Origin of the sequence: Bifidobacterium simiarum (assembly GCF_002802905.1) — a bacterium.
Classification (GTDB): Bacteria; Actinomycetota; Actinomycetes; order Actinomycetales; family Bifidobacteriaceae; genus Galliscardovia; species Galliscardovia simiarum.
In genome coordinates, this window is the sequence record NZ_PEBK01000004.1 from 188,880 (window position 1) to 246,550 (window position 57,671).

General features: G+C 64.1%; 41 protein-coding genes and 1 pseudogene (2 of these 42 cut by a window edge). 36 read left to right on the top strand and 6 right to left on the bottom strand.

Annotated features, from left to right (window positions below; all coding sequences use genetic code 11):
• The 8 genes from murA to CSQ87_RS05335 form a co-directional block, all read left to right on the top strand.
• Nucleotides 1–154: the 3' portion of a UDP-N-acetylglucosamine 1-carboxyvinyltransferase gene (gene murA / locus CSQ87_RS05300; protein WP_100512836.1), read on the top strand. It extends 1,169 nt beyond the left edge of the window; only the last 154 of its 1,323 coding nucleotides appear in the window; its start codon lies off the left edge, out of view; the stop codon is at nt 152–154.
• Between the two features lie 440 nt (nt 155–594).
• Nucleotides 595–1,482 carry a lysophospholipid acyltransferase family protein gene (locus CSQ87_RS05305; protein ID WP_100512837.1) on the top strand — a complete coding sequence of 296 codons (888 nt, stop codon included), beginning with the start codon at nt 595–597 and terminating at the stop codon, nt 1,480–1,482.
• 312 nt (nt 1,483–1,794) lie between these two features.
• Nucleotides 1,795–2,535, top strand: coding sequence for an MIP/aquaporin family protein (locus tag CSQ87_RS05310; protein WP_100512838.1), 741 nt, complete (start codon nt 1,795–1,797; stop codon nt 2,533–2,535).
• 273 nt (nt 2,536–2,808) lie between these two features.
• On the top strand, nt 2,809–3,987 hold the full coding sequence (locus tag CSQ87_RS05315) for a glutamate--tRNA ligase family protein (RefSeq protein ID WP_243388850.1): 1,179 nt from the start codon (nt 2,809–2,811) through the stop codon (nt 3,985–3,987).
• A gap of 351 nt (nt 3,988–4,338) precedes the next feature.
• Nucleotides 4,339–5,424: a class C sortase gene (locus tag CSQ87_RS05320; RefSeq protein ID WP_423734776.1), complete on the top strand. Its 1,086-nt coding sequence runs from the start codon at nt 4,339–4,341 to the stop codon at nt 5,422–5,424.
• Nucleotides 5,425–5,675: 251 nt separating this feature from the next.
• Complete coding sequence (locus CSQ87_RS05325) at nt 5,676–6,512, top strand: YggS family pyridoxal phosphate-dependent enzyme (RefSeq protein ID WP_100512840.1); 837 nt, start codon at nt 5,676–5,678, stop codon at nt 6,510–6,512.
• Nucleotides 6,513–6,599: 87 nt separating this feature from the next.
• On the top strand, nt 6,600–7,415 hold the full coding sequence (locus CSQ87_RS05330; RefSeq protein WP_100512841.1) for a fumarylacetoacetate hydrolase family protein: 816 nt from the start codon (nt 6,600–6,602) through the stop codon (nt 7,413–7,415).
• Between the two features lie 333 nt (nt 7,416–7,748).
• A complete protein-coding gene (locus tag CSQ87_RS05335) occupies nt 7,749–8,855 on the top strand; it encodes an ABC transporter substrate-binding protein (RefSeq protein ID WP_100512842.1) in 1,107 nt (368 codons plus the stop codon).
• 399 nt (nt 8,856–9,254) lie between these two features.
• On the opposite strand, the gene CSQ87_RS05340 is transcribed toward CSQ87_RS05335, so the two are convergent.
• Nucleotides 9,255–10,625 (bottom strand): polysaccharide deacetylase family protein, encoded by a 1,371-nt coding sequence (locus CSQ87_RS05340; protein ID WP_100512843.1) that lies wholly within the window; start codon nt 10,623–10,625, stop codon nt 9,255–9,257.
• 408 nt (nt 10,626–11,033) lie between these two features.
• On the opposite strand from CSQ87_RS05340, the gene CSQ87_RS05345 reads away from it, so the two are divergent.
• The 20 genes and pseudogenes from CSQ87_RS05345 (at nt 11,034) to CSQ87_RS05440 (ending at nt 41,951) form a co-directional block, all read left to right on the top strand.
• Nucleotides 11,034–11,969: an AEC family transporter gene (locus tag CSQ87_RS05345; protein WP_100512844.1), complete on the top strand. Its 936-nt coding sequence runs from the start codon at nt 11,034–11,036 to the stop codon at nt 11,967–11,969.
• A 210-nt stretch (nt 11,970–12,179) separates the two neighbouring features.
• Nucleotides 12,180–14,849, top strand: coding sequence for an ATP-dependent chaperone ClpB (gene clpB, locus CSQ87_RS05350; RefSeq protein WP_100512909.1), 2,670 nt, complete (start codon nt 12,180–12,182; stop codon nt 14,847–14,849).
• 439 nt (nt 14,850–15,288) lie between these two features.
• The gene (locus CSQ87_RS10885) at nt 15,289–18,705 is read left to right on the top strand and encodes a hypothetical protein (RefSeq protein ID WP_100512845.1); all 3,417 of its coding nucleotides are present in this window, start codon (nt 15,289–15,291) and stop codon (nt 18,703–18,705) included.
• Nucleotides 18,706–19,651: 946 nt separating this feature from the next.
• Nucleotides 19,652–21,433: a hypothetical protein gene (locus CSQ87_RS05360; protein ID WP_100512846.1), complete on the top strand. Its 1,782-nt coding sequence runs from the start codon at nt 19,652–19,654 to the stop codon at nt 21,431–21,433.
• 71 nt (nt 21,434–21,504) lie between these two features.
• Nucleotides 21,505–23,805, top strand: coding sequence for a SpaA isopeptide-forming pilin-related protein (locus CSQ87_RS05365; RefSeq protein WP_100512847.1), 2,301 nt, complete (start codon nt 21,505–21,507; stop codon nt 23,803–23,805).
• 407 nt (nt 23,806–24,212) lie between these two features.
• Nucleotides 24,213–25,979 (top strand): isopeptide-forming domain-containing fimbrial protein, encoded by a 1,767-nt coding sequence (locus CSQ87_RS05370; protein WP_100512848.1) that lies wholly within the window; start codon nt 24,213–24,215, stop codon nt 25,977–25,979.
• Nucleotides 25,980–26,305: 326 nt separating this feature from the next.
• Entirely contained in the window at nt 26,306–27,655 is a 1,350-nt protein-coding gene (locus tag CSQ87_RS05375; protein WP_100512849.1) for a DNA recombination protein RmuC, read from the top strand.
• 394 nt (nt 27,656–28,049) lie between these two features.
• Nucleotides 28,050–28,331, top strand: a complete 282-nt coding sequence (locus CSQ87_RS05380) for an HTH domain-containing protein (RefSeq protein ID WP_100512850.1) — start codon at nt 28,050–28,052, stop codon at nt 28,329–28,331.
• 222 nt (nt 28,332–28,553) lie between these two features.
• Complete coding sequence (locus CSQ87_RS05385) at nt 28,554–29,276, top strand: type I phosphoribosyltransferase (protein WP_100512851.1); 723 nt, start codon at nt 28,554–28,556, stop codon at nt 29,274–29,276.
• Nucleotides 29,277–29,362: 86 nt separating this feature from the next.
• The gene (locus CSQ87_RS05390; RefSeq protein WP_100512852.1) at nt 29,363–30,943 is read left to right on the top strand and encodes a CAP domain-containing protein; all 1,581 of its coding nucleotides are present in this window, start codon (nt 29,363–29,365) and stop codon (nt 30,941–30,943) included.
• Nucleotides 30,944–31,462: 519 nt separating this feature from the next.
• Nucleotides 31,463–31,913 (top strand): annotated as a pseudogene (locus tag CSQ87_RS11295) (RNA methyltransferase); the annotation flags it as partial.
• Between the two features lie 53 nt (nt 31,914–31,966).
• Nucleotides 31,967–32,323, top strand: coding sequence for a TrmH family RNA methyltransferase (locus CSQ87_RS11300; protein ID WP_423734777.1), 357 nt, complete (start codon nt 31,967–31,969; stop codon nt 32,321–32,323).
• A gap of 179 nt (nt 32,324–32,502) precedes the next feature.
• Nucleotides 32,503–33,606, top strand: coding sequence for an ATP-binding cassette domain-containing protein (locus CSQ87_RS05405; RefSeq protein WP_100512854.1), 1,104 nt, complete (start codon nt 32,503–32,505; stop codon nt 33,604–33,606).
• Nucleotides 33,607–33,950: 344 nt separating this feature from the next.
• Nucleotides 33,951–34,832, top strand: coding sequence for a hypothetical protein (locus CSQ87_RS05410; RefSeq protein WP_165776749.1), 882 nt, complete (start codon nt 33,951–33,953; stop codon nt 34,830–34,832).
• A 137-nt stretch (nt 34,833–34,969) separates the two neighbouring features.
• Nucleotides 34,970–35,260, top strand: coding sequence for an Asp-tRNA(Asn)/Glu-tRNA(Gln) amidotransferase subunit GatC (gatC, locus tag CSQ87_RS05415; RefSeq protein WP_100510890.1), 291 nt, complete (start codon nt 34,970–34,972; stop codon nt 35,258–35,260).
• Nucleotides 35,261–35,278: 18 nt separating this feature from the next.
• Nucleotides 35,279–36,814 (top strand): Asp-tRNA(Asn)/Glu-tRNA(Gln) amidotransferase subunit GatA, encoded by a 1,536-nt coding sequence (gene gatA, locus CSQ87_RS05420; protein WP_100512856.1) that lies wholly within the window; start codon nt 35,279–35,281, stop codon nt 36,812–36,814.
• Between the two features lie 34 nt (nt 36,815–36,848).
• Nucleotides 36,849–38,348 (top strand): Asp-tRNA(Asn)/Glu-tRNA(Gln) amidotransferase subunit GatB, encoded by a 1,500-nt coding sequence (gene gatB, locus CSQ87_RS05425; protein WP_100512857.1) that lies wholly within the window; start codon nt 36,849–36,851, stop codon nt 38,346–38,348.
• 449 nt (nt 38,349–38,797) lie between these two features.
• Nucleotides 38,798–39,829 (top strand): GNAT family N-acetyltransferase, encoded by a 1,032-nt coding sequence (locus tag CSQ87_RS05430; RefSeq protein ID WP_100512858.1) that lies wholly within the window; start codon nt 38,798–38,800, stop codon nt 39,827–39,829.
• Nucleotides 39,819–40,133: a DUF2469 domain-containing protein gene (locus CSQ87_RS05435; protein WP_100512859.1), complete on the top strand. Its 315-nt coding sequence runs from the start codon at nt 39,819–39,821 to the stop codon at nt 40,131–40,133. Before CSQ87_RS05430 ends, CSQ87_RS05435 begins: the two co-directional genes overlap by 11 nt.
• Before the next feature lie 228 nt (nt 40,134–40,361).
• Nucleotides 40,362–41,951, top strand: a complete 1,590-nt coding sequence (locus CSQ87_RS05440) for an NAD(P)/FAD-dependent oxidoreductase (protein WP_100512860.1) — start codon at nt 40,362–40,364, stop codon at nt 41,949–41,951.
• Nucleotides 41,952–42,931: 980 nt separating this feature from the next.
• Here the strand turns inward: CSQ87_RS05440 and CSQ87_RS05445 are convergent.
• The gene (locus tag CSQ87_RS05445) at nt 42,932–44,023 is read right to left on the bottom strand and encodes an aggregation-promoting factor C-terminal-like domain-containing protein (RefSeq protein ID WP_100512861.1); all 1,092 of its coding nucleotides are present in this window, start codon (nt 44,021–44,023) and stop codon (nt 42,932–42,934) included.
• A gap of 216 nt (nt 44,024–44,239) precedes the next feature.
• Nucleotides 44,240–44,566 carry a thioredoxin gene (trxA, locus tag CSQ87_RS05450; RefSeq protein ID WP_100512862.1) on the bottom strand — a complete coding sequence of 109 codons (327 nt, stop codon included), beginning with the start codon at nt 44,564–44,566 and terminating at the stop codon, nt 44,240–44,242.
• A 338-nt stretch (nt 44,567–44,904) separates the two neighbouring features.
• On the opposite strand from trxA, the gene CSQ87_RS05455 reads away from it, so the two are divergent.
• From CSQ87_RS05455 to CSQ87_RS05485, 7 genes are all read left to right on the top strand, one after another.
• Nucleotides 44,905–45,534 carry an NUDIX hydrolase family protein gene (locus CSQ87_RS05455; RefSeq protein ID WP_100512863.1) on the top strand — a complete coding sequence of 210 codons (630 nt, stop codon included), beginning with the start codon at nt 44,905–44,907 and terminating at the stop codon, nt 45,532–45,534.
• Nucleotides 45,535–45,610: 76 nt separating this feature from the next.
• Nucleotides 45,611–46,492, top strand: a complete 882-nt coding sequence (locus CSQ87_RS05460) for an alpha/beta fold hydrolase (RefSeq protein ID WP_243388839.1) — start codon at nt 45,611–45,613, stop codon at nt 46,490–46,492.
• Nucleotides 46,493–46,852: 360 nt separating this feature from the next.
• A complete protein-coding gene (gene nudC / locus CSQ87_RS05465; RefSeq protein ID WP_100512864.1) occupies nt 46,853–47,959 on the top strand; it encodes an NAD(+) diphosphatase in 1,107 nt (368 codons plus the stop codon).
• Nucleotides 47,960–48,209: 250 nt separating this feature from the next.
• On the top strand, nt 48,210–49,769 hold the full coding sequence (locus tag CSQ87_RS05470; protein ID WP_100512865.1) for a L,D-transpeptidase: 1,560 nt from the start codon (nt 48,210–48,212) through the stop codon (nt 49,767–49,769).
• A 389-nt stretch (nt 49,770–50,158) separates the two neighbouring features.
• Nucleotides 50,159–50,581, top strand: a complete 423-nt coding sequence (gene gcvH, locus CSQ87_RS05475) for a glycine cleavage system protein GcvH (protein WP_100512866.1) — start codon at nt 50,159–50,161, stop codon at nt 50,579–50,581.
• On the top strand, nt 50,574–51,848 hold the full coding sequence (locus CSQ87_RS05480; protein WP_100512867.1) for an App1 family protein: 1,275 nt from the start codon (nt 50,574–50,576) through the stop codon (nt 51,846–51,848). Before gcvH ends, CSQ87_RS05480 begins: the two co-directional genes overlap by 8 nt.
• Nucleotides 51,849–52,050: 202 nt before the next feature.
• Nucleotides 52,051–54,546: a S9 family peptidase gene (locus tag CSQ87_RS05485; protein WP_100512868.1), complete on the top strand. Its 2,496-nt coding sequence runs from the start codon at nt 52,051–52,053 to the stop codon at nt 54,544–54,546.
• An 80-nt stretch (nt 54,547–54,626) separates the two neighbouring features.
• Here CSQ87_RS05485 and CSQ87_RS05490 read toward each other — a convergent pair whose 3' ends face one another.
• Both CSQ87_RS05490 and CSQ87_RS05495 read right to left on the bottom strand, forming a co-directional pair.
• On the bottom strand, nt 54,627–54,851 hold the full coding sequence (locus CSQ87_RS05490) for a hypothetical protein (protein ID WP_100512869.1): 225 nt from the start codon (nt 54,849–54,851) through the stop codon (nt 54,627–54,629).
• A gap of 97 nt (nt 54,852–54,948) precedes the next feature.
• The gene (locus CSQ87_RS05495; RefSeq protein WP_100512870.1) at nt 54,949–55,248 is read right to left on the bottom strand and encodes a hypothetical protein; all 300 of its coding nucleotides are present in this window, start codon (nt 55,246–55,248) and stop codon (nt 54,949–54,951) included.
• A gap of 225 nt (nt 55,249–55,473) precedes the next feature.
• Between CSQ87_RS05495 and CSQ87_RS05500 the strand changes: the two genes are divergently transcribed.
• Nucleotides 55,474–56,514, top strand: a complete 1,041-nt coding sequence (locus CSQ87_RS05500; RefSeq protein WP_100512871.1) for a 3-isopropylmalate dehydrogenase — start codon at nt 55,474–55,476, stop codon at nt 56,512–56,514.
• A gap of 167 nt (nt 56,515–56,681) precedes the next feature.
• Here CSQ87_RS05500 and CSQ87_RS05505 read toward each other — a convergent pair whose 3' ends face one another.
• On the bottom strand, nt 56,682–57,671 hold the 3' portion of the coding sequence (locus CSQ87_RS05505) for a LacI family DNA-binding transcriptional regulator (RefSeq protein ID WP_100512872.1). The gene runs 48 nt beyond the window's last position; the window shows 990 of its 1,038 coding nt (coding positions 49–1,038); the start codon falls outside the window, past its right edge — the gene reads right to left on this strand; the stop codon is at nt 56,682–56,684.

Below are 57,671 nucleotides of genomic sequence, written 5' to 3' on the forward strand. Positions count from 1 at the left end.
CATCGACGTTCCCGACCTCCGCGGCGGCTTCTCGCACTTGATCGCCGCCCTCGCAGCCAAGGGACCGTCCACCGTCCGCGGCATCTCCCTCATCGACCGCGGATACGCGGACTTTCGGGGGAAGTTGGCCGCCCTCGGCGCCGCCTTCGAGTAAAAACTGGTGAGATGGAGCGTCTTCTGCGTTGCACAGGAGTCGACGTACCCTCGTACGCCTTCCTCCTGTGCGCATTGAAGCCGCACGCATCTCACCAGTTTTTGTAGCTGAAGTGTTCTCGGCGTTGCTCCTCGGTTGACGTACCTTCGTACGCCTTCCCTCGGTGCGCCTTGAGACCGCACACGTCCTCCGATTTTTTGGGAGGAGGGGACTTACGGGTGCAGCGTTCTCGGTAATGCGTTCTGGCCCCCGCTGGCGGGGGCTGTCGGCGAAAGCCGACTGGGGGTGGTTGAATCCGCTCTTCACCAGACCACCCTCAGACTGCCTGCGGCAACCAGTTCCCGCTGGCGGGGCGGAGTATGGTGCGACGCGTGGCGTCGGAATCCGGTGGGAACGGTACCGTGTCCCAAAGTCGCACCCGGTGCGGCACAATGGGGAGCATGGTATCTCCCGGAAAACCCTCGCCGCGTTCCGCGGTCAAGCCCCTGAGCAACGAGCAGGTGGCCAAACTCTCCCGTCTGCATCACCTCGTCAATCCGATGCGCAACCATCCCACGGGACCGCGCAAGGACAACATCGCCGAAATCAACGCGCAGAACCCCAAGGCTACGCAGCGACTCCTCGACGCCTGCGCCGCGGTCGTCCGCTCCCGCTGCAAGGTCAAGGCGTGGGGACTCGAACGCGTGCCGGAAGACGGCGTCTTCATTACCGCGTGCACGCACGTCACCCTGTTCGACGTGTTCATCCCCATGGCATCGCTGTTCTATCAGGGCCGTCGCCCGCGCTACATGGCCAAGGCGGAGATGGCGAGCTGGCCGATCATCGGCAAATGGTTCCAGCTCGTCGGCATGCAGCCCGTCCCCCGACGCAAGGGCGAGGCGCTCGCCATCGAAAACGAATCCATCCGCATCCTCACCTCCGGCCGACCCCTCACCATCTGGCCGGAAGGCACCCTGACCCGCGACCCCAAGAAATGGCCGATGAGCCTCAAGCCCGGCATGGCCTACATCGCGCTGGAAACCTGCAAGAAGCTCGGCCGGCAGGTGCCGATCTACCCGGCGGCGACCTGGGGTGCGGCGAGCATCAACCACTGGTGGCCGTGGCCGCGCAAGAACGTCGTCATGGGATTCGGCGAAGCCGTCGACTACGCCGACCTGATCGAAGACATGGACTCCTGGGAGGGCGAGCCGCCTAAGGCCGCCGTCCATGAGCTCACTCGCCGCGTACGCGAGTCGCTGGAAGCCATCGAAGCCGAGATCCGCGGCGAACAGCCTCCGGCCGAAGGCTACTGGGACTACCGCAGCATGAAGCGCGTGCCCCGCGACTGATCGCACTGTCTACCCCGCGACTGATCGAGCCTAATCGATCGCGCTTGTGCCTTGCCGCATGACATCTTCACATGGGCCGGGCGTCTCGCGTGAGGTGCCCGGAACAACGCTGAAATCGCAACGATGTTGGTTGCTGATCACGCGATCCGGGCGTCCCGCGTGAGGCGATCCGGCCCGGGTGGCGCCCCTAAGACGCCCTTAAGTCAAGGCCTGGGATGACAATGTCTCTGTTTGCCTGCTGGCATAGTGCCCGCCGGCACATTGCCTGTCTGGCACATTGAGAGAGAACAAACGGAATCCCAAGGACCTATCGTGGAATATTCCCTGATGACCAAACTGGCTGCCGAGTTCATCGGCACCGCCATCCTGATGATCTTCGGCAACGGATCGGTTGCCAACGTGGAACTCAAGAACACCAAGGGCCACCACGCCGGCTGGCTCAACATCGCCATGGGCTACGGCTTCGGCGTGATGTTCCCCGTGCTCATGTTCGGAGGCATCTCCGGCGCGCACATCAACCCGGCCATGACCATCGCCCAGGCGGTGACCGGCATGTTCCCGTGGAACGAGGTGCTCCCGTACATCGTGGCCCAGCTGCTCGGTGCCGCCGTGGGCCAGCTCGTCGTCTACATCACCTACCTGCCGCACTACCGCGAAACCGAGGAAGCCGACGCCATCTTCGCCAGCTTCTCCACCACCGACGCCGAAGGCTCCCGCTTCAACTACTTCGTCAACGAGTTCTTCGGCACGCTCGTGCTCGTGCTCGGCGCGCTGTGCTGCCTGCTGATGCCGTGGGGCGCCAAGGACGAGGCCGCTGCCTCCATCGTCGTCGGCTTCATCGTGTGGGGTCTGGTCACCTCGCTCGGCGGCCCGACCGGCCCCGGCCTGAACCCGGCCCGCGACCTCATGCCGCGACTCCTGCACGCCATCCTGCCGATCCCGAACAAGGGCAGCTCCCGCTGGAACGAGGCGTGGATCCCCGTGGTCGCCCCGATCGCCGGCGCCATCGTGGGCGCGTTCCTCTACCAGTTCTTCTTCGGAGCGCTCGCCTGATCCCGTGATCCTGTGATCCCGGGAGACCCCGTGATCGTCTGACCTCGTGATCCCGTGATCGAGAGGCCCCGCGCTTCGCCCCGAAACCCGGCCCGATGCCACGCGCATGAACGCGCACGGCACCGAGCCGGGTTTCGTCATATGTTCCGGCGTCCGACCCATAATGTTGGGGTGACAGATCGCAGCAACACCGCCGAAAACCCGACCGATCATCCGAACGAGCTCCCGGCAGCTCCCGTCATCGGGCGACTCGCGCCCTCGCCCACCGGACGCATGCACATCGGCAACGTGTATGCGGCGCTCGCCGCATGGCTCGGCGTGCGCTCGCAGCAGGCACTCGGCGGTACGGGACTGTTGCCGCTACGCATCGAGGACATCGACGCGCCGCGCGTGCGCAAGGACGCCGACCGTTGGATCATGGACGATCTGCACTGGCTCGGCCTCGACTGGGACGGCGAACCGGTGTACCAGTCACAGCGGCTCGACCGGTACGAGCAGGCGCTCGACCTGCTCCGGTCGCGCACCATCCCCGTCATCGGCACAGGACCCGGCACAGACTCTGATACCGGCACAGTCTCCGGCGTCTCCGGAACCGTTTCCGGCGAAGCGACCCCGCTGGTCTATCCCTGCTTCTGCTCGCGCGCCGACATTCGCGCGGCCTCGGCCCCGAACGAGGGCGACGGATTCATCGTGTACCCCGGCACCTGCCGGCGACTCTCCCCGCAGGAGCGCGCCGAACGACTGGCCCGCGGCGACCGGCACTCGTGGCGCATCGCCATGCCACAACACATGCCACAAAACACGACCAGTGGCGATTTAGCCGCAAACACCTCGCAGGCGTTGCCACACAACGGTTTACAGGCGGTTGTCGCGGAAATCGAACGCACGGGTTTTGTGGCTTTTTCCGACCTGATCTTCGGCGCTCAGCGGTTTGACCTCGCCCGAGAGCTGGGCGACGTGGTGATTCGCCGCTCCGACGGGCTGTTCGCCTACCAGCTGGCCGTCACGGTGGACGATCGGCTCATGGGTGTGACCCAGATCGTGCGCGGCCGCGACCTGCTGCGCTCCACCGCCGTGCAGTTGTGGATCCGCGAGAACCTCATCGCCGCGGGATTTGACGCCGCCCCCAGCACCCATCAGCCCAGTGCCGACGCCGACTCTCAGGCCGCCGCACGTCCTATCCCGCAGTTCGCCCACCTGCCGTTGATCGACGACCCGACCGGACGCCGCCTCGCCAAGCGAGACAAGGCCTGGGATCTCGGCGCCATGCGCGAGGAGGGCATCGCCCCGCAGCGGATCATCGGTTACTGCGCATGGCTGCTCGGTCTGCGCCCGACGGCGGACCCCTGCTCACCCGACGAGCTGCTGCCGGAATTCTCATGGGCCCGCATCGCGGCAGACCGCACCGACCGACTGAGCGACCCCACGGCGCTGACCTCCCCACAACACTGACCTCCCTGCGGCGCTGACCGCCCCGCAGCACTGACAAGACGGCCCGCCGCGAAAAAACGACGTAGGGGGTATGGTCGCGGGAATGGTGTGTGGCATAATCGGGAAACTGTGAGTCACCTCGCGAAGACGCCCACGCAACGACGCCCCACGACGTGAATCGGCTCACCGGTCTCGGCTCGCCAGTCGAAGACCGCGAAGACCATGAAGACCACGAGGCACGTATGACGGCGAAGGCCGGGACGACGTGCGTGACTATGAGAACGGGAGGCGCCAGTGTTCGGTCGTTCCGCCCGTAAGCCGCGCCATTCCAAGCATGCAGCGCCGGTCCAGCCCGCGCAGTCTGTTCAGACGATACAGCCCGTCCAGCAGACCTCGACCGCGCCGACCTCGATAGACAACACCCCGGTCACCCACACTGTTCATACCGCCCACACCCCGGTCACCCACCCGGAAAACGCCCTGAGCCGCAAGCCCTTCTTCGAGGCCATCGACACCTCCGACGTCATGGCCGACCGCCGTTCGCTGCGTCGCCGCCTGCTCCTGCTGCGCATCCTCACCGCCGTGCTGCTGATCGCCGCGGTGTGCGTGGCCGGCTTCCCGCTGGCCCTGCAATGGCAGTCCTCCCGCCAGCTCTCCGAGACCTCCGACGTCTCCGCGCAGCATGTGGCCGGCTGGCCGTACCCGCAGGCCGAGGAGGCGTTCGCCGCCGCGCAGAAGTACAACGCGAAGCTGGCGCGTTCCGGCCAGCCGGTGCTCGGCGAGGCGGTCGACCCGTTCACTAACGCCCAGGGCGGCTCCAAGGCGAAAAGCGAGGACTCCGCCTCCGCGAAAGACAAGGAATACCAGTCGTTGCTCAACTCCGGCGACGGGGTGATGGGCACGATCCGCGTGCCGAAGGTCTCGATCAAGCTGCCGATCTACCACGGCACGTCCGAGGAGGCGCTGGCCTCCGGCGCCGGCCACCTGTACGGCACCAGTCTGCCGGTGGGCGGCAAGTCCACGCATTCGGTGATCACCGGCCACCGCGGGCTCGTGGAGGCGCTGATGTTCACCCGCCTCGACGAGATGAAGGTCGGCGACTTCTTCTACATCGAGGTGATGGGCGAGACGCTCGGCTACAAGGTCGATCGCATCACCGTGATCGAGCCGAACGACCCCTCGCAGCTCAAGATCGTCCCCGGCGAGGACCGGGTGACGCTGATGACCTGCACCCCGTACGGCGTGAACACGCACCGTCTGCTGATCTCCGGACACCGTGAGGCGATCCCGATCCCCGTCCCGAATCCGAACGACGTGCATGACGGCCGCAATCTGGCGATCATCGTCGGCGTGGCGATTCTGCTGCTCGGATGGCTGCTGATCGGCCTGCTGCGGCGTCTGCGCCGCATGCCGTGGCGGGCGATGCACCACGCCGCCCGCTGGCCGCAGCGCTGGTAGCCCGCATGGTTCGGCCGCCAACCGTCCAGTCGCCAGTCGCCCAGCCGCCGGCCGTCAAACCATCCGGCCGTCCAATCATCCGACCGTCCAGTCGTCAAACCGTCCGGTCACCCAGCCACCCAGCCACCCGGCCACCCCAGCTGCCCGGCCGTCCGACCGGTGATCGGCGCATACTAGACTATCGATGCGGAAGACCGTGAATCCGGCGGGCCGAACAGTCGTATAAACAGTCGCATAGGGGAGTGGAAACGATGGTCGCATACATGGATCACAAGGATCTGGCGAACGAGACGATTGACGCGGATCGTGCGCGGCAGATCACGGACGGCGTGCACAAGGTGCTTGACGGGATCGCCGAGGCCGAGTCCGCCGCCGGTCGCGAGAAGGGGTCGGTGACGCTGCTCGCCGCCACCAAGACCCGTGACGTGGGCGAGATCATGGCGGCGATCGACGCCGGCGTGCGCATGATCGGCGAGAACCGTCCGCAGGAGGTGGAGGCCAAGGTGGCGGGGCTGACCCGTCTGTGCGCGGACCGCGGATTCGCGCTGGGCGCGGCCGCGACGAAGGCGGAGACGCTCGGCTCTCCCGCGTCCGACGACACGTTCCCGCTCGCCCCGCTGCCGTTCCACCTGATCGGCCAGCTGCAGTCGAACAAGATCAACAAGGTGCTGCCCAGCGTCACGACGATCGAATCGGTGGATACGCTGTCGCTGGCCGAGAAGATCTCCCGCCGCGCGGCCGCCCGCGGCATCACCGTCGGCGTGCTGCTGGAGGTCAACGAGTCGGGCGAGGAGTCGAAGTCGGGCTGCGAGCCGGCCGAGGCCGCCGATCTGGCCCACCGGATCGCCGCGCTGGACGGTCTGCGGCTGGAGGGTCTGATGACCATCGGCGCGCATGTGGACGACGAGGCGGTGATCCGCCGCGGGTTCGCCCATCTGCGCGAAACCCGCGACGCCCTGCTGCCCGACCTCCCCGACTGCCGTGAGCTGTCGATGGGCATGACGCACGACATGGCGATCGCCATCGACGAGGGCTCCACGATCGTGCGCGTCGGCACCGCGATCTTCGGGCCCCGCGCGTTCATCTGATCCGGATCACGCCGTCGATCCGGATTACGCCGTCCGGAAGCCGTCCGCGAGCCGTCCGGGATACGGTTCAGGGGATACACTGGCCGTATGAGAATCGCACGTTTTTCCGTTAACGACCGCCCCCAGTACGCCTTCGTCCAGACCGACGAGAACGACGGCAAGGACTACCTCGTCGCGCTCGACGGCTTCCCGCTGGGCGCCGCCGAGGTCAAGCCCACCGGCGAACGCTACGCGGTGGATGCCGACGGCGTCCGTCTGCTCGCCCCGATCATCCCGTCGAAGGTGTTCGGCCTGGCCAAGAACTATCAGGCCCACACCACGTTCATGGCCGAGAAGGGCCTGTCCGACATCAAGGTGGCTCCCGAGGAGATGGTGATCTTCACCAAGCCGTCCACTTCGGTGATCGGTCCCGACGATCCGATCGTGATCCCGCCGTTCTCACACGACATGAACTTCGAGCCGGAGGTGGCCGTGGTGATCGGCCGCATCGCGAAGAACGTGCCGGTCGAAAAGGCCATGGACTACGTGCTCGGCTACACCTGCGTGAACGACGTGACCCTGCGCGACGTGCAGGGATTCGACCCGATGTGGACCCGCGCGAAGGGCTTCGACACCTCCTGCCCGCTCGGCCCGTGGATCCAGACCGATCTCGACTGGACCGACGCCCGCATCGGCTTCACGCTCAACGGCGAGTCCGTGCCCGAGGCGTCCGGCACCACCGCCGGTCTGATCCATTCGATTCCGGCGCAGATCGCCGCGATCTCCCAGTTCTCCACGCTGCTGCCCGGCGACGTGATCCTTACCGGCACCCCGAACGCGTCCGGCACGCTGAAGCCGGGCGACGAGGCGATCGTCTCCGTGGAAGGCATCGGCGACCTGCGCAACGTGGTGGTCGCCGGCTGAGCCGTAACACCGACGGCCCGATGTCCGGCCCCGGTGTGTCCAGCCCCGATTCCGAATGACTGACGGGATCGGGGCCGTTCTATTCCGAGTCGGGCTTCGGCGGGGCGCGATGTCGGATAATCCGGCGTATAATCGTCACGCCTTACCGTCGGTGTGTGGCAAACCGAATGTTCCGTACGGACGGACGTTTCCGTCTCCGTGCGGGTTGCGGATTCGGGGGCACCGGCGGGCGTGACGGCCCCGGCCCTTCGGATCGTTTTCTGCCCGGCCCGTCAGCCAGTCATTCCTAGAAAACGGTCATTTGAGAAGATCTAGGGAATCATCATGTCTCTTATGTCCTCCATGGGCAAGCTCATTTCCGGGAACATGCGCAAGGCCGTGGCCATCGTCGGTGCGGCGGCCATGGCGTTTTCGCTGGCGGCCTGCGGTTCCGCCAGCTCCAGCGACTCCTCCGCCGATTCGTCCAGCTCCTCCAGCTCCAGCACCGGCCTGAAGAAGGTCACGTTCATGCTGTCGTGGGCGCCGGACACCAACCACATCGGCGTCTACGTGGCCAAGAACAAAGGTTACTTCAAGGAGGCCGGCCTTGACGTCGACATCGTGGCCGTGGCGCAGGCCGGCGCCGAGCAGGCCGTGAGCAACGGCGTGGCCGACTTCGCGCTGTCGAACATGACCAACGTGGGCAACTACACGCTCAAGGGCGCGCAGATCAAGCAGGTCATGCAGGTGCAGCAGAAGCCGAGCGCCATCTGGTGCGCGCTGGCCAGCAACAAGAACATCAAGTCGCCGAAGGACTTCGACGGCCGTACCTTCGCCACCTTCGGCTCCAACGAGGACGACGCCGTGCTCAAGCGCATGATCCAGCACGACGGCGGCAAGGGCCAGTTCGACAAGGTGACCGTCGGCACTTCCACGTTCCAGACGCTGAGCTCCGGCAAGGCCGACTTCGGCGGCTTCTACGCCACCTGGGAGGGCGTGCAGGCCGAGATGGAGGGCCCGGCCCTCAACTGCTTCACCGAGCCCGACTACGGCGTGCCCGGCAACGCGGATTCGATCGGCATCATCACCAACACCAAGACCATCAAGAACGATCCGGAACTGGTGAAGAAGTTCGTGCAGGCCTCGCAGAAGGGCTATGAGTACGCCTACGAGCACCCGGACGACGCCGCGTCGATCCTCGTGAAGGAGGCCCCGGAGGCCAACCTCAAGCTCGACTTCGTGAAGAAGAGCATGAAGACCATCGTGGACGGCAAGTACTGGGGTGATCCGGCGAAGATCAAGGACGGCTCGTTCGTGCTCGGCACCAACGACTTCGTGGACACGCAGAAGTTCTTCGACTTCCTCGGCGAGAACCACACCTACGAGGACGCCAACGGCAAGCAGATCAACGAGATCCCGCAGGCCAAGGAGATCGCCACCAACGAGTTCCTCGGTAAGTAGGGCGGCGCAAGGGGCTTCGATCGTCACCTCATCCGACCGGCTTCGCCGGCCACCTTCCCCTCAAGGGGAAGGCAAAGCGGATGGCGGACGACCTATAAGCTGCGGTCTTTAGGCTTCCCCTTTGGGCTGAGCCCGTAAAGAAAATGTCGGTGACATTTTCAGGGCTCAGGCGAGCCGACAGGCGAGCGTATGAAGCGCGGCCGTCAGGCCGTCCTTTCTTGCGGTTGAAGCTGGCAGCCGAAGGCTGACTGATGAGGGGCCTCGAATACCCACCGCAATAACCGGCATATGCGAAAGGCCGGCTGTCGACGTGATTCGCAACGTCGGCAGCCGGCCTTCGTCTTGCGAGCTTGGGCCGATCCTTCGAGCCCGATCTATTAGCCCGCCTATTGCCCGCCGCTACTTGGTGATTACGTAGTTGCGGTTGAAGTACACGGCTCCGGGCTGAAGATCGTTGCCCACCAGCTGCGGTACGGTCACCAGCTTGAAGCCCTTGGACTGCAGCAGCTGGATCACGGCCGGCACGGAATCCACGGTGGTCTGGTGGATGTCGTGCAGCAGGATGATCGATCCGCTGGTCACTTCCTTGTTCACTTCGGCCAGGATCGCGTCCTTGTTGTGCGACTTCCAGTCGAGCGAATCCACGTCCCACATGATCAGCGCCTCGCCGGCCTCCTTGGCCTTCTCGCGCACGGTACGGTTGTAGTCGCCGTACGGCGGGCGCATCATCGTCACCGTGCGTCCGGTGGCCTGCTGGATCGTGGCCGCGGACGTGGTGATCTGCTGCTGGATCTGATCGGCGGAAAGCTTGCTCAGCTGCTGGTGGTCCCAGGTGTGGCTGCCCACCGCATGGCCGTCCGCGATCTCCTGCTTGAGGATGTTCGGGTTGGCCTTGGCCTCGGTGGCCAGCGAGAAGAACGTCACCGGCACGTTGAGCTTCTTCAGCGTGGCAAGCAGTCCCGGCGTGGTTTCGGCGCTCGGGCCGTCATCGAAGGTGATCGCCACGCACTTCTCCTTGGAGCAGTCGGGCGACATGGCCTTCTCCAGCGCCTTCGTCGCCTCGCCCAGCGAGGTCTTCGCCGCGGTGAGCTTGTCGGTGCTGAACGACTTGTCGGCCTGCTGGGCCATCGCGCTGTTCGCCGCGTCGATCTGCTTGTTCACCGCATCGGTCAGGGACGTGTCCTTCACCTGACCCTTCGCATCGGAGACCAGCTGGGTGGCGGTCTTCACGTCGGTCTCCAGCGCGGTCTTCGTGTCGTTGTACGTCTTCTCCGCCTTGCTGGAGTTCACGGCCTTCACCGCGGAATCCACGGTCTTCACGGCGTTGTCGATCGGCTTCTCACGGTCGGCCAGCTGCTGGGTGGCGGTCTTGAGGCTCTTGATCGTGGCATCCGCCGGGCACAGCGTATCCTGCGGGTCGAGGTCGCCGTCGATCGAATCGAGGTCACCGCGCACCTCGGCCAGATGGCTCACCGTGGAGGCGTCCTTCACCTGCTCGGCGGTGATCGTCGACGCGGTCTTGAGATCACCCCGCAGCGTGGTCGTATCGGTCAGTTCGGTGTTCAGCGACGTCCACTGTTCCTGACAGCCCTTCAGCGCCGACTTGCGCAGGCCCTGCCAGCCGAAGAATCCGGCGGCCGCGGCGACGATCGCCACCACCACGATCACGGCGATGAGGGTGCGGGTCTTCTTCTTCGCCCGGCGTCGGGGATTCGGTGTCAGTGGTGTCATATCGATGTTCAGTCCGCCGTTGTGCGCGCTCTGCGTCATGTCTTCTCTCCGCTCTCCGCCCGCAGGCGGCCTTCACCTCGGTGTGCCGGTCTCGTCCTGTCTCACGGGCATCCGCCATGGCCGGCCGGTCCTGCCGTACCCCGCCGCGAACGTCGCATACGCCTCACATTCGTTCGCGGTGGTGCGTACCGGACACCGGCAACATTATAGGGGAGGAATGCTTCCGACGCCCGGGTCGATGTCCGATATCATCCCTCCGAACGATGCCGGCCCGGTCCTTCGGCACGTCACGCGGGCCGCTAGGTCGGGCCGTCCGCTCGGCTGGCCCGGTCCTCCGCGTGTATCACCATGCGGCCTCGCCGGGCGTCGGGGGAGGGACGTTCCTATACTCGCTTGACGTATACGGGTCGGATCGCGGGATGAATCGCGGGTTAAGAAGTCGAAGTCATGGTCATATTCAAGTCGGGCGCGCTGCTGCTGGTGATTCTCGGGGTGTACGCGCTCAAGCGTCTGCATATCTTCGGCGAGCATGACTACAAGGTGGCGCAGGGGTTCGCGTTCAATCTCACGCTGCCGTGCGCGATCGTGATGTCGTTCGCCACCAACAAGCACGACATGTCGATGCTGTGGATCGTGCTGTTCGGGTTCGTCTGCGCGATCATCCCTCTGGTGCTGGTGTTCCTCGGCACGCATCGCGAACCCGACAAGCGCTACCGGGCGTTCACGATGCTCGCCTCGTCCGGCCTCAACCTCGGCGCGTTCTGCCTGCCGGTGGCGCAGACGTTCATGGGGGCCTCGGCCGGTCTGCCGGTGATCATGATGGATATCGGCAACGCGATGGTGGCCACCGCCGCCGCGCTGAGCCTGACCAAGGGGCTGCTGCACATGGGCGATTCGGCGGCCGCGCTGCCGATGGTGCTGCGCGTACGCAACATCGCGCACGACTTCGTCAGCTCCCTCTCGTTCGACACCTACATGCTCATGCTGATCCTGATGTTCGCGCATGTGCAGATTCCCGATCCGATCGTGGAGCTGGTCACCCCGTTCGCCAACGCCAACGCGTTCTGCTGCATGGCGATGATCGGCCTGATGATGGAGGTGCCGCACGAGCGCAAGGACCGGCTCACGCTGCTCAAGGTGATCGCGTGGCGTACGGCGTTCAGCGTGGTGATCGCGCTGGCCGCGTGGTACATCATGCCGTTCGACCTGCGCATCCGCGAGATCCTCACCCTCGCGGCCCTTTCGCCGATCACCGTGTTCGCCACGAAGTTCGCCGATTCGCTCACCGGCAACGCGAAGCTGGCCGGGTTCTCGCTCACCGTGACCGGCGTGATCGCGCTCGCCGAGATGACGATCCTGCACGTCCTGCTGCCGGCGGTGTGAGCGTCGCGCGGTTCCTGATCCGCGGTTCTCGGCACAACCGCCGATTTTAAAACTTGAGTGCAACACGCTCAAGTTTTGGGAATAAGTTCCCGTCCCTCCCTGTTGGGTTAGTCAGAACACGACAACAATGCCGCGCGCGGCCTACCGATCGGGCCCGCACCGATCCGGCCGGCCGCACGCGACGCGATTCAAGACTTTTGGGAGGCAATGATGGAACAGAACTTCACAAGGATGGCTCAGGAGGCGCTGGGCGACGCCATTCAGTCCGCTTCGGCGGCAGGCAACGCGCAGGTCGAAACCCTGCATGTGCTGGAGGCCCTGCTTCGCCAGCAGGAAGGCGTGGTGCCGGGCCTGATCCAGGCGGCCGGCGGCAACCCGCAGGCCATCGCCGCCGCGGCTCGCAACGCTCTGGTGAAGCTGCCGAGCGCCAGCGGATCGAGCACTTCGCAGCCGCAGGCGAGCCGCCAGCTCACCACGGCCATCGCACAGGCCGAGAAGGAAATGAAGGAGATGGGCGACGAGTACGTCTCCACCGAGCACCTGCTCATCGGCATTGCGGCGTCGGCCCCGAACCAGTCGGCCGACATTCTCAAGGCCAACGGCGTGACGCCCGAGGCGCTGCGCAAGGCGGTGCCCGGCATCCGCGGCGGCCGCAAGGTCGACAGCCCGGATGCGGAAGGCAGCTACAAGGCGCTGGAGAAGTACTCCACCGACCTGACCGCCGCCGCGAAGGAAGGCAAGCTCGACCCGGTGATCGGCCGTGATCAGGAGATCCGCCGCGTGATCCAGATCCTTTCCCGTCGTACCAAGAACAACCCGGTGCTGATCGGCGAGCCCGGCGTCGGCAAGACCGCCGTGGTCGAAGGACTGGCCCAGCGTATCGTCGCCGGCGACGTGCCGACCACGCTGCAGAACAAGAAGCTGATCAGCCTCGACATGGGTTCGATGGTGGCCGGCTCCAAGTACCGTGGCGAATTCGAGGAGCGTCTGAAGAGCGTGCTTGAGGAGATCAAGAACGCCGACGGCCAGATCATCACGTTCATCGACGAGATCCACACGATCGTGGGCGCCGGCGCGGCCGAAGGCTCCATGGACGCGGGCAACATGCTCAAGCCCATGCTGGCCCGTGGCGAGCTCCGCCTGATCGGCGCGACCACGCTGGACGAATACCGCGAGAACATCGAGAAGGACCCGGCGCTGGAGCGTCGTTTCCAGCAGGTGTACGTGGGCGAGCCGAGCGTGGAGGACACGGTCGCGATCCTGCGTGGCCTCAAGCAGCGCTACGAGGCGCACCACAAGGTGACGATCGGCGACGACGCGCTGGTGGCCGCCGCCACGCTGTCGAACCGGTACATCTCCGGCCGTCAGCTGCCCGACAAGGCCATCGATCTGGTCGACGAGGCCGCCGCGCACCTGCGCATGGAGCTCGATTCCTCCCCGGAGGAGATCGATGAGCTGCAGCGCAAGGTCACGCGTCTCGAAATGGAGGAGATGCAGCTGAAGAAGGCGGAGGATCCGGCTTCCAAGGAGCGTCTCGGCAAGCTTCAGGCCGATCTGGCCGATACCCGCGAGAAGCTGAGCGGGCTGAAGGCCAAGTGGGACGCCGAGAAGGCCGGACACAACAAGGTGGGCGATCTGCGCGCCAAGCTGGACAATCTGCGCGTCGAAGCCGACAAGGCCACCCGTGAGGGCGACCTCGCCAAGGCGTCGAAGATCCTCTACGGCGACATCCCCGCCATCCAGAAGGAGCTCTCCGCCGCGGAAAGCGCCGACGCCGAGTCCAACGAGAACGGCGAGAACAAGCCCGAGCCGATGGTCCCCGACCATGTGGACGCCGACTCCGTGGCCGAGATCGTCTCCGACTGGACCGGCATCCCCGTCGGCCGCCTGATGCAGGGCGAGAACGAGAAGCTGCTGCACATGGAGGACTACCTCGGCAAGCGCGTGATCGGCCAGAAGGAGGCCATCGCCGCCGTGTCCGACGCCGTCCGCCGCTCGCGTGCCGGCATCAGCGACCCGAACCGTCCGACCGGCTCCTTCCTGTTCCTCGGCCCCACCGGCGTGGGCAAGACCGAGCTGGCCAAGGCGCTCGCCGACTTCCTGTTCGACGATGAGAAGGCCATGGTTCGCATCGACATGTCCGAGTACATGGAGAAGGCCTCCGTGTCCCGCCTGATCGGCGCGGCCCCGGGCTACGTCGGCTACGAGGAGGGCGGCCAGCTCACCGAGGCCGTTCGCCGTCGCCCGTACTCCGTCGTGCTGTTCGACGAGGTTGAGAAGGCCAACCCCGAGGTGTTCGACGTGCTGCTGCAGGTGCTCGACGACGGTCGTCTGACCGACGGCCAGGGCAGGACCGTGGACTTCAAGAACACGATCCTGATCATGACCTCCAACCTCGGCTCGCAGTTCCTGGTCAATCAGGACCTCGACGCCGACGCGAAGAAGAAGGCCGTGATGGACGCCGTGCACATGCAGTTCAAGCCGGAGTTCATCAACCGTCTGGACGAACTGGTGATCTTCCACCCGCTCACCCGCGAGGAGCTGGGCGGCATCGTGGACATTCAGGTCAAGCAGGTGGCCTCGCGTCTCACCGATCGGCGCATCACCCTCGACGTCACCGACGCGGCCCGCGAGTGGCTGGCCAACACCGGCTACGATCCGGCCTACGGCGCGCGTCCGCTGCGTCGTCTGGTGCAGACCGAGGTCGGCGACCAGCTGGCCCGTATGCTGCTGGCCGGCAAGGTCCACGACGGCGACACCGTGCTGGTCGACCAGACCGGCGGCGAGCACCTCGAGCTCACTACCATGCCGGAGGACCCACTGGCCGGGCACACCCCCGACGACCCCGACGTCACCATCGACAGCGTCCAGGCCGACTGACCTTCGACGGCCTTCGTCAACCTTCCCCTCGGGGGGGAAGGTGTCCGACTCCGTCGGACGGATGAGGGGCCTAGAGTCCCTTCACTCTCAACCTTCCCCTCGGGGGGGAAGGTGTCCGACTCCGTCGGACGGATGAGGGGCCTAGAGTCCCGTCACCCTCCGCTACCTTCCCCTCGGGGGGAAGGTGTCTGGCTCTGCCAGACGGATGAGGGGTCCTAAAGCCCCTCCCACCCCCAATTTGCGGTGCCTTATGGTCGTTTTTCCCGCAGAAAACGACCGAAAAGCACCGCAAATTTGCGTTTTCGGGCACGACCGCCATACTTTTCGGGCCGTGCGCCGCCGCGGCGAGTAAGGTGGTATTCGGATTATGGCATCCGTTTCGCCATGTGGTATTGGGCAATGCGGATGCGCTGGAAGGCATGAAGACGTAAGGGGACTCATGGGGTCTGCATCCATCGATCGGCGCGAACGCGGCACGACGACGATCAAGGCGATCAGGGCCGTGGCGGCGACGCTGTTCGCGGTACTCGCCGCGGTCGTTATGACGCTCGGCATGTTCGGCGGCACACCGGCCTACGCGGCCAACGCCATGAGCGCGGTCGCCACGAATGTATCCTCCAACGTCTCGACGGCCAGCCAGATCATGCGCATCGGGGTATCGGTCGAGCGCTACGATCAGGCCGGAGACGACCAGTACGCCATCGTCGTGACCAACAACGATCCGACGAAGACCGCCACCGCGATCAAGGGATCGACCACGATTCCCGCGGACATCGCCGAATCCGGCAAGCTCACCACGGTGGACTGGACGGTCGGCGACCTCGCTCCCGGCGATCACGCCTACGCGCTCGTCGACGGCCAGACCCTCACCGTCAAGCTCGCCGAATCATCCGGCACGACCGACGACGGCAACACCGGAACCAACGACGGCACCAACACCAGCAATGGCAACACCAACACCAGCACCGGCACGACCACACCGGGCAACAACGCCGACAACGGTTCCGGCAACAACGCTTCCACCAACCCGAACTCTTCCGCCACGGATTCGTCCAACACCGACTCCGCCAGTAAGACCCCCGCCAACAAGACCCCCTCCGGCAACGTCTCGGCCGACACGAACACCGCCAAGTCGCCTGACAAGCTTTCCCGCACCGGCGTCTCCATCGCCGGCATCACCGGATTCGCCCTGCTGCTCCTCGCCGCGGCCGGACTCATCGTCGGCCGCCGCAACGCCGTCGCGGCCCGGCAGACCGGGGTCTCCGGCACCACCGCCGGCACCACCAACACCGGCACCACCGCCCACATGAGCGGCCACGCCCACCTCGGCACCGACCGTATCCACTCCGGCCCCCGCCTCTCCGCCCGCGCCCTGATCGCCGCATCCGTGGCCATCGCCATGCTCGGCGCCGGTCTGATGATCGTGCCGAACGCGCTCGCCGCCGAACCCGGCAGCGAATCCACCGCCGAACCCACCGCCAACCCGGCCGGCGAAAACGCCAGCGTGGACGTCATCTCCGTGGTCACCGTCAACAATCACGGCTACGAGATCAACTCGCACGTCACCGCCACCTTCGTCGAACCGAAGAAGGAGACCGTCGCGGTCGTCGGGCAGGCGCAGGACGCCGGCAGGCAGCCGGTGAAGAACGCGCAACTCAATCTCACGGCCACCGGCGAGCAGCCGGTCACCGTGACCACCGACGCGGACGGCTATTTCGTCGCGCACCTCACGCGCAACGTCCGGTATGACGCGGTCGTCCGCGACACGGCCGCCGTCCCGGAGGGACAGGCCGCCCCGCAGATCGTGAAGGCGACTCTGCTGGCCAAGCAGCGCAACGACATCACCGTGCAGAACGTCACCGGTGCGATCACGCTCGGCCGCAAGGTGGTCGAAGGCACGGCGAGCGGCCAGATCAAGTCGTCCGCCATCTACCTCGACGCCAAGGACTACCGGATCTCCGCCGATCAGAAGACCGTGACCGTCACCGACAAGACCATCGACGTGATCGCCGGAGACATCGTCGTCCTCGCCCCGAATGGCGATTTCGACGGCAAGGTGATCAAGGTCGCCGCCGTGGGCAAGACCGGCACCGGAGCCGATGCGAACCTGACCGTGACCGGCGGGGACGCCGATCTGCCCGATGCGTTCGACCGCATCAGTCTCGACAACACCGTGCTTGACGCCTCCAAGGCGGAGGTGACGCCCGCCGACGGCGTGACTGCGAAGAACCTCGCCGAGCCGGCCGGCAAGACCCGTATGCGCGGGGCGAAGATCGGCGTGGGCGCCGAGGTCGGTCAGTCGCTGAACTACGAGTTCGACTATGCGAAGGATCTGCAGGTCTCCCGGAAGACGACCGCCGCCAAGCCTGAACTGGCCAAGGTGGGCTATGTGGTGAACAAGACCACGCTGGCCAGCAATATCACCGCCAAGGCGACCGTGGATTTCGTCCACTACGAGCAGTCGAACGTGACGCTTGAGGCCAAGACCGAGTTCAACACCGCCGGCGTGGTCTGCGCGAGCTACGCCAAGGAGAACGGGGTGAACCACGTCGATTACTCGGAGACGGAGTGCGCGGGCACTGAGAAGGCCGATAAGAAGGATCCGTCCGGCGAGAGTGGTGCCAAGGACGATGCCGCTGCGAAGGATTCTGCCAAAGCCAAGGCAGCGAAGACCGATTCCGCCAAGCCCGGTTCATCCGGCAGCACCGACAGCACCGACTCCGCCACCGATCAGGAGTTCGAGGGCATCAAGCTCACCAAGAAGCCGATCGCCTGGCGTCTGCCGTGGGGCTTCAAGGTGGAGACCGATGCGACGCTCGTCTCGCATTCCTCCGGTCATTTCCGCGGCACCATGAAGGTCAAGGCGTCGGCCGAGGCGAAGGCCGTGCTGCAGAACGGCAAGGTGACCGCCACCACGAAGGCGTCAGTCGACCCGAACATGGAGCTGACCGCCGCAGCCAAGTACGAGGTCGGTCTGCTGATGGATCCGACGCTCAAGGCGCTGGGCCAGGGCATCGTGACCCTCAAGGGTGAGCCGGGAATCGGCATGGAGGTCCAAGGGCATGTGAAGGTGGAGAACGGCAAACTCAAGCCCGGCGACGCCTCCGCCTCGTGGGAGCTGTACGGCTACTCGAACGAATGGTATGCGTTCCCGATTCTCGAGCCGCTCGGCAAGCTGCCGGAAAGCAATCCGCTGCATGATCTGGGCAAGTACGCCGAGGATCAGGAGTTCAAGGAGAACCCGGTGGCGCGGATCACGCTCGACAAGCATGAGGCCAGCAACGGACCGAAGCAGCAGCTGGCGAAGGTTCGCAAGCAGATCGCGGCCGGTGATTTTTCGTCGATCGCGGGCAAGTACTGCCAGAAGGACGGTCTCAGCTGCGTTTCCATTGACGACAAGGGCCGGTTCCGTCAGGTCTCCGGCACGGTCGAACGGGCGTTCGCCCCGCTGCTGAACGGCGGCGTAAGCCAGCTGGGCACGGGTGACGACAGCCTCAACGCCTGGGAGAAGGACGTGTCGGTGACGCTGTCCGGATCGGTCTCGGAATACCAGTGCGCGCTGCCGAACGGGACGACGGTCAACGGCGAGGCGTGCAAGGCGCTCGGCCGCGAGAACATCACCCGCTGGCCGACCGGCGTGGCCTACTACCCGGCCGGCTGGGAGTCGAAGGACGTGTATCCCGAGACGAATGGCAGCTATCCGCTGCTGGACGGTAGTAAGGAGGTCGACACCTCCACGCCGTTCCTGCAGCCGCTCGGCGACCAGTACGTCTTCGCCCCGCAGGACAACGTCGACCGCTACCCGCTCTCCGGCGGCCTTCAGGCCTCCAACGGCGTCTACTACCTCGTCAAGTAATTCAATCTTGGCTTCCCCCTTGGCTGAGTCCGTTGAGAAAACGCCAGAGGCGTTTTTAGGACTCAGGCGAGCCGACAGGCGAGCAGATGTAGGGGCAATTGGCATTCTGCTCCCGCTGGCGGGAGCTGTCGGCGGAGCCGACTGAGGGTGGTCAGGCGAAGCTGGGATTCGGCCACCCCCAGTCATGCTACGCATAACAGCCCCCGCCGGCGGGGGGCGGGACACTCTGCTCCCGCTGGCGGGAGCCGACTGAGGGTGGTCAGGGAAAGCCCAATATGCACTTTCCTAACCAACCGATCGGGTGGCCGGGGTGCCGCGGGAATCGGGTGAGTATACCGGATCCGTGCGGTGTAATGATCGCAATCGCACATTTCGGTCGTGACGATTGTTGGTTCGTTCGTAACCGACCGTTTAGTTCGTTGATATAACAAGGGATGCTGCAAGGTCGGATTTTGATAACAATTTGATAACGATCGTGGATTGATGCCATTCCGTGATCGGTTTGCCGGCCGTCCGGTGCTATAGCGCAATGTCGCGCGTGTCGGCGGGGGGGGGGGTATCGCTACGCGATTGAAAAATCAAGGATTTTCGCATTTTCGCACGAAATGCAACAACAAGGGCAACAATCGGCAGACTGAACAGGGGTCTCAAAGCGATGTTCGGTTTTGTGTTGACGCTCACATTTCACCCCGTTGCACACCCGTAAACGGGGCATAAGGTGGATGCAGAACCGGTTATTGGAGTCACCGTATTGCGGCGGTGGCAGATGGAGAGAGTTGTGAGTATGCACTGCGGGCGTGGCTGTGACCCGAAGAATGAACGTCACGACGAGAAAAAGAGTCGATCATCCCTATTGTCCAAGCCCCTGTCCAAGCTTCGGGGGTTAGTGTATCATAATACCCCCTATGATGGGGGTCAGTGGTCACGTTCCCCCCGAAAGCGTGGGGTGAAGAATGCCCGGGCAGCCGTCGCCGCCATGGCCGCGGCATCGATGCTCGCCATCGGCATCCCCGCCGTTGGTGTGGTCGGCGTGGCCAATGCCGCCGATCCGAGCGGATCGAATACGATCACCGTCAGCCCCTCGCCGTCCGGCACGTCGTCGAGCACGTCGGACGCATCCAACGCCACCGAAGGCGCGACCGGCACCGACAAAACCGGCACTGACAAGACCGGCACTGACGCGACCGGTACCGACAAGACTCAGTCAGACAGCGGCAACGCCAGCACTCAGGCCCCGAACTCCGGCAAGCCCAGCACATCCGGCAAGACCAACACCAACGCCGGCAACACCAACTCCGGCAAGACCAACGCCACGGCCGACTCCGCCAAGCGTAAGGCCGCATCCGCTCCCGCCGCGGCCCCCGCCGCCGTCGGCGACTGTGCCGCGGTCACCGACTGGGCCACCCTCAAGGACTGCATCGAATCCGCCACCGGCGACGCCACCGTCGCGATCACCGGCCAGATCGACGTCCCCGCCGCCGGCACCATCGCCGTCCCGGCCCACGCCATCACGCTGGTCTCCAAGATCGCCGCGGTCGACGGCAAGACCCCCACCGCCCTCAAGATCGCCGCGGGTGACACCGCCGGCTCGATCTTCGACGTCAAGACCGGCGGTAGCCTCACCGTCGGCAAGGACGCTCAGGACGCGGCCTTCACCTACGCCGGCACCGAAACCGACCCGGCCCAGCGCCGTTTCGCCACCGTCGAAACCAACGCCGCCTTCACCATCAACAACGGCACGTTCCAGTACCTCGGTGCCGATGTCAATGCCGCGGACGGAGCAATGGCCCACGTTAACGGCGGAAAACTCATCATCAACGGTGGAGCCTTCGCTAACAACAAGTCCGCCCACGGTGGCGTGGCCTATATGGCTTCCGGTTCGATGGAAATCACCGACGGTACGTTCAGCAAGAACACTGCAAGCAATGGTGGCGTGATCTACAAGGACAAAGGTTCCGCCACGATCTCAGGCGGTACGTTCTCGGGTAACACCGCGGAGGTCGGCGGTGTGATCACCCAGCAGAACAACGTATCCGATACCGTGAAGTCCACGCTGACCGTGTCGGGCGGTACGTTCACCGGCAACATGGCGACGAAAACCGTCATTAGTTGGAACGGTGGTGGCGTGATCCGCAGCCGAGCCGGAGCGGTTACGGTTTCCGATGGCACGTTCGAACACAACACCTCGTTCGGTTCCGGCGGCGGTGCCATCTTCGTCGGCGACACCGAGACGACCGTCAGCGGCGGTACGTTCCGCAACAACGAAAGCGTCAATGGTCTGGGTGGCGGCGCCATCTATCAGATCAATGGCAAGACGACGATCACCGGCGGCGATTTCGAATCGAACCGTCAGACCTACGGTGATATGCAGCCCGACGGCAGCATCACTTACACGGACTGCTCGGGCGATAACCGCAATGCGTGCCACAGCAATTCGCGTCAGCGTCGCGGTGGCGGCGCCATCCACACGGATTCCGGCGAGCTCACCGTGCAGGGCAAGGCCAAGTTTACGAAGAACTACGAAAAGGAATCGTCGTTCATGAGCGGTGGCGGCGCCATCTACGTGCAGGGCACCCTGAAGGTGCAGAATGACGCTCAAGGACATCGTCCGACGTTCGATGGCAACTGGGCCGGCGTGCTTGACACCCCGTACGACGGCGATGGCAAGATTCCGCTCGGTGGTGCCGGCGGCGCGATCTTCCTGCAGGATGGAGACTCGACCGGTTAGGCACCTTCACCAACAACGTCAGCGGCTACCTTGGCGGTTCCATCTACACGGAGGAGCACTCCACGGCGTATGTGGCCAAGGCCGTGGCCACCGAGAACGTCGCCGGCCATTTCGGCGGCGGATTCTGGCTGTGCCCTTCCGGCAACGGCGAAGCCTCCAAGGGCGGCAACATCGCCCTATACAGCAACAAGACGAATCCGTCCATTGATGCCAACACGACTCCTTCCGACGATGACAAAGAGTCGAAACACAGCAACGATCTCGCCACCATCCAGAAGAATAAGAACTACGGTGGCCAGAATGCGGTCAATCAGGGCGGTGACGACTTCGCGATCATGAACCCGTATTCGAAGCGTGACCATGTGAGCACCAATACCTTCCAGCTCATGGATACGTGGTTCACCGACCGTACCGAGAAGGCGGTCACGTGGTCGTGGGACGGTCAGCCGATCAAGGAGGCCAGCGGCTTTGGCGATTACTGGCAGGGAGGCGCTCCCGGATACAATGAGGCCGTTGCGGCCACGAAAAAGACCGGCGATTTCACCGATCCGCAGGGCAATCCGGTCAATTTCGACTCGGACATGTACATGATTCGGCTGGGTTACAGCGGCCAGACGGACATGTACCAGACCGGCGTGGCGCTGAAGGCGACCGTCACCGGAACCGAGGCCGAGGTCGCGGCCAAGAAGACCGGCGCCATGCAGTCCGCCGCCGTGCGGATGACCGGCAATCAGGCGCGACTCTCCGGTGGTGCGTTTGGCACCAACGGTCGTGTGCTCTTTTCCACCCCGTATACCGCCTCGTGGAGCAAGGTCGACAGTAAGGACTCATCGAAGGAGCTGGCCGGCGCCGAGTGGCAGATCACCACCAAGCCGGCCGAGGTTCAGTTCAAGGATGCCGACGGCAAGGTGACCAAGACGGAAACCGTGACCGGCGGTCCGCTCAACGAGGACTTCTATCCGACGCTGTGCGCCACCGACGATAAGGGTGCGCTCACCGAGGCCGGGAAGACAGCCTACGAAGCGGGTACTTGCTGGAAGCAGGAGACTGACGCCGACGGCAATGTCACCCAGCGATCCGCAATCGTCAAGGACAACGCCGGTGACGAGAGCTACGTCGGCTTCGACAACAACCCCGACGGTGGCGGCTTCGACATCAACAATCTCGCCAGCGGCGTGTATCAAGTCACCGAGCGTAAGGCCCCGACCGGCTATTCGCCGTCGACCGAAACCTACACGTTCACCGTGGCCGACGCCCAGGCCCAGTGGGACAACGGCACCGGCAAGCCCACCACGACCGACAAGGCGATCGGCAACACCCCGTTGCCCGGCGTCTCATGGAAGAAGATCGACGCCGATCAGACGTCGACGGAGGTCGGCAGATCTGGCTGGACAGTCGCCCTGTTGGACAGCAAGGGCGATCCGATCGCCGACGAGACCTACACGGTGGACGACTGCGTGGACGATACGACCAATACTGCGGCCGCGAAGTGTGCGGATGACAAGAACGATCTGACGAAGAAGACCCTGGCCGACACCGACGGTTCGGCCGGAGAGTTCACCATCCAACCCCCGACAGCCGGCACGTACCGGATGCAGGAAACCACCACGCCGAATGGCTACTGGAAGCCCGCCGGCAACGTCTATTACACGTTCACGGTGACGGACGCCGATCTGAACGGCAATACCGACGTCCCGATCAAAGACAAGGACGGCAACACGGTCGGCAATGGATATGGCATTCCGAACACCCAGCCACAGGCCTCGTGGTCCAAGGTGCCGGTCGACAAGAAGGACGATCCCTCCGCACTGCTTACCGGCTCGACCTGGCAGGTGTACGGACCGCTCAATGCCGATGGCAAGGAGATCGCCGGCAAGACCACGACCGCCACGGTGAAGGACTGCGAGAGCGAGTCCGGTGCGCCCGACCCGTGCGCCAGCCACACCAACACCAAGGACGCTGCCGGCAAGATCACCGCATACGCGGACGTGGACAACGCGGGCGGCAAGTTCAAGATCCTCGGACTGACCCCGCCTGACGGTACGACCCACCAGACCTACACGTATCAGCTCACGGAGATCAATGCGCCGGACGGCTACGTGGCCTCCAAGACCACGTACTCGTTCAAGATTCCGGCCGCCGCCACCCATGTGCTGATCGATGCGCCCACGGGAGCGTCGTTGCCGGTGAGCCACAAGCCTTCCGGTAACGAGAACCTGATTCCGAACGTGCGGGCGGTGGCGTCGCTGCCGCTCACCGGTGGCACGACCGCCCGCGAATGGCTGCTGATCGGCGGCGCGTTCGCCGCAGTGGCCGCAGCGACCGGCTTCGGCATCAACGAATACCGAAAGCGGAGGTCCACCATGGCATAGCGAAATCGTGCGGGTGCTTCGTTCGCCACCTCATCCGACCGGCTTCGCCGGCCACCTTCCCCTCAAGGGGAAGGCAAAAAGGACGGCCTACGGCCGACAGCCCCTCGGCTTCTGCCCCCGCTGGCGGGGGCTCCCGGCGGAAGCCGGGTGGGGGTGGTCGAACGAAGCCCGGCGCAAGTCGGGTGCGGCGGCCAAGCGAAGCCTCCTTCTTGGCTTCCCCTTGAGGGGAAGCTGTCAGCGAAAGCTGACTGATGAGGTGACAAACGAAGCCCCTTCACTCATCGCCTATGCCACATAACTAAACACACACAACACTTGCGGATCGCGGAGGCAGTTGACGCTGCTCCTGCTTCCGCGACAGCAGAACAACCAAACACAGGAACAAAGGAAAAGGAAAGAGGATTCTCATGAAGATGAGGAAACTGTTCGCTGGCCTGGCCGCAGCCGCAACGCTGCTCAGCGGCCTCGCGTTCGGTGCCGCCACCGCCAGCGCGGATGACACGGGCACGTCCGTCACCACTAACGCCACGTTCACGTTCAAGACGGATAATGTCGATCAGTGGACCGGTCGTACGATCAAGTACTACAAGCTGGCCGACTACGTGCAGTACGGTACCGGCGCCGATATCAAGTACGGCGTGAAGACCGCGACCACTGCAGATCGTGGAGCCATCAAGACCGCTCTGGATGCTGCGGTGGGCAAGACTCTGACCGTGCCGACCGACAACACCACCGATCTCATGGCATGGGCCCTGCAGAATGGTGCGCTTAACAAGGAAGACACCCCGTGGACCGGTTCTACCCGCAACTTCGCCCGGTCGCTGGCATCGAACACCGCTGTGACAGATGCCCTTACCGAGGCCACCCTGACTGGTACCGATGCTAATCGCACGATCTCCCTGTCCGCCGGTGTCTACCTGTTCCTCGATACCGCCGCCATTACCGATACCACGATTAGCGAAGGCACGAACGGTAACATCTCGAACGGTACTGAGCAGAATGGCAAGGATCCGACCAATAATGTCGGCGGCAAGGTCGTTACCCAGTCCGCTCCGATCGTGCTCGCCTCCGGAACCGTGACTAACGACACCATCACCGATCCAGTGAATGGCGACAATACCATCGCGCTGAAGAACCACGTCACCCCGGTCATCAAGACCTTCAACGACAAGGACGGCACCGTGTCCACCGGCCAGACCGTCCAGTACACGCTGAAAAGCGACCTGCCATCCGTCACCACAGGCTTCGACAACTACAAGTTCTCCCTCACCGATACCCCCGGCAAGGGCCAGACCGTTGACCTGAGCAACAACTTCACCGTGAAGGTCGGCGGCAAGGAGATTCAGGCCTATGACCAGACCTCCAACCCGACCGGCTACGATCTGAGCTTCTCGGATCCCGCAGCCGCACAGGCCAAGAGCTTCAAGGGCGACGGAACCAAGACTTTCACCATCGACCTGAGCAAGTACGTCAATGGTAATAAGGACAATGAGCCTCTGGCCGACACCGCCGTTGAGGTCACCTACAACGTGACCATCAACGAGGAAGCCAAGAGCAATACCTCCGTGCCGAACTCCGTCGAGGTGAACGACAACAACTCCAAGGCTACCGACAAGACCAGCCTGACCCTCGGCAAGTTCGCCTTCACCAAGACCGACGCTCAGGGCAACGCGCTCGCAGGTGCCGAGTTCACCATCACTGCTGTTGACACCGACGCCACTGGCAAGACCGATGCCGTGATTCCGTCCGAGAAGGACAAGGTTGCCACCTCTGGCAGCGATGGTGTGGTCGCCTTCTCCGGTCTCGCTGATGGCGTGTACGAAGTGACCGAGACCAAGGTGCCGACCGGCTTCCTCGGTCATAAGGATGACAATTCCACTCCGTCCGTTGCCGCCAAGTTCAAGGTCACTATCAGCAAGGGCGCTGCCACCAAGTTCGAGAACGTCGACAGCTACGGTCTGGCTCCTGACCTGAACAACCCGACGACCGATACCAACAACAACCCGAACAACCTCACCGACTACAAGGTCAAGAACGTGCGCAACATCACCGAGCTGCCGAAGACCGGTGCCGCTGGTATCGCGATGTTCCTCGTGCTGGCCGCCGTGCTTGGTGGCGCCGGCGCCGTGGTCTACACCCAGTCCCGCCGCACCCGCCGCGCCCTCCACGCGTGAGGTGACCAGAGGGTGGTGAGTGCCGGTCCGTGATTGGATTCACCACCCCCAGTCCGCCTTCCGGCGGACAGCCCCCGCCAGCGGGGGCAGGTTCTTCGCCCCCGCTGGCGGGGGCTGGCGAGCGGCAGCGAGACTGGGGGTGGTCAAATCCCCAATCTGTCACTATTCCCACGAGGCCCTGATGATTCCCGAACCGGAATCATCAGGGCCTCATTCATACCCGAAATCCGTGGGCTCTCACTCAGTCCTACCGATTCCTGTTCCGGGGGGCAAAGTTTAGGCGACGAGGCGTCGTCCCGTCCCGAGTGCGTGGTTAGATCGAACGTATGTTCGAGAATATTGCCGTGATCGTGGCGCTGGTGATCGGACTGGCGCTGGGGCTTGCCGTGGGGATGGCGCTGGGGCGCGCCCGCGCGCATGAGGGTGCGCGTGACGCCCGCAACCACGAGGCCGAGGAGGCCCGTGCGCTGCTGAACCAGACCAATGCCCGGCTGGGTGAGGCGAACCAGCGGGTCGCGGAATACCGGACGCAGGCCGAAGGACTGGCCGATCAGCTCGCCTACGTGAAATCGCAGCTCGCTCAGTCGCAGCAGGCCGAGCAGATGCGCATCCAGCATGAGCGCGACCGGGCGGTCGAGCGTGAGGAGCAGCGGCGGATGGAGCAGGAGCGGTCGCTGGAGGAGCAGAGCAAGGTGCTCAGCGCGCTCGCGCCCGTGCAGAAGAACCTCGACGCCCTGCAGCGCAAGGTCGCCGAGATCGAGGAGGGCCGCCGGCAGGAGATGGGCGCGCTCGGGGCGCAGCTCAAGGGGCTGGGCGACCAGCAGACCCGCCTCGGCAAGGAAACCAGTTCGCTGGCGGCGGCGCTGCGCAACAACAAGGTGCGCGGAGCATGGGGCGAGGCCCAGTTGCGCAACATCGTGGAGTCGGCGGGACTGCTCGAGCATGTGGACTTCGACGTGCAGGTGGTGGTGGACGACGGCGATGGCAAGGTCCAGCGGCCGGATATGATCGTCCATCTGCCGGGTGGCAAGACCATTCCGATCGACGCCAAGGCCCCGTATGCCGACTACCAGCGCGCCTGCGAGATTCCCGACAATGCCCCCGAAGAGGAATACGCCCGCAAGATGCAGCTGCTCAAGGCCCATGCCAAGGCGCTGCGCGAACACGTAAGGGTGCTCTCCGACCGCGCCTACTGGCAGGCGTTCGACACCGCGCCGGACTTCGTGATCGCCTTCATCCCCAACGAGGCCCTGCTGCAGGCGGCGCTGGAAAGCGACCCTTCGCTGCTGGACGACGCCTTCGCGCGCAAGGTGGCGCTCACCTCGCCGGTCACCCTATGGGCCGTGCTGAAATCCGTGGCCTACGCCTGGCAGCAGCAGACCCTCACCGACGACGCCAAGCAGCTGTTCTCCCTCAGCCGCGAACTCTACGACCGCATGGCCAAGGTGGGGGAGCATGCCAGTGCGCTGGGACGGTCGATCACCCGCACGGTGGCCGCCTACAACAAGTTTGCCGGGTCCTTGGAATCGCGGGTGCTCCCCACCGCGCGCAAACTGCACGACTTGGACCAGTCCACGGACATACCCCCCGTTTCGCAATTGGACTCCGGTGCGGTGAACGTCCGCGAGCTCACGGCTCCCGAGCTGTTCCCCGAAAGCGAATCGCGCGCCGACTGACATATCGTGTCGTGGGGGTGATCGATGCCGGCAATCGATAACATCTCCCCCTAGTTTTCCCGCTGAGGAAACAATAAGACTGTATTATAAATACAGCGGTGACAGGGCTCGCCCCCCCCCCAGTTGCCGTTTTGGAAATCGGCGGAGGGGTGTCTGTCAAAGCGGTTGCCAACCTTTGCGCCTAGCTCCTATGTAAAAATGTTACAATTCGCAACAGGCAAAAAATGAAAGCTTAAGAGGCGTTGCTACCGCATGTGGTCGTACGGTATCGGACGGGTATCAAATACCCCCCGTTACGTCGGGCAGTCGGCGCGTGGGTTTCACGCAACGACTGCCCTGTGGCCTGACTCTCGGCTCATCATTCCCACTTTGAGAAGTACATGAAAGGTCCGCAATGAAAGATGGCAAGTTCACTGAGGAGGAGCGTGAGTATCTCAGCCACCTCCCCGCAGTGTCCAAAGTGTCAGAAGACAGGATCTATTACACCGACGCGTTCCGCGACTACTGTCTGCGCGTCTACCACCGCGGCGAATCCCCGTCCGAACTGTTCCGCTGGGCCGGTCTCGATCCCAAGGTGATCGGCTACAAGCGGGTCGAGCGCGCATTTGCCCGATGGCGTTCCTGGGAGGCATCCCAGACGGCGGCATCCCCGGAGACCGGAGACGAACAGCACTGATCCGAACCGATCCAACGTGATCCGCCGATAGGAGACCCGTCCGACGGTGACGGACCTGCTATCGTCGGCGGTCCTTGACTGCCGGGACCCATGCCGAAGGCACCGGAACCTGCGAACCATACGGCGCCTCGGCACGGTTTCCGTCGGTCAAGGATTATTCGCGTCCGGATCGCCGCGTCATGCTCACATCCCTTGACCCTATGCGCAGGTAGGGTGGGAGGTATGACGAACGAAAGCGCAACACCCCGATCCACGGGCTTCCGGGCGACCGGTCCCGCCGATCTCCGTACCGACTCCGCGGCCGGCTCGGCCGCAGCACGATCCTCCGCCCCCACGGCATCCGTCACCGATGACGGATTCGCCGCGAACGGAGGATTTTTCGATCCCAAAGAGCAGCTTCGCGCCATGCTGAAGCGGTCGATCGCCGACCGTACGTTCAGCGAGCTCGCCGACATCGCCTACGATCATCAGGGCGCCGGCTGGATCGGCCACACGCTGCTCGACACCCTCGACGAACAGGGATACGACCTCGACGCCTTCGACGCCGTGGGCGCCCTCACTGCCGCCGCCGTGCCGATGGCCTGCGCCATGGTCCACGCGGCCGCCTCCCGCGGTCAGGACCTCGACGCCTTCGTCATGGACTTCGTCTACCCGTCCATCAAGGGCCCGTCCATCAAGGGCAAGCGCGTGATCCTGCTGGATTCGTGGCTGTCCGAGAAATCCTACGTGCAGACCAGCTCGCTGGTCACGCTGCGTCACGGCAACGAACTCAGCCTCGACTTCGGCATCGTGCAGCACGAAGGCGCCGAGATCAAGGCCGTCGCCGCACTGGTCGGCGGCGTGGACATGGTCCATCCCACGGTCCGCGTCACCAATCCGGTGACCGACGAAAGCGTCGATCTGCCGTTCATCGAGGCCTTCCGGGAATCCGATCTGCGGTCATGATCGGACCGGCCGACAAGCCGGACAGGCCGAATGCCGGCCTGCCACCGGCCGACAAGCCAAATAGGACAAATAGGAAAAGAGGAACAATGAGGAACACAGGTTCGACGGCATGGGGCAAGATCCTCGCCGCCATTGTCTCCGCAAGTCTGGCGGGAACGCTCGGCGTCTCCGGGGCTTTTGCTCAGGAGACTGATTCGTCCACGGCCGCGACGGCCACTCAGTCCGTCCAGCAGACTCAGTCCGTCCAGTCTGCACAGTCCGTCCAGCAGACCCAGTCAGCCCGGCCCAAGACCGACACCGCTCCCGCCACGCGCGACAAGGCCAAGTCCGGCGCCCAGCCGGATGCCCAGTCCCAGACCGGCGGCGCCTCCGCGGCCAACAGCGTCTCGTCGGTGACCGGAGTCGACCTCGGCGGCGGCACCGTCGTATACGCCAGCGACTCCATCGACCAGCAGGCCGTATACCGTCAGGCGCTCGCCCGCGTGACGAAGTGGCGTCAGGACGCGCTGAACGACAAGCGCATCAAGATCAACGGGCTCACGGTCGCCGACTATCTCGCCAAGTCGGGAGTCTCCCAGTCCGACTACCTGTCGCCGAAGTGGTCGAACACGCTGGAGCGCATCGCCATCCAGCGCGCGATCGAAGCGTATGACGCCAGCTACGGCCACGTCCGCCTCAACGGCGAAAGCTGCTTCTCCGCCACCGTCGGCAACAACGGTGCGTACGGCGAGATCCTCGCCTGGGGATCCGCGAACATGGCCGACGCGATCGACCTGTGGGCCTCCGAAAAGGGCGACTACATCAAGATGCTCAACGGTCAGTCCCACGGGCAGACCGGCCACTACGAGATCCTGATCGACCCCGCCTATGACGCCTACGGATTCGCCGGTTCGAGCAGCCAGTACTACGGCACGGCGTTCGCCGGCGAGGCCGGCACCTCGCTGGGCTCCGACGACACCACGCCGACCAATCTCAAGGGCCGGTACGACTTCCCGGTGGCCGTCTCCGATTCGCTGATCAACCAGGGCACGACGAGCAACATCCCCGGTTCCATGGCCAAGGGATCCAGGGTCAACGCGCAGGTGAAGCTCAAGTACGGTAACGGCCGGTACGTGCTGCGCGGCAGCTGGGCCTCCACCGACCCGTCCGTGGTGTCGACGACCGCCCCCGGCAACGTGACCGCCGCCGGCAACGGTTCCGCCACGCTGACGCTCAACGCGAGCGGCAAGACCCTCCGCTTCGACGTGAAGGTGGTGTCCGCGGCGAGCGTGTACCGCGTGTACAACCGCAACTCCGGACTGCACCACTACACCACGTCGGCCGCCGAACGGAACATGCTGGTCCATCTCGGCTGGCGTGACGAAGGCACCTCGTTCAGGACCGTCGCCAAGGGCACGCCCGGCTCCAAGCTCGTGTACCGCGAATACAACCGCCACAACGGCACGCACAACTGGACGATGAGCCTCGGCGAGCACAACATGCTCAAGCGCGTCGGCTGGAAGGACGAGGGCGTGGCGTGGTACGTGATGCCCGACGCCGCCACCAACGTCTACCGCCTGTACAACCGCAACTCCGGCGAGCACGTATATACCACGAGCTACGGCGAATACCTGGCCGTCCAGCGCGCCGGCTGGCGCGGCGAAGGCGTCGCCTGGCGTTCACTGTAGGCGTCACTCCTTAGGGCTTCGCCCTCTGGGGGAAGATGAGTGCGCCGTTGAGGTAGACGCAGGCGTCCACCGCCTTGCCTTCCCCTCGAGGGGAAGGTGGCCGGCAGAGCCGGTCGGATGAGGTGGCTGAGCGTGGAATAGTCCGGCGCCCTCGACTCCGTCACCTGCCCCCGCCGCCAGAACCTGCTCCCGCAGGCGGGGGCTGGCTGCCGCAGGCAGACTGGGGGTGGTCGAATGAAGCTTGGGGATTCGACCACCCTCAGTCTCGCTTCGCGAGACAGCTCCCGCAGGCGGGAGCGGTTCGCATTTGCGGTCGGAATATGATGCTGCGGGCCTTCGCTCGCCTGTCGGCTCGCATTTCGCCTACGGGTGGATCCGCCGTCCGCTCCACGGCGAAACACCATAACAAATGGGCAACAAGTTGTGCGGGTTTGCGGGTTCTTGCGTCCTCGCGCCTCAGGATCGTCTACGATGACTTCCGGTGTTAGCGGTATCGGCTACGTACAAGGAGGTCGTTCGGTGAGGGAGCCCAATCCGATTACCAAGGCTGCGATGCAGTCTGGTGAGCCAACGTTCCGCGAAGTAGGTGTGGGCCCGTGGGATCAGACCCATCCGAATGTCCCGCGTCCCGATGACCTCGGCGACCCGGCCAACTACGATCCCCGATTCGATACCACGCTGCTCGACGAAGGCGATCGTCGCAACGTGCTTGACAAGTACCGGTACTGGAAGGTCTCGGCGATCAAGGCCGATCTCGATGCCGCGCAGCGTCACCCGTTCGAGGTGGCGATCGAAAACTGGACGCACGATTTCAACATCGGTTCGATGGTCCGCACCGCCAACGCGTTCGCCGCGGCGAAGGTGCATATCGTCGGCCCGCACAAGTGGAACCGCAAGGGTGCGCTGATGACCGAACTGTATCAGCACATCGAATACCATCCCTCCATCGCCGAACTGGTCCACGACTGGCGCAGGGAGCTGGGCGCCGACATCACGCGCATGCAGGCCGAGCAGATACAGATCATGACCGAGCTGCACCGCTTCTTCGACGTGACCGCCACCGCCCGCGGCCTGATGGCCCACCGCCGTCTGCTGCTGGAATCCCGGTACGCCGAGCTGCAGGAGGCCATCGCCGACGCCCGCGAGGCGAAGATCATCGCGATGGACATCATCCCCAGCGCGGTGCCGATCGAAACCTACCGGTTCCCGAAGCGCTGCCTGCTGCTGTTCGGCGCGGAAGGCCCGGGCCTGAGCGAAAAGGCGCTGGAACTGGCCGACGACGTGGTGTTCATCTCCCAGTTCGGCTCGGTCCGTTCGATCAACGCCGGCGCGGCCGCCGCGGTCTCCATGCACGCCTGGATCGCCCAGCACGCCGCGTAGTGCTATCGCAGCCCGTGGTGAATTCTGATGATGGGCTTGCCCCCGCCAGCGGGGGCACGAAGTGGAGGGGTGCAGTCTCGATGAGCAGCCGGCTCCCGGAATCGACGAGGCGAGGAAGGGCGCAAAATCGTACCGGGGGATGACTGTCGTTCCGCCCCCGTATCTGCTACGGTCGAATCATGATCGAAGTAGAGAAGCTCGTCAAGACCTTCGCGGGAAGGAAGGTGCTTGACGGCGTCTCCTTCACTGCGCGCAACGGTCGCGTCACCGGGTTCCTTGGCCCCAACGGAGCGGGCAAGTCCACCACCATGAAGGCGCTGCTGAACCTCATCCATCCCGATTCCGGCCGGTCGTTCATCGACGGCCGCCCGTTCACCAAGCTCAGTTCCCCCATGCGCTCGGTGGGGGCCGTGCTCGACGCCCGTTCGGCGCACAAGGGCATGAAGGCCGAAACCTATCTGCGCTCGCTGGCCCTGACCAACGGCATTCCGAAGTCCCGCGTGGACGAGGTGATGGCCATCACCGGCATCGGCAAGGTCGCCTCACGCCGGGCCGGCACGTTCTCACTCGGCATGAGTCAGCGCCTCGCCATCGCGGCGGCCCTGCTGGGCGACCCGCACAATCTCGTGCTCGACGAGCCGATCAACGGCCTCGACCCGGAGGGCGTGAAATGGGTTCGCGATCTGTGCCGGTACTACGCTTCGCAGGGCCGGACGGTACTGCTCAGCTCCCATCTGATGAGCGAGGTGGCGATCACCGCCGACGATCTGGTGATCATCGGCCGTGGACGGATCCTTACGCAGACCACGGTCGAACGGTTCGTCGGCGAGCATTCCCGGCACGACGTGCGCGTGGTCACCCCCGATCCCGACCGGCTGCGGCAGGTGTTCGCCGCGGCGCGGGGCATCACGATCACCCCGGATGATCGGCGGGAGGGCGACCCCGAACGCAGCTGGGCCGTCCGGATCGCCGGCGCCCCGCTGGAGGCGATCGCCGGGAGCATCGCGCATCATCAGCTGGTGGTCTATCAGCTGGTGCAGGAGCGCGGATCGTTGGAGGACGCCTACATGGAGCTGACCCGCACGGCCGGCGAATACCATACGCGGGCGCCCGGCATCGAAGCCGGCCCGAGTGAGCCGAACAGGATCGGTCGGGCCGGGCACGGTTCGGACGGTCACGGTCTGAACGGGACTGGTCTGGACAGGAATGGTCTGAATGGGACCGGTCCGAACAGGAATGGTCCGCACAGGAATGGTCCGAACAGGGGAGGGGAGACCCGATGAGCGAGATACGACACGGATCCGGACCGAAACGCCGACGTCGTCACGCGGCCCCGAAAGGTGGTCCGGCACGGTCGGTCGATCAATCCGTCCCGGTCAGATCAGCCGGTTCGTCCCGAGCCGCCGATTCGGTCAGACCGAATGATCCGATCAATCAGTCCAACTCTATCGGTCAGGCTGACCCGATCAATCAGGCTGGCCCGATCAATCAATCCACTTCGGTCAATCAGTCCGGTCCCGCCAATCCGATCGGCCCGACCACCCCACCCGATCCTCCGCGCCGACGCCGACGTCAATGCGACTCCCTGCTGCCCGCAGTGCCCAACGGCCGGCTGAGCATGCGGGGCATGGTCCGGTCCGAAGCGGTAAAGCTCGCCGGACTCAAATCCACGTACTGGCTGCTCGGCCTGACGATGATCCTGCTGCCGGCCGGCAGCGCGCTCGCCGCCTGGGCGCGCAACCTCATGGCCTCCGTCCAGAACTCGTCGCAGAACCCCAACCCCGATCCCGTACCGATCGTCCCCGCCACGGACTTGTGGGCGTGCGTCGGCGGATTCATCGGCACCGTCGCCCTGATCTCGGCGATCTTCGGCGTTCTGGCCATCACCGCGGAATACTCCACCAAATCGATCCAATCCACCCTCACCGCCAGCCCCGACCGTGTGCGGCTCCTCGCCGCCAAATCATGGGTGACCGGCGTCTTCGTCTTCGCCGCCACACTGGTCGGACTGCTGATCTCATGGGCGCTCGTGACGATCATGGCCGGCCAATGGCAGTGGCGGGTCACCCCGCTTGCCGGGAATCAGCGGCACCTGCCGTGGGTGGTCATGCTCGGCGGGCCGCTCGTGCTGATGCTCATCGCCCGCATGGCCCTCGGCATCGGCGCGATCATCCGCTCCACGGTCGGGGCCGTGCTTACGCTGATCGGCCTCCTGACCATCCTGCCCACCGCGGCGAGCCTGTTCGTCGCCGTTGCGAACCAACGGTGGCTGTCCGTGCTCGTCGATCTGCTGCCGTCCTCGGCGATCGGCACGTTCATGCAGGCCGGGGCCTCCGATACCGTAGCCGGCACGGACGGTTCGGCTGTGGGCTCGGTGGACGGTTCGGCTGTGGGTTCGGCGGTGCTGTGGAGCCCGAACTGGTGGCAGAGTCTGTTGGTCCTCATCGTCTGGTGGCTGGTGGCCGACGCCATCGGCACCCTGATCTTCCGCAGAACCGACATCCGCTGACCGGGCCGAATCGGTCATATCCACGGATCTTTGGCAAAAACCAGCTTTTACAGGCCGATTTCGCGGTCTTCAAGCTTGCCTTGACCAAAAACCGATGTATTGACTGCTCGTCACACTTGCGCTTTATAGTGGGCACTATGCCTACATTCACACGTGAACAGATCGAGCATTTGGGCGACCTGGCCCGAATCGCCCTGACCGACGAAGAGATCACCCGACTGCAGGGCGAACTGAACGTCATCGCAGATTCCATCAACGAAGTACAGAAGGTCGCCGGCGACGACGTCAAGCCGACCGCCAACCCGGTGCCGCTGGAAGCCTACCTGCGTCCGGACGTGGCCGAGACGCCGCTCACCCAGGCCGAGGCGCTCGCCGGCGGTCCGAAGACCGAAGCCGGTATGTTCGTGGCCCCGCGTATTCAGGAATAAGAGGGGGATTCGCACACTATGACTGACGCAACCGAACTGGTGAAGCTCTCCGCCGCCGAGATGGCCGCGAAGATCAGGAACAAGGAAGTCTCCAGCCGCGAGCTGACCGAGGCGCATCTGGCCGTCATCGAGAAGGCCGAGCCGAGCATCGACGCCTTCCTCAAGGTGTCCGCCGAAACCGCGCTCGCCGAAGCCGACGCCTTCGACGCCAAGAACGCCAAGGGCGAGACCGAGGGCCTGCCCGAGCTGGCCGGCGTGCCGATCGCCATCAAGGACATGATCGTCACCAAGGGCATCGAGACCACCGCCGCCTCGAAGATCCTCGAAGGCTGGGTGCCGCCGTACGACGCCACCGTGATCGAGAAGATCAAGGCCGCCGGCATGCCGATCCTCGGCAAGACCAACCTCGACGAGTTCGCCCAGGGCTCCTCCACCGAGCACTCCGCGTTCAAGACCACCAAGAACCCGTGGAACACCGAGCACGTACCCGGCGGCTCCGGCGGCGGCTCCGCCTCCGCGGTCGGCGCGTTCGAGGCCCCGATCGCCCTCGGCACCGACACCGGCGGCTCCATCCGCCAGCCCGGCGCCTTCACCGGCACCGTCGGCGTGAAGCCCACCTACGGCGGCGTGAGCCGTTTCGGCGCCATCGCCATGGCCTCCTCGCTCGACCAGATCGGCCCGGTCTCCCGCACCGTGCTCGACGCCGCGCTGCTGCACGAGGTCATCGGCGGCCACGATCGCCGCGACTCCACCTCCATCCCGCGCGAGGTCCCGCCGGTCGTGGCGGCCGCCCGTGAAGGCCAGAAGATGGACCTCAAGGGCGTGAAGGTCGGCCTGATCAAGGAACTCGGCGGCGAAGGCTTCCAGCCCGACGTCGAGGCCCGCTTCAACGAGTCCGTCAAGCTGCTCGAGGACATGGGCGCCGAGGTCGTGGAGATCTCCTGCCCGCACTTCCCGGCCGCGCTCGGCGCCTACTACATCATCATGCCGTCCGAGGTGTCCTCCAACCTCGCCCGCTACGACGGTATGCGCTACGGCCTGCGCGTGATGCCGCCGGCCGGCGTGCCGCAGACCGCCGCCAACATGATGGCCTACACCCGTGAGGCCGGCTTCGGCGACGAGGTCAAGCGCCGTATCATCCTCGGCACCTACGCCCTGTCCGCCGGCTACTACGACGCCTGGTACGGCAGCGCCCAGAAGGTGCGCACGCTGATCATCGAGGACTTCGCCAAGGCCTTCGAGCAGGTGGACGTGCTCGTCTCCCCGACGGCCCCGACCACCGCGTTCAAGTTCGGCGAGAAGACCGCCGACCCGATCACCATGTACCTCGGCGACGTGGCCACCATCCCCGCCAACATGGGCGGCGTGCCGGCCATGAGCATCCCCGCCGGACTGAGTGCGGACGGCCTGCCCGTCGGCTTCCAGTTCTTCGCCCCGCAGATGCAGGACGAGAAGATGTACAAGCCCGCCGCGGCCCTCGAAGCCGCTCTGGAAGGCAAGTGGGGCGGCCCGGTGTGGAACAGCCTCAAGACCCCGTGGCTGGACGAAGCCTGAGGGCGTACGGAAGCACACGCATTAGGAGCAGACAATGGCAGATAAACTCATGAAATTCTCCGAGGCCGTCAAGAAGTACGACCCCGTCATCGGCCTTGAAACCCACGTTGAGCTCAGCACGAACACCAAGCTGTTCTGCCCCGCGCACGTCGAGTTCGGCGGTGAGCCGAACACCCAGCTCACCCCGGTGAGCCTCGGCCTGCCGGGCAGCCTGCCGGTGGTCAACAAGGCCGCGGTGGACTACGCGATCAAGCTGGGCCTCGCCCTGCACTGCGAGATCAACGAGTGGAGCCAGTTCGCCCGCAAGAACTACTTCTACCCGGACATGCCGCGCGACTACCAGATCTCCCAGTACGACAAGCCGACCAACGGCAACGGCTACCTCGACGTCGAGCTTGACGACGGCACGATCTTCCGCGTGCCGATCGAGCGCGCCCACATCGAGGACGACGCCGGCAAGAACACCCACATCGGTGGTGCCGACGGCCGCATCGAAGGCGCCGACCACTCCCTCGTGGACTACAACCGTGCCGGCGTGCCGCTGATCGAGATCGTGACCAAGCCGATCGAAGGCGTGGGCGCCCGCGCCGCCGAGATCGCCGGAGCCTACATGCGCACCCTGCGTGACATCGTGCGTGCGCTGAACATCAGCCACGCCCGCATGGAGCAGGGCAACATGCGCGCCGACGTCAACGTCTCGCTGCGCCCCAGCCCCGACGATCCGTACGGCACCCGTTCCGAAACCAAGAACGTGAACTCGTTCCGCGGCATCGAGAAGACCATCACGTACGAGATCCGCCGTCAGGCCGCCCGCCTCGACGAAGGCAAGGAGATCCTGCAGGAGACCCGCCACTGGGACGAGTCCACGCAGACCACCGCCGGCGGCCGCGTCAAGACCGACGCCGACGACTACCGCTACTTCCCCGATCCCGATCTGGTGATGCTGCACATCACCAAGGAGCACATCGAGGAAATGAAGGCCCAGATGCCGGAGATGCCGCGTGAGCGCCGCAACCGCCTGCAGAAGGAATGGAACCTGACCGACCTGCAGATGCGCGACATCATCAACGCCGACGCCCTCGACCTCATCGAGGAGACGGTGAAGGCCGGAGCCAAGGCCGCCGGCGCCCGCAAGTGGTGGCTGGGCGAGATCTCCCGCGCCGCCAACGCCAAGGAGGTCAGCCTCGAGGAGCTGCCGATCACCCCGGCCGACGTGGCCGAGGTCGAGAAGCTCATCGCCTCCGGCAAGCTCAACGACAAGCTCGCCAAGCAGACCGTCGCCGGCGTGCTCGCCGGTGAGGGCACCCCGGCCGAGGTCGTCAAGAAGCACGGCTACCAGGTGGTCGAGGATACCGGCGCCATCGAGAAGGCCGTGGACGACGCGCTCGCCGCGAACCCCGACGTGTTCGAGAAGCTCAAGAGCGGCAACATGAAGCCGATGGGCGTGATCATCGGCGCCGTGATGAAGGCGACGCGCGGTCAGGCCGACGCCAAGGCCGTCACCAAGATCGTCATGTCCAAGGTGAAGGGCTGAGTCCGTTAAGAAAACGCCAGAGCCGTTTTTAGGACTCAGGCGAGCCGACAGGATTTCACCGAAATAATGAACGGCAGAGCCGTTCATCGGTGAAATGCGAGCCGACAGGCGAGTGAAGGCCCGAAGCGCAGGCTTCCCCCTCTGGGGGAAGCTGTCGGCGTCAGCCGACTGATGAGGGGGCCTAGAGCGCATCTCCGCCCGTGTCACCTCATCCGTCCGGCTTACGCCGGCCACCTTCCCCTCAAGGGGAAGGCAAGGGGTTGCCGACTGATGAGGGGCCTGGAGCATATCTCCGCTCCACGCTCGTCTGCCGTCCGCCGGCGAAAGCTTAAAACTGCCTTAAAATTTCGGCTTGTCCTCTGTGGCGGATTGGATTCCCCGTGTATCCTATATGCGGGGAATCCGTCATGGAAGACGGCAACTACACGAGCGAGCCTAGAAAGTCGAATATGTCAGTAGCAAACGTCAACGTCGAGGAAGGAACCGCGGAGGCCACGATCTCCCGTACGCTTCCGAGCAGTCTCAACATTCCTGAGATCAATGGCGAAATGGTGCGTCTTCGCCCCGCGACGATGGACGACTATGCTCTGATGGACGATCTGCAGGCCTACTACAACGCTTCCGGCATCACCGGCAAGGACGCGCAGGCGGAAAAGGCGCTGGTCCACACCTGGGTCGGCCGATCCGTCGCATGGTCCAAGGGCCTCAGTCCCGAAGAATCCGGCGTGGGCGATCCGGAATCCCGCCGTACCATCGCCTGGGCGGTCATGGCCGACTCCGATCCGGATGATGACGATCCCGACGACCGGTCCAAGGTCATCGGCATGATCTTCCTGATCGACATCGACAGCTGGGCGAAATCCGCCCGCATTCAGGTCATGCTTGGCAAGGACTACCGCGGCCGCGGCTATTCGCGAGACGCCATGCCCCGCGTCATGACCTACGGGTTCGCGCCCGAACCGGCCGGACTGGGACTGCACCGCATCTGGGTGGCGGTTCCCGAGAAGAACACCCGATCGCTGTCGGTGTACCAGTCGCTTGGTTTCACCAAAGAGGGCGTCTCCCGTCACGCCCTGTGGGACGATGCCAACCACCGGTATCAGGATCAGGTGGTTCTGGGCACGCTGGTCGACGAATACGATCCGATCCGATCGCTCGACGCGTTCGGCATGCATCTGATCGAAGACAATCCCGGCGTGCGTGAGGCCCTCGCCGCCCGCGAGCATTCGCTGGCCTTGGAGGTCAACCGCGGTAAGGGCGAGCCGATGAGCAACCATGAGCTCGACGGCGAACTGACCGAAATACTGGCCGGGGAGGGCGACGGCAACGCCGCCGCGAACTCCGGCGACGCAGACAAGAGTCAGGAGCAGGTCTCCTGGCCGTATTCGAACCGAGACGAGGAAGGCGCGGAACGCTCCAAGCGGGCGTGGTGGCGCAACCTCGGCAACAACAGGACAAGAGGGAGGGCCGATGAGCGCTGAGGATCTCGATAATTACGAGACTGACGCGGAGCTGGCTCTATATCGCGAATATCGTGACGTCATCAAGCTCTTCACCTACGTGGTGGAGACCGAACGACGGTTCTATCTGGCCAACAAGGTGGATTTCAACGTGCGATCCGCCGGCCAGGACGTCTACTTCGACGTCCAGCTGACCGACGCCTGGGTATGGGACGTGTACCGACCCAGCCGATTCGTCCGCAACGTCCGCATTGTGACGTTCAAGGACGTCAACGTCGAGGAAGTGCAGAAAACCGACCTCGACATTCCCGAGGACATCGCGTAGAGCCGCATACGACAGGGCCATGTATGGCCGGGACCCCATTCCCCACACGGGAGATGGGGTCTTTTGCTGCGGGGATGATGCGGAACCGTGGCGGAACTGTGCAGAATCGTGGCGGGATCGTGGCGGAACCGTGGCGGAGCAAAGAAACTGTGCGCACATCGGATTTGTGCAGTTCGGCCCCGCGGAGTGTAATAGAGTAGTCACGCTTAAGTTTGATAGGAGATCGACGTGGCTGATAAGAAGGCAGTAGTAATCATTGGCGGTGGCCCTGCCGGCCTTACCGCGGCATGGGAGCTCGTGAAGAACGGCGGCTCCGAACAGTATGACGTGACCGTGCTGGAGGCCACCCGCGAATTCGGTGGCATCTCCCGCACCGTGAAGTACCACGGCAACCGCATGGACATCGGCGGACACCGGTTCTTCTCCAAGGATGATCGGATCATGGACTGGTGGAAGGAGACCCTGCCGCTGCAGGGCGCACCCTCCTATGACGACAAGAAGCTCGGTCGTCACCACGACCTCGAACCCGGCGGCCCCGACCCCGAAAAGACCGATCATGTGATGCTCAAGCGTCACCGCGTCTCCCGCATCTTCTGGAACCACCGGTTCTTCGACTACCCGATCTCGCTGACCCCCAACACCCTCAAGGCCATGGGCTTCAAGCTCACCATGGTCGCCGGATTCTCCTACCTCAAGTCCATGGTGCACAAGCTGCCCGAAACCAACCTGGAGAACTTCTACATCAACCGGTTCGGCCGCAAGCTCTACTCCATGTTCTTCGAGGGTTACACCGAAAAGCTGTGGGGCCGTCACCCCTCCGAAATCTCCGCCGACTGGGGCGCCCAGCGCGTCAAGGGCCTGAGCATCCTCGGCGTCCTCAAGAACGCCTTCTCCAAGCTCATGCCCAAGAAGCGCGACTCCAAGAACGTCGAAACCTCCCTCATCGAGGAATTCTGGTACCCCAAGCTCGGCCCCGGCCAGCTGTGGGAAACCGTCGAACACAACTGCGTCGAAGCCGGCGTCAACGTGATCACCGACGCCAAGGTCGTTCGCATCGATCAGGCCGGCGGCCACATCGCCTCCGTCACCTACCGCGACTCCGAAGGCCACGAAACCACCCTCGAAGCCGACGACTTCATCTCCTCCATGCCCATCAAGGACCTCGTCACCGCCGTCGACGCCTCCGACCAGCCCGCCCCCAAGGACATGACCGCCATCGCCACCGGCCTGCCCTACCGCGACTTCGTCACCGTCGGCCTCCTGTGCAAGAAGCTCCGCATCCGCAACACCACCGACATCCCCACCCTCGGCAACCCGCCCATCGTCCCCGACTGCTGGATCTACGTTCAGGACCCCGGCTACAAGGTCGGCCGCATCCAGGTCTTCAACAACTGGAGCCCCTACCTCGTCAAGGACGTCGACGACACCGTCTGGATCGGCCTCGAATACTTCTGCGAGGAAGGCGACGACTTCTGGAACATGACCGACGAGCAGGCCCGTGACTTCGCCATCAAGGAACTCACCCGCATGCGCGTCATCAACGGCCCCCAGGACGTCCTCGACTCCCATCGCGAACGCGTCCCCAAGGCCTACCCCGCCTACTTCGACACCTGGAACCAGATCGACGAGCTCACCGAATGGCTCGACCACTTCGGCAACCTCTACTGCGTCGGTCGCAACGGCCAGCACCGCTACAACAACCAGGACCACTCCATGGCCACCGCCATCGAAGCTGTCAAGAACATCAAGACCGGTCGGACCAGCAAGAAGAACATCTGGTCGGTCAACACCGAGAAAAGCTACCACGAGGAAAAGTAAATAACGGAGCGTCTTCGGCGTTGCTCCTCGGTCGACGTACCTTCGTACGCCTTCCCTCGGTGCGCCTTGAAGCCGCACACGTTATTTCCTTTTCCCGCTTCGCTGGGTGTTGGGTGTTTCGGGCGCGGCCTGATGGGGATTGGCGCTCGACGTACCTATCGTTGATGGGACCTCGCAGCCATTAGTGGCTGCTCGCATCGCCTACGGACAGTCCACTGGACTGTCCGCTTCACGGCTCAGCACACGTCAATCCCTTTTCCTGCTTCGTTGGAGGTTGGGTGTTTCGGGCTTGGCCTGATGCGGGACTGCTGACGTCGCCTCCACCTTGCCTTCCCCCTTGGGGGAAGGTGGACGGCGGAGCCGGACGGATGAGGGGCCGCGAAGGACCCTGCCCCGCCAGCGGGAGCACAAGGCTGATGGATTGCGGCGCATTTCGCGTCAAATGCGCCGCAATCCAACGCGATTCCGATCATCGCGCATACAAAACCGCATGATTCCAACCTTTTCGGAATCACGATCATCGATCGGCGATGGATCGGAACGCAAAATCGTGAATTTCGCAGTCCGCTCCATCAACATTCGCGGAAATCCGGTGGATTGCGTTGCATAATCACGAAAATGCAGTGCAATCCATCGATATCCGACTGCTCCGATGGATTCCGTTGCATAATCGCCGAAAATCCATCGCAATCCATCACGATCAGCGACGATCTTCCGGACCCGCCGCACACACGGCACCAGCTTTTCTCTCTCCCCAAAGCGGCACTCTCTCCTCATATGCCAAACCGGTCTGAATGCCGAACCATCCTGAATACCAAGCCTGTCCTGATACCCAAAGCGTCCCTACCGATAGCAAATTGCCCTGCCGATCATATGACCGACAGGGCAATGGCGTATATGTAACAGATCCGGACCGGCCCCTATTCGAGGCCCTTACCTACACCCGCGCTGCATCCACTAGCACCAGCTGCAACCATCCTTTAGTACCAGCTGTGGGAGAGCCAGAAGCTGTAGGCGCCCTGGATGCCGCCGTAGCGTTCGTTGCAGTAGCTGATGAACCACTTGAGCTGGGTCTGGTAGTTGTTCTGCCAGTCGGCGCCCGCGGAGGCCATCTTGCTGCCCGGCAGGGCCTGCGGCAGGCCGTACGCGCCGGAGGAGGGGTTCGTAGAATGCGGATCCCAGCCGGACTCGTGGTTGATGATGTACACCAGACCGGTGAAGTCGCCCTCGCTGTAGCCGCTGGAGATCAGGTAGTCGTGGGCCCACTGCTGCATCTCGCCCACCGGAACCGTGGTCCCCACGGAAGCCGAAGACGAAGACGACGAACCCGAGCCAGAGCCGGTCGAACCCGACGAAGAGGATCCCGACGATCCGGTCGATTCGGAACTCGTGGTGCCCGTGCCCACCAGCACCACCTTGTTGGTCGGCGCGGTCTTCACCCAGGAGCTGATCGTGTTGCTGGAGATCACCTTGCTGCCGGCCTTGGTGACCAGGTTCGTGCGGGCCATCACGCCCTTCTTGCCCTCGGTCTTCACCTTCTTGGTGCCGGCGGGCAGCGAATCGGTCTTCTCCTCGACGGTGTTGAACGGGATCTCGGTCTCCGTGGTCTGCACGGTGGAACCGGATCGTTCGATCTTGATGACGGTGGATTCGCTCACCTTGGTGGTCAGCGACGGCGAGACGGTGTCGCCGGACTCCAGCGTGATGCCGCCCTGCTCGAGCACCGACTTCACATCGGTGAAGCTCTCGCCCAGCACCACGCGCGAGTCGCCGTTGATGACGACCTTGACGTATGACGTATTGGCGTCGGCGCCGCCGCGGCCTTCCTTGATGGCCGTACGCACGTCGCCACGGGAGGCCGCCTGGAAGGCACTGACCTCATCGCTCTTCGTGGCGGAATAGGCGGTGATCGTGGAACCGGTGTTGGCGTTGCCGCGATGGTAGAGATTCTGTCCGGCCAAACCGCCACCGACCAGCATGGCCACCACGGCCAGACCTCCGGCCACACCCATCCACTGACGACGGGTGAAACGCTTAAGAATAAAGGTTTTTTCCTTACGATGGCGTGCCATGAATCTCCTTACGACGGCACAAAACAGGCTCACACAATTCCCACATATTACCTACCGATCGTTAACTATGCAAAACACCGGCGATAATTGCCGGTGTTCTCAACGGATCGGTGGTATATTGGCAGTTTTTGCCATACGACTGTGGTATCGGGCGATCGCGGTGGTATCGGGCGATCGCGGTGATATCGGATATTCGATACCGGCCGGATCGGGCGATCACGCAGCCGGTTCGGTGACCTTGCCGATCAGCTCCTCAAGATCGGATTCGCGCAGCGCGCCGGCGTTCTTGAACACCACCTCGCCGTTCTTGATGATGATCAGCGTCGGCACGGCCTGAATGCCCGCGGCCTGCGCCAGACCCTGCTCCTGATCGATGTCGACCTTGGTGAACCAGATGTCGTCGTGCGATTCGCTGGCGGCCTCGTAGATCGGTCCGAAGGCGCGGCACGGACCGCACCAGGTGGCCCAGAAGTCGATGAAGACGAGCGGATGGTTCTTGATGGTCTCCTCGAAGTTTCCGGCGTTCAGCTCGTGAGTGGCCATGACGTTCCCCTTTCGTGGCATGGACGCGCGTGCGCCGCGGGCGGCATGCCCGGTGCGCGACGGCCGATGCCAATACAGTAGACGGTCAATACGGTAGTGACCGGTCAATACGGTAGTGACTATTCCGATAGACACTATTCTGTCGTCAAGCTTCTCACGGATGACGCGGACACGCGAGCGTTCCTCTAGCGGCTGATTGTGGGGGACCGCACAGTTTCCTTCCGAAACCGCACGGTTCCCTCCCCGGATCGCACGGTTCCCTCACGGATCGTCCGAGTTTCTCACGGATTCGTCGTCATTTCACGCAAAGGTCACGTAGAGGAACGATAATGGGGCCCATGCCGGTTTTGAATGACGAAGTGCCCGACGAGGGCGATTACGATGCCTCCCGTCGCCGTGGCGAGTTCGATAACATCACGCCCGACGACTTCATCCGTGGTTCAGGCGCGGGCAACCCCCCGGGGTGGCTGGACGCCATGGACATCGACCATATCCGCCACCAGCTGCCGATCGTGTACGTGGAGATCGTGCCGGTGCGCACCGACGAGTTCGGCCGCATCGCCAAGGTCGGCACGCTGCTGCGCGTAGGCGACGACGGCGCCATCGAACGCACGCTGATCACCGGTCGCGTGCTGTTCCACGAGTCGCTGCGCGAGGCCGTGGCCCGCAACATCTCCAAGGATCTGGGCGACATCGCCCTGCCGATGTTCCCGGTGAGCCTGCAGCCGTTCACCGTGGCCGAGTTCTTCCCGACGCCCGGAGTCTCCGAATTCTACGATCCGCGTCAGCACGCGGTGGCCCTGTGCTACGTGGTGCCGATCGCCGGCGACTGCAAGCCGCAGGACGAGACGCTCGACGTGGAATGGGTGAGCGCCGAGGACGCCGTACGCCCCGACTTCCTCAACCAGCTGACCTGCGGCCACGACGTCGTCCTGCGGCGCGCGCTCGCCTGGGCATCGCTGGGCTGACCGATACGGACTGACCGAAATCGTAAAGATCGTAGGAAATCGTAAGGATCGTAGGGAATCGTAAGGAGAACACGCCATGACCGAACAGACCGAACTGTTCATGACCATTGCGCAGACCACGTATCGCCAGGGAGACCCCTCCACGGTCCCGGTGGTGCTCGTCCACGCGTTTCCGGTGGATCATCGCATCTGGGACGAATGCGCCGACCGTCTGATCGACTGCTCGGCCGGCGACGGCGATCCGGCCTTCGGCGTCTACGCGCTCGAAATGCCCGGCGCCGGTGAGTGCCCGGTGCCGACCGCCGAACAGACCGGTCCGGTGGCCGAGGACGGCGCGTACCCCGAGGCCATGACCCGTATGGCCGAGTCGTATGCCGCGGCCCTGCGCAAGGCCGGATTCGACAAGGCCGTGTGGGTGGGCATCTCGATGGGCGGATACCTGATCCTCGAACTGCACCGACTGCACCCGGAGATGTTCGCCGGCATCATGTTGTGCGACACCAAGGCCGGGGGAGACGCCCCCGCCACCCGGGCCAATCGCGTGGCCATCGCCGAGGAGTGCGAGAGGCACGACACCGTGGACCCGGTCATGCATTTCGCCGAGCCGCACGACGGAGACTCCGTGTGGAAGCGGTCCGACGAGGCCGTGGCGCTGTTCTCCGGATGGATCCGCAGTCAGGATCCGCGCGGCGTGGCATGGCGTGAGCGGATGGCCGCGGCCCGACCGGACGAAACCGATCAGCTGGCGAAGATCACCGTGCCGGCCGGCATCGTCTCCGGCACGCTCGATCCCTCCAGCGCTCCGGATCGTATGCGGCCGATCGCCGAGCAGATGACCGGCACCGACTGCGCGTTCACCGTGATCGAGGACGCCGGCCACTTCACCTGCGTCGAGAAGCCCGACGAGGTGGCCCGCGCGATCCTCGACCTGTGGCGACGCGCGGCGGCGGCCGACTGACGCACTGCCAGCTGGCGCATTGTTGACTGATGTATTGTCCGGTCCCTCATCCGACCGACTTCGTCGGCCACCTTCAAGTAAGGGAGGAAGGCTTTCAGCCAACGTTCCGTCTGCTTGCCTGTCGGCAAGCCTTCGCCTACAAACGGCACTGCCGTTTGTTTAACGGCTCAGCCCAAGGGGAAGGCTTGATAGGAGTCTTTTTCCTTGGCTTCCCCTTGAGGGGAAGCTGTCAGCGTAGCTGACTGATGAGGTGACTGCTGACGAGGTGACCCCTGACGGAGATGCCCCGCCCATAATCCTCACAAATCCTCACATCTCCACTGTCCACGAACATCCATCTCGGAAAGCGCACCAACTATCGTGAATACCTTCTCACCACTGGCCCTGACCCGCACGCTGCCGTTCCTGCCGCTCGCGCAGGGCACCATCGACTATGAGGTGGCCCGTCGCGGCGAGGACGGGCTCATCGAATCCGTGCTCACCGAGCCGACGACCCGCGTGTTGCTGATCTCCAACGGCAACATCGCCGTCCCCAAGGGGCAGGGTGCGCTGGTCGACTACGACGCCGGCCGCATGCGTCCCGCGCTGCTGCCCGGCGACTACGTGCTCGGGGAACTGGCCGCCCGTCGTGGTTCGGCGTCCGGCCTCGTGCCGATCTTCCTCGGCTCCGAGCGGGCAGGCGAGGCGTCCGCGGCACGGCCCGTGCACTACGTGGCGCTGGACATCACCCGCGCGGTCCCGTCCGTACCGGATTCCGCCACCGTCGCCGCCGATCACGGCTTCGATCCGGACTCCGACGATGCCGCTGCCGCCGCGGCCGGCAATCTGATCGCCCAGGCGGCCAAACGGTTCGACTGGGTGGATCTGCGCGGATTCGCCCCGCACGTCTCCGCCCGTGACGCGGGACTGGCCACCAGCGCGGTCACCGTGTCGATCTGGCATAACCGTCAGCGGTTCTGCCCCTGCTGCGGGGCTCCCGTGGAACCGGCTCTGGGCGGCTGGGCCCAGCGTTGCACCAGCGATGCCGACGGCCGCCGCATTCTCTTCCCGCGCATCGAACCGGCCGTGATCACCGCGATCGTCGACGGGCATGACCGTCTGCTGCTGCAGCACAACGCCGCGTGGCGGGGCAATCTCTACTCGGTGTCCGCCGGATTCGTGGAGGCCGGCGAGAACCTGGAGCACGCGGCCCGGCGCGAGGCGCTGGAGGAGACCGGCATCCGGCTGGGCGAGGTGCGCTACCTCGGTTCGCAGCCGTGGCCGTTCCCCGCCTCGCTGATGATGGCGTTCAAGGCCCAGGCGCTCTCCACCGAGATCCACGTCGACCATGAGGAGACCGCCGACGCCCAGTGGTTCACCCGCGACGAATTCACTTCGGCCATGATCTCCGGCCGCATCGGCGTGCCCGGCAAGGCCACGATCGCCCGGTACATGATCGAGGAGTGGTACGGCCAGCCGCTGTCCTGATCGGCTGATCGGCCCGGTACGGATCCTGAACGGTATCCGGATGATCGCCGGACGTTCGTTGGGTGGTTACCGGGCGGTTGCCGAACCCCCTTGTCTGTGCGGGGTCTGTGCGGGGCCGACGATTTTGTGGAATTCGCCACATTGCCGTTCGATGGGGGTGAACGTTACGGGAAAGTCCGCGTTCACTGACCACTTGGTCGCGTATAGTTGGTGGAGTTGACCGCGATAGAACCGGGGAAAGCACAAGACAATGGACCAGAACAACAGCTATAACGCCAACTTCGCCGCAGACAATGCGGAGACCATCGCGATGGCGCCTCTGAACATGGAGGAGATGCCCGCACCGCGTGGCAGCCGCAGCCATGTCGCGAAGAGGAAGCCGGTGGCGCTGATCGTGGCGCTGTCGCTGCTCGCTCTCGTGATCGCGCTGTTCGCGGGGTATGTGATCGGCGGCCAGTACTACTTCAAGGACAAGGCCGCGCCGGGCGTCACCTTCGGCGGCGTATCGGTGGCCGGACAGACCGCCGACGAACTCAAGGCCACCGTGAACGACGCCGTGGCCGCCTCCGCCGTGCAGGTGTCCCTCAAGGGCGGCGACGCCACCAAGGCCAGCCTCAAGGACCTCGGCGTGAGCGTCGACGTGAACAAGACCGTGAGCAACCTGCTCAGCGCGAAGAAGGACAACGCCTTCGCCAAGGTCAACCCGTTCCAGAAGACCTCCGTGCCGATGGTGACCAGCACCGACAAGCTCGCGATGAGCACCTATCTTTCCGACACCCTGATCGGCGAGGACGCCCGCGTGGTCAACGCCTCCGTGAACTACGACACCGCGTCCCAGCAGTTCACCGTGTCGTCCAGTCGCGCCGGTGAGTCGCCCAAGCTCGACACCGTGACCGCGCGCGTGGCCGAGCTGGCCGCCAACCCGGGCACCACGCTCAGGGCCACCGTGGACACGCAGACCGAGAACGCGCCGATCAGCGACGAGACCGCCGGCACCACCGCCACCGAGGCCAACAAGCGACTGGCCAGCCAGATCGTGATCTCCAACGGCGACACCAAGCAGTTCACCATTCCCTCCAGCCAGATCGCCCAGTGGATCAAGATCACCGGCGACCCGGCCAAGGGCACGCTGACGCTCTCCTATGACGAGAACGCCATCAACACCTACCTTTCCGGCACGCTCTCCAAGGAGCTCAACCAGAAGTCCGTGGCCGAGCAGAACGTCGTGAACTCGCAGGGCACCGTGCTTGCCGTCGAGGTCGAGGGCGTCAATGGCGTCGAGGTGGCCAGCGACACCAGCAGCACCGCCAAGCAGGTGACTGAGGCCCTGAAGAACGGCTCCTCCGGCGAGATCAAGGCCGATGCGAAGATCATCAAGTACGAGACGAAGTCCCGCACCGTGCGCTACGACGTGCCGAACGGCGACCCGCACGCGGTGATCAACCTCAGCGAGCAGAAGGTCTACGCCTACAAGGGCACCACGCTGGTCAACACCTTCCTGATGTCGTCCGGCAAGCCCAGCACCCCCACCGACAACGGCACCTTCTACGTGCACACCAAGTACACGTCGCAGACCATGCGCGGTGAGGACTACGTCACGCCGAACGTGCCGTGGGTCACCTACTACAACGGCGGCGAGGGATTCCACGGCGCCCCGTGGAACACCGACGGCATCGCCAAGGGCGAGCCGCGCTCCCACGGCTGCACCAACATGAACGTGAGCGACGCGAAGTGGATCTACGACTTCCTGCCGCTCGGCGCCCAGGTCGAGGTGGTAGGCAGCACCCCCTCCTCGGCAGTCCGTGGCTGAACCCGTTAAGAAAACGCCAGAGGCGTTTTTAGGACTCAGGCGAGCCGACAGGCGAGCTTAAAAAAAACGAGCCGACAGGATTTCACCGAGTAATGGACGGCAGAGCCGTTCATCGGTGAAATGCGAGCCGACAGGCGAGCGAAGGCCCGAAGCCCGGATATGGGCTTCCCCCTCCGGGGGAAGCTGTCGGCGCTAGCCGACTGATGAGGGGTTTCGAGCGAAGCTTCGTCGTCACCTCATCCGACCGGCTGTCGCCGTCCACCTTCCCCTCAAGGGGAAGGCAAGGTCATCTCTCAAACGCTCCCTTGGTCTTCGGACCGGGGAGCGTTTTGTTTGCCGGGACTTCGCTCTGAGAGTCTCGGACGATGGCCGCGGGTAGGCTAGGAGTCATGAGTGACGAACTGAGTGAATTTTCGCCCGAGGACGCCGGTAAGAACATCGACATCCCGGATCATCTGAGCTACACGGCGGACCACGTCTGGGTCGACGACTCCGTGGATCCGCTGGTCATCGGCATCACCGAGTACGCCACCGAGCAGCTGGGTGAGATCGTCTTCGTGGAGTTCCCCGAGGTCGGGTCCCAGGTGGAGGCCGGCGACGAGATCGCGCAGCTGGAATCCTCCAAGGTGGTCTCCCCGCTGGTCAGCCCGGTGTCCGGCACCGTGAAGTACGTGAACCGCGAGGCCTACGACGATCCCTCCGTGATCGACAACGATCCGTATGGCGAGGGATGGCTGATCAAGATCGAGGCCGACGACGACGCCCCCGATCTGCTGACCGCCGAGGAATACGCCAAGGTCGCCCATGACTGATCTCCACCTGCGTCCCCTGCATATGCTGCACACGCCCGCCACGCCGCTGCAGGATACGCCGTCGGTGAACGAGACCCCCACCAACGCGCACGGCGAGGAGCTGATCCCCGCCCAGCACGCCACCACCACCTTCGATGCGGCCAGCAAGCACGAGCGGATCTCGGCCCAGCCGTTCCGCGTCCGTGCGATGCGCCACACGGTGCTCGGCGCGTTCGGCGTGTGGACGAAGGTCTCCAACGTCATCGCCCGTCAGCTGCTCGGATGGTTCCCGCGTGTCGAGCCGTACATCGGCTACGGCACCGGCTCCTACTCCCGTCTGATCTGCCGTACGGTCTACGCGCCGGCTACGCGCACCGCCGGCATGATCATGCGTGGCATCCGCGCCCTGCTCATGGTCCCCGCCGCGCATACGCAGGTGAAGATCAGCATCGACTCCACGCCGCTGGTCACCGTGCAGGTGGGCGATTCCGCCTCCTACGATGCGGTGGACGCACACCCCGATCTCAGCAGCAAGTACGCGGTCTCCGATACGCAGGGATACCTTGATCTGGTGGCCGAGCGCGAGCTCGAGCCTGGCAAGCACGACGTGAGCTACGCGGTCGCCCATCGCGAGCCGGTGCACTCCACGCTGTACACGATCCCCGCCGACGCGAAGGTGGGCATCATCTCCGACGTGGACGACACGATCATGGTCACGCAGGCGCCGATCCTGTGGCGTGCGGCCTACAATCTGCTCTTCCTCAACCCGCGCAAGCGGCTGAGCGTGCCGTCGATGTCGGTGTTCTACTCCAAACTGCAGGAGCAGTTCCCCGACGCGCCGTTCTTCTATCTCTCCACCTCCCCGTGGAACGTGGAGGGGTCGATCCGCCACTGCATCGAATACCACGGCTTCCCCGAGGGGCCGCTGCTGCTGCGCGATCTCGATCCGCGGCCGAAGACGTTCATCCAGTCCGGCGTGCAGCACAAGCTGGAGTTCGTGGAGCAGCTGATGGCCGACTTCCCGCAGATGAAGTTCATCCTGCTCGGCGATGACGGTCAGAAGGATCCGACCACCTACGCGACGATCGCCCGCCGGTACGAGGGGCGCGTGCTCGCGATCGGCATCCGTCAGCTCAATCCGGGCGAAAGCGGCATCCCGCTGCAGAAGATGGCCGGGGTCACGGCCACCCAGCCCGCGCCGGCCCTCGACGTACCGGTGTTCTACGGCACCACGGGCAAGAACCTGATGAAGACGATGCTGCCGTACCTGCAGAGTCTGCACGACTGATCGTCTGTACTACTGATTGATCGTCTGCCCGATTGATCGGCTACCCGGCCGGTTTTTGGGATCGGTCTTTGGGGTCGGTCACTGGGATCGGTCACTGGGCCGATTATTCCGCCCCTTGGCGAAAAGCGTCGAAAAGGCGGGGCGGTACGCCCATCCCGTACGAAAGCGTGCGATACTGAATCGTATGACTTCTTCGGACTATATGGGAGACCCCGCCTTCGACGACGTTGCGGGACTCAAGCCGCCTTACGCGGTCAAGGAACCGAGCCAGCGCAAGGCGCAGGGAGATGTGTTCGACGACCCGTACGAGTGGATGCGGGACAAGGAATCCGAGCGGACTCAGGACTACGTGGCCGCTCAGAATGAATACTGCGAGCGGCGTATGGCCGGTCTCAAGACGTTGCGCGGCACGCTGTTCGAGGAGATCAAGTCGCGTATTCAGCAGACCGACATGTCGGTGCCGACCCGCATGAACGACTACTGGTATTTCACGCGTACCGAGGAGGGCAAGCAGTACGGCATCCAGTGTCGTGTGCCGGTACGCGACGCGGACGACTGGGATCCGCCCACCATCAACGCGAACGGTCTGCTGGGCGACGGTCAGACCGAGGAGACGGTGTTCGACTGCAACGTGGAGTCCGAAGGCCATGACTTCTTCAGCATCGGCGGCCTTGATCTCAGCCACGACGGGCGGTATCTCGCCTACAGCGTGGACACGGCCGGCAACGAGCGCTACGACCTGAAGATCCGCGATCTGAAGACGGGGGAGGACTTCCCCGAAACGATCCATGAGATCGCCGGCGGCGGATGTATCACGCCGGACGGCCAGTGGGTGTTCTACACCCGCGTGGACGAGGCATGGCGCCCGTACTGCGTGTGGCGGCACCGCGTCGGCACCTCGCCCGACGAGGACGTGGAGGTATACCGCGATCCCGACGACCGCTTCTGGGTTGGCGTGGGCACCTCGTTCGACGAGCAGCACATCATCATCGAATCCAGTTCCAAGACCACCTCCGAAGTGCTGATGCTGCCGGTGGAGACCCCGGAGGGCGAATTCCATCCGTTCATCGAACGTCAGCCCGGCGTGGAGTACGACGTGAGCTTCGCCCGTTTCGAGGATGAGCGCGGCGACATCCCGGTGGCGCTGGTGATCCACAACGTCACCAACCCGAACTTCGAGATCGATGTGATCGACATGCGCCTGCACAAGCCTCCGTACAAGCTCGGCGAAGGCATGTGCGTGGCGCAGGGCAGCCCGGCCGGATGCGAGCCGCCGCGCGGGGTCACGCCGTCGCCGGCCACCAGGGCCACGTTCTACCAGTCCGTGGGCACGATCTGCTCCAACCCGCGCAATCCCGCGGTGCTGCAGGACGTGCAGGGCCTGCGCATCGAGGGCATCGCCATGTACAAGCACTTCGTGGCGCTGTCGTACCGGGCCAACAGCCTGCCGCATCTGGCCGTAATGCCCAAGGTGCAGGCCAAGGAGGACTTCCTCGCCAACCGCCAGTGGGGCTTCGGCGAGATCCTGCCGCGCGTGGACGGCAAGCTGTATTCGATCGGCATGAGCGGCAACCCGTCGTATGACGCGCCGCGTATGCGCTACACCACCGTGAGCTACACGCAGCCGGGCGAGCTGCACGAATACGATCCGGAAACCGACGAGGACGTGCTGCTCAAGCGCTCCACCGTGCTGGGCGACTACGATCCGGCCGACTACGCCGAGAAGCGGCTGTGGGTGCGTGTGCGCGACGGCGAGCATGTGCCCGTCTCGCTGGTGTGGCGACGCGGCACGGTGCCGGCGCTGGAGGGCGCGGCCGAGGGCCTGACCAGCGAGGTGATCGAGGTGCCGCGCGAGCTGACCCTCTCACTGGAGGACTCCGCCTACAGCCAGCCGGTGCGTTCGATGGAAAGCGTGGACGACGAGCAGAAGCTCGAGCGGATCCACTCCAAGCCGCTGCGCTCCATGTTCATCACCGGCTATGGCGCCTACGAGATCAGCTCCGATCCGAGCTTCTCGGTGCCGAGGCTCAGCCTGCTCGACCGCGGCGTGCTGTACGCGGTGCCGCATGTGCGCGGCGGTGGCGAAATGGGCCGCGCCTGGTACGAGCAGGGACGCAAGCTGCACAAGATGAACACGTTCATCGACTTCGTGGACGCCACGGCCGCCCTGCAGCGCGCCGGATACGCCGATCCGCGGCACACCGTGGCCAACGGCGGCTCGGCCGGTGGCCTGCTCATGGGCGTGATCGCGAACATGGCCCCGCAGCTGTATGCGGGCATCGAGGCCGACGTGCCGTTCGTCGACGCGCTCACCTCGATCCTCGACACCTCCCTGCCGCTCACCGTCACCGAGTGGGACGAGTGGGGCGATCCTCTGCACAACTCGACCGTGTACCGCTATATGAAGGAGTACTCGCCGTACGAGAACGTGATGAGCGCCGACGAGCGCGAGCAGACGTTCGGCACCCGGCACTTCCCGGCCATGTTCATCACCACGTCGATGAACGACACGCGCGTGCTGTACGTGGAGCCGCTCAAGTGGCTGGCCAAGCTGCAGGAGCCGGAAACCGAGGCGGACGCCATCGCGAAGATCGAGGTGGAGGCGGGCCACGGCGGCGTCTCCGGCCGATACAAGCGCTGGCAGGAGATCGCCTACGAAAACGCCTGGTGCCTGGCCGCCATGGGCATCGAGGACTGAGCTGGTATCCGTCCGAGTTCAGTGAGTTCCGAGCTTATCGTCGGCTGAGACGCATGCGCTGTCGATTGAGACGCATGCGCTCAGCCGCGATGCACCCATTGGGGGTGTTCGGAGAGAAATCGTTGCCATTGTTCCGGCATGGGCATGTTCTTCGGCCAGTTCTCCGGATACAGTGTGGTGCGTCCTTCTCGGAAAAGCTCTCCGTTCTCGAGCATCGTCTCCCAATGCTCCATCATGTCCTCGGAGATCACTGTCGGCTGATCGGCATGGGAGGCCGGCGACTTATGTGCTGTGACGTCTGTCATATGTGGCTCCTTCCTCGTTTGCTCCTCCGTCTGGGCATTGCTTTCGGTTGCCCAGTTCATGGGGCATCTGTCGGCGTGGATGATGGGTGAACGCTCGTCATGGAAACCCGAATTCGTGCCGGAAATGCGTCGTCGCGATGTTCGAGTGATACAGCACTCGCAGGGGGTTTCCCATGCTGTCGGTGTAGGCGGCGGCATCATAGGCCACCATCTCGATCATTCTACCGTCGTCATCGAATCCTATCGCCATGATCTGCCGGGGATTCGTCGATACGCGCAGATGATTGCCGATCTGATGATTCCATGCATGCACCACCGATTGAGGTTCGACATGGGCGGCCCGACCAGTGACGATACGTTTGTGCAATGCGAAATTCGGACTGATGTCGTTGCTCATTGCAGGGCTCCTTCCCCTGTCGGATTTCAGCGGATGGTATTCAGCCTAAGAAGTTCGAGATTCCATGCCAATGGTGATCGGACAATGTGGTCGAATGTGGATGTTTCCTGAAATGACAACGCTGGCGGTGATGTGGATATCCGTTTCGCCATCCACAGCGTCCGGTCTGTCCATAACGCGGAACGGGGTGGGTTGATTTGGACGTATCCACCTACCCTGTTGGGTATGGCAAATGACATCAAGACATTGAACCTCGCGGTCATTCCCGGCGACGGCATCGGCAAGGAAGTCACGCCGGTCGCCCAGGCCGTGCTGGAAAAGGCCTCCGAAGGCGTGATCAACTTCAACTACACCAACTTCGAGCTGGGCGCCGAGCGCTACCTGCGCGACGGCTCGATCCTGCCCGACGACGAGCTGGAGGAGATCAAGAAGCAGGACGCCATCCTGCTCGGCGCCGTCGGCGACCCGCGCATCAAGGCCGGCATTCTGGAGCGCGGCCTGCTGCTCAAGCTCCGCTTCGCGCTCGACCAGTACATCAACCTGCGTCCGACCAAGCTGTACAAGGGCGTCACCTCGCCGCTCGCGAACCCCGGCGACATCGACTTCGTCGTCGTGCGTGAAGGCACCGAGGGCCTGTACTGTGGCGCCGGCGGCGCTGTGCGCGTCGGCACGCCGAACGAAGTGGCCACCGAGGTCTCCATCAACACCGCCTACGGCGTGGAGCGCGTGGTGCGCTACGCCTTCCAGCTGGCCATGAAGCGCAAGAAGCACGTCACGCTCGTGCACAAGAAGAACGTGCTCGTCAACGCCGGCGACATGTGGCAGCGCATCGTCGACAAGGTCGGCGAGGAGTACCCGGAGGTCACGCACGACTACCTGCACATCGACGCGACCACCATCTTCCTGGTCTCCAACCCGAGCCGCTTCGATGTGATCCTCACCGACAACCTCTTCGGCGACATCATCACCGACGAGGCCGGTGCCGTGGTCGGTGGCGTAGGCTATTCCGCCTCCGGCTGCATCAACGCCAGCAACGAATACCCGTCGATGTTCGAGCCGATCCACGGATCCGCCCCCGACATCGCCGGCAAGGGCATCGCCAACCCGACGGCCGCCGTGCTGTCCACCGCCATGCTGCTGCGTCACTTCGGCTACGACGAGATCGCCGAGCGCATCGACGCCGCGGTCGAAGCCGACATCGAGGAGCTCGGCTCCACCCAGCGCAGCACCGAGCAGGTCGGCAACGACATCCTCGCCCGCCTGTAATCGCCGCGATCCAGGCCGGACTGCCGCCTGATCGCCGCCCACCCGGCCATCTGGCCTCGTCGGGCGCCCAGCCTCCCCAACAGGGCCGGAACCGCCATCACACGGTTCCGGCCCTTGGCATATTCATGGCGTTTCGGCGATGGGCGGGGGTGGGGTAACCGAAAAAACTAGTCCCGAGGTTTCGACGTACTGTCTCGGATCACCAATGAAGTGGGAAAAATCATCGTTTCCTGAACTTGATGACCTTCTCGGCGATCGAGAATCATCCGTACCGCGCTTGCGGCCATGTCCTCAAGAGGCTGTCGGACGGTGGTGAGTGCCGGTCCCATATACGAGGCGGTCTGGATGTCGTCGAAACCAACCACGGAAAGATCCTCTGGGATACGCAGACCACACAGTCGCGCAGCGTCGTATACGCCCATGGCCTGCAGATCGTTGCCTGCGACGATGGCGGTTGGTTGGTTCGACGATCTGCCGGCAAGCAGCGACAATGCCTGCTCCCTGCCGGAATCCACCTGATATATGCCTTTTCGGATCAGCGAATCGTCAACAGGAATGCCTGCTTCGGTCAGTGCAGCACGGTAGCCATCAAATCGGGATGCCGAACACATCGCGGTATCGGGACCGGTGATGATGCCGATTCGTCGATGTCCCAGTTCGATGAGGTGACGGGTGGCGAACAAGCTGCCCGACCAATTATCCGCGCGGATCGACAATGTGTCGTTGGAAGGGTTTCCCCAAGGATCAAGGAACACGCAGGGTATGCCGCGCGAAGCCAGCCGTTTGGACACTGAAGGCGAAGGGACGGCGAACAGAATGATGACGCCCATTGGTCGACGTTCCAGCACCTCGCTCATCCATGAATCCGCCAGTTCGTCCTCGTCCTCCACCTTGGTGATTACGATGCTGATGCCATGCTGGCGTGACGCCTCCTCGGCTCCGCGAAGCAGATCGAGTAGCCAAATATTGTCCAGATGACGCACCACGAGTTCGATGAGTTTTGTCGGAGGCTGGGAAGCATTGGATTTGAGGTATCCGCTCCGTTCCAGCAACATCTCGATGGTAGAACGTGTCTCTTCGGAGACTCCGGGGCGGCCGTTGAGTACCTTTGATACCGTTGCCGTGGAAACATTTACCTGTCGAGCGATATCGGAAAG

Bases quoted from the DNA above. Each gene is read 5' to 3' on its own strand.
- CSQ87_RS05305 (WP_100512837.1), top strand. From the start codon at position 595: ATGGTATCTCCCGGAAAACCCTCGCCGCGTTCCGCGGTCAAGCCCCTG.
- CSQ87_RS05315 (WP_243388850.1), top strand. From the start codon at position 2,809: ATGCACATCGGCAACGTGTATGCGGCGCTCGCCGCATGGCTCGGCGTG.
- CSQ87_RS05325 (WP_100512840.1), top strand. From the start codon at position 5,676: ATGGTCGCATACATGGATCACAAGGATCTGGCGAACGAGACGATTGAC.
- CSQ87_RS05330 (WP_100512841.1), top strand. From the start codon at position 6,600: ATGAGAATCGCACGTTTTTCCGTTAACGACCGCCCCCAGTACGCCTTC.
- CSQ87_RS05335 (WP_100512842.1), top strand. From the start codon at position 7,749: ATGTCCTCCATGGGCAAGCTCATTTCCGGGAACATGCGCAAGGCCGTG.
- CSQ87_RS05340 (WP_100512843.1), bottom strand. From the start codon at position 10,625: ATGACGCAGAGCGCGCACAACGGCGGACTGAACATCGATATGACACCA.
- CSQ87_RS05345 (WP_100512844.1), top strand. From the start codon at position 11,034: ATGGTCATATTCAAGTCGGGCGCGCTGCTGCTGGTGATTCTCGGGGTG.
- clpB (WP_100512909.1), top strand. From the start codon at position 12,180: ATGGAACAGAACTTCACAAGGATGGCTCAGGAGGCGCTGGGCGACGCC.
- CSQ87_RS10885 (WP_100512845.1), top strand. From the start codon at position 15,289: ATGGGGTCTGCATCCATCGATCGGCGCGAACGCGGCACGACGACGATC.
- CSQ87_RS05370 (WP_100512848.1), top strand. From the start codon at position 24,213: ATGAAGATGAGGAAACTGTTCGCTGGCCTGGCCGCAGCCGCAACGCTG.
- CSQ87_RS05375 (WP_100512849.1), top strand. From the start codon at position 26,306: ATGTTCGAGAATATTGCCGTGATCGTGGCGCTGGTGATCGGACTGGCG.
- CSQ87_RS05380 (WP_100512850.1), top strand. From the start codon at position 28,050: ATGAAAGATGGCAAGTTCACTGAGGAGGAGCGTGAGTATCTCAGCCAC.
- CSQ87_RS05385 (WP_100512851.1), top strand. From the start codon at position 28,554: ATGACGAACGAAAGCGCAACACCCCGATCCACGGGCTTCCGGGCGACC.
- CSQ87_RS05390 (WP_100512852.1), top strand. From the start codon at position 29,363: ATGAGGAACACAGGTTCGACGGCATGGGGCAAGATCCTCGCCGCCATT.
- CSQ87_RS11300 (WP_423734777.1), top strand. From the start codon at position 31,967: ATGACCGAGCTGCACCGCTTCTTCGACGTGACCGCCACCGCCCGCGGC.
- CSQ87_RS05405 (WP_100512854.1), top strand. From the start codon at position 32,503: ATGATCGAAGTAGAGAAGCTCGTCAAGACCTTCGCGGGAAGGAAGGTG.
- CSQ87_RS05410 (WP_165776749.1), top strand. From the start codon at position 33,951: ATGGTCCGGTCCGAAGCGGTAAAGCTCGCCGGACTCAAATCCACGTAC.
- gatC (WP_100510890.1), top strand. From the start codon at position 34,970: ATGCCTACATTCACACGTGAACAGATCGAGCATTTGGGCGACCTGGCC.
- gatA (WP_100512856.1), top strand. From the start codon at position 35,279: ATGACTGACGCAACCGAACTGGTGAAGCTCTCCGCCGCCGAGATGGCC.
- gatB (WP_100512857.1), top strand. From the start codon at position 36,849: ATGGCAGATAAACTCATGAAATTCTCCGAGGCCGTCAAGAAGTACGAC.
- CSQ87_RS05430 (WP_100512858.1), top strand. From the start codon at position 38,798: ATGTCAGTAGCAAACGTCAACGTCGAGGAAGGAACCGCGGAGGCCACG.
- CSQ87_RS05435 (WP_100512859.1), top strand. From the start codon at position 39,819: ATGAGCGCTGAGGATCTCGATAATTACGAGACTGACGCGGAGCTGGCT.
- CSQ87_RS05445 (WP_100512861.1), bottom strand. From the start codon at position 44,023: ATGGCACGCCATCGTAAGGAAAAAACCTTTATTCTTAAGCGTTTCACC.
- trxA (WP_100512862.1), bottom strand. From the start codon at position 44,566: ATGGCCACTCACGAGCTGAACGCCGGAAACTTCGAGGAGACCATCAAG.
- CSQ87_RS05455 (WP_100512863.1), top strand. From the start codon at position 44,905: ATGCCGGTTTTGAATGACGAAGTGCCCGACGAGGGCGATTACGATGCC.
- CSQ87_RS05460 (WP_243388839.1), top strand. From the start codon at position 45,611: ATGACCGAACAGACCGAACTGTTCATGACCATTGCGCAGACCACGTAT.
- CSQ87_RS05470 (WP_100512865.1), top strand. From the start codon at position 48,210: ATGGACCAGAACAACAGCTATAACGCCAACTTCGCCGCAGACAATGCG.
- gcvH (WP_100512866.1), top strand. From the start codon at position 50,159: ATGAGTGACGAACTGAGTGAATTTTCGCCCGAGGACGCCGGTAAGAAC.
- CSQ87_RS05480 (WP_100512867.1), top strand. From the start codon at position 50,574: ATGACTGATCTCCACCTGCGTCCCCTGCATATGCTGCACACGCCCGCC.
- CSQ87_RS05485 (WP_100512868.1), top strand. From the start codon at position 52,051: ATGGGAGACCCCGCCTTCGACGACGTTGCGGGACTCAAGCCGCCTTAC.
- CSQ87_RS05490 (WP_100512869.1), bottom strand. From the start codon at position 54,851: ATGACAGACGTCACAGCACATAAGTCGCCGGCCTCCCATGCCGATCAG.
- CSQ87_RS05495 (WP_100512870.1), bottom strand. From the start codon at position 55,248: ATGAGCAACGACATCAGTCCGAATTTCGCATTGCACAAACGTATCGTC.
- CSQ87_RS05500 (WP_100512871.1), top strand. From the start codon at position 55,474: ATGGCAAATGACATCAAGACATTGAACCTCGCGGTCATTCCCGGCGAC.